At 71.8% G+C, this 56,411-nt stretch carries 57 protein-coding genes and 1 pseudogene (1 of these 58 running past the window's edge); 23 read left to right on the top strand and 35 right to left on the bottom strand.

Annotated features, from left to right (window positions below; genetic code table 11):
- Positions 1-402, bottom strand: the 5' end (the start) of a protein-coding gene (locus tag DJ010_RS05105; protein ID WP_245927222.1) for an MMPL family transporter. Its footprint begins 1,797 nt before the window's first position; the window shows 402 of its 2,199 coding nt (coding positions 1-402); its start codon is at positions 400-402; its stop codon lies off the left edge, out of view.
- On the opposite strand from DJ010_RS05105, the pseudogene DJ010_RS22635 reads away from it, so the two are divergent.
- The 3 genes and pseudogenes from DJ010_RS22635 to DJ010_RS05090 form a co-directional block, all read left to right on the top strand.
- Positions 329-1,291 (top strand): annotated as a pseudogene (locus DJ010_RS22635) (sensor domain-containing protein); the annotation flags it as partial. The gene DJ010_RS05105 and the pseudogene DJ010_RS22635 sit on opposite strands and share 74 nt — an antisense overlap.
- Before the next feature lie 371 nt (positions 1,292-1,662).
- Positions 1,663-2,298 carry a LuxR C-terminal-related transcriptional regulator gene (locus tag DJ010_RS22630; protein WP_245927220.1) on the top strand — a complete coding sequence of 212 codons (636 nt, stop codon included), beginning with the start codon at positions 1,663-1,665 and terminating at the stop codon, positions 2,296-2,298.
- Positions 2,299-2,308: 10 nt separating this feature from the next.
- Entirely contained in the window at positions 2,309-4,408 is a 2,100-nt protein-coding gene (locus DJ010_RS05090; protein WP_109692583.1) for a molybdopterin-dependent oxidoreductase, read from the top strand.
- Position 4,409: 1 nt separating this feature from the next.
- Here DJ010_RS05090 and DJ010_RS05085 read toward each other — a convergent pair whose 3' ends face one another.
- The 9 genes from DJ010_RS05085 to DJ010_RS05045 form a co-directional block, all read right to left on the bottom strand.
- The gene (locus DJ010_RS05085; RefSeq protein ID WP_109692582.1) at positions 4,410-5,408 is read right to left on the bottom strand and encodes a hypothetical protein; all 999 of its coding nucleotides are present in this window, start codon (positions 5,406-5,408) and stop codon (positions 4,410-4,412) included.
- On the bottom strand, positions 5,405-6,349 hold the full coding sequence (locus tag DJ010_RS05080; RefSeq protein WP_109692581.1) for a bifunctional riboflavin kinase/FAD synthetase: 945 nt from the start codon (positions 6,347-6,349) through the stop codon (positions 5,405-5,407). Before DJ010_RS05080 ends, DJ010_RS05085 begins: the two co-directional genes overlap by 4 nt.
- 38 nt (positions 6,350-6,387) lie before the next feature.
- Entirely contained in the window at positions 6,388-7,509 is a 1,122-nt protein-coding gene (locus DJ010_RS05075; RefSeq protein ID WP_109692580.1) for a serine hydrolase domain-containing protein, read from the bottom strand.
- The gene (locus DJ010_RS05070) at positions 7,494-7,898 is read right to left on the bottom strand and encodes a hypothetical protein (protein ID WP_109692579.1); all 405 of its coding nucleotides are present in this window, start codon (positions 7,896-7,898) and stop codon (positions 7,494-7,496) included. The genes DJ010_RS05075 and DJ010_RS05070 overlap by 16 nt, the downstream gene beginning before the upstream one ends.
- Positions 7,895-8,206: a PadR family transcriptional regulator gene (locus DJ010_RS05065; protein WP_109693094.1), complete on the bottom strand. Its 312-nt coding sequence runs from the start codon at positions 8,204-8,206 to the stop codon at positions 7,895-7,897. Before DJ010_RS05065 ends, DJ010_RS05070 begins: the two co-directional genes overlap by 4 nt.
- 45 nt (positions 8,207-8,251) lie before the next feature.
- Positions 8,252-9,109, bottom strand: a complete 858-nt coding sequence (truB, locus tag DJ010_RS05060) for a tRNA pseudouridine(55) synthase TruB (protein WP_109692578.1) — start codon at positions 9,107-9,109, stop codon at positions 8,252-8,254.
- Complete coding sequence (gene rbfA, locus DJ010_RS05055) at positions 9,109-9,570, bottom strand: 30S ribosome-binding factor RbfA (RefSeq protein ID WP_109692577.1); 462 nt, start codon at positions 9,568-9,570, stop codon at positions 9,109-9,111. Before rbfA ends, truB begins: the two co-directional genes overlap by 1 nt.
- 71 nt (positions 9,571-9,641) lie before the next feature.
- Positions 9,642-12,437, bottom strand: a complete 2,796-nt coding sequence (gene infB / locus DJ010_RS05050; protein WP_109692576.1) for a translation initiation factor IF-2 — start codon at positions 12,435-12,437, stop codon at positions 9,642-9,644.
- A gap of 132 nt (positions 12,438-12,569) precedes the next feature.
- The gene (locus DJ010_RS05045) at positions 12,570-12,893 is read right to left on the bottom strand and encodes a YlxR family protein (protein WP_281271118.1); all 324 of its coding nucleotides are present in this window, start codon (positions 12,891-12,893) and stop codon (positions 12,570-12,572) included.
- 67 nt (positions 12,894-12,960) lie between these two features.
- Between DJ010_RS05045 and DJ010_RS05040 the strand changes: the two genes are divergently transcribed.
- Positions 12,961-13,731, top strand: coding sequence for a glycoside hydrolase family 16 protein (locus tag DJ010_RS05040; protein WP_109693092.1), 771 nt, complete (start codon positions 12,961-12,963; stop codon positions 13,729-13,731).
- Positions 13,732-13,844: 113 nt separating this feature from the next.
- Here DJ010_RS05040 and nusA read toward each other — a convergent pair whose 3' ends face one another.
- Together nusA and rimP are read right to left on the bottom strand one after the other, a co-directional pair.
- On the bottom strand, positions 13,845-14,825 hold the full coding sequence (gene nusA / locus DJ010_RS05035; protein WP_109692575.1) for a transcription termination factor NusA: 981 nt from the start codon (positions 14,823-14,825) through the stop codon (positions 13,845-13,847).
- Positions 14,825-15,313 carry a ribosome maturation factor RimP gene (gene rimP / locus DJ010_RS05030; protein WP_109692574.1) on the bottom strand — a complete coding sequence of 163 codons (489 nt, stop codon included), beginning with the start codon at positions 15,311-15,313 and terminating at the stop codon, positions 14,825-14,827. The genes nusA and rimP overlap by 1 nt, the downstream gene beginning before the upstream one ends.
- A gap of 120 nt (positions 15,314-15,433) precedes the next feature.
- Between rimP and DJ010_RS05025 the strand changes: the two genes are divergently transcribed.
- Together DJ010_RS05025 and DJ010_RS05020 are read left to right on the top strand one after the other, a co-directional pair.
- Positions 15,434-15,937, top strand: a complete 504-nt coding sequence (locus DJ010_RS05025) for a hypothetical protein (RefSeq protein ID WP_109692573.1) — start codon at positions 15,434-15,436, stop codon at positions 15,935-15,937.
- Positions 15,934-16,359, top strand: coding sequence for a ferritin-like domain-containing protein (locus DJ010_RS05020; protein WP_109692572.1), 426 nt, complete (start codon positions 15,934-15,936; stop codon positions 16,357-16,359). The genes DJ010_RS05025 and DJ010_RS05020 overlap by 4 nt, the downstream gene beginning before the upstream one ends.
- Before the next feature lie 306 nt (positions 16,360-16,665).
- On the opposite strand, the gene DJ010_RS05015 is transcribed toward DJ010_RS05020, so the two are convergent.
- The 5 genes from DJ010_RS05015 to DJ010_RS04995 all read right to left on the bottom strand — a co-directional run bounded on the left by DJ010_RS05015 (position 16,666) and on the right by DJ010_RS04995 (position 21,475).
- Positions 16,666-17,595 carry a zinc metalloprotease gene (locus DJ010_RS05015; RefSeq protein WP_109692571.1) on the bottom strand — a complete coding sequence of 310 codons (930 nt, stop codon included), beginning with the start codon at positions 17,593-17,595 and terminating at the stop codon, positions 16,666-16,668.
- A 115-nt stretch (positions 17,596-17,710) separates the two neighbouring features.
- Positions 17,711-18,421, bottom strand: a complete 711-nt coding sequence (locus DJ010_RS05010) for an HAD family hydrolase (protein WP_109692570.1) — start codon at positions 18,419-18,421, stop codon at positions 17,711-17,713.
- Positions 18,421-20,202: a proline--tRNA ligase gene (locus tag DJ010_RS05005; protein WP_109692569.1), complete on the bottom strand. Its 1,782-nt coding sequence runs from the start codon at positions 20,200-20,202 to the stop codon at positions 18,421-18,423. The genes DJ010_RS05010 and DJ010_RS05005 overlap by 1 nt, the downstream gene beginning before the upstream one ends.
- A gap of 47 nt (positions 20,203-20,249) precedes the next feature.
- Positions 20,250-20,618, bottom strand: coding sequence for a DoxX family protein (locus tag DJ010_RS05000; protein ID WP_109692568.1), 369 nt, complete (start codon positions 20,616-20,618; stop codon positions 20,250-20,252).
- 11 nt (positions 20,619-20,629) lie between these two features.
- A complete protein-coding gene (locus DJ010_RS04995; protein ID WP_109692567.1) occupies positions 20,630-21,475 on the bottom strand; it encodes a GNAT family N-acetyltransferase in 846 nt (281 codons plus the stop codon).
- 92 nt (positions 21,476-21,567) lie between these two features.
- Between DJ010_RS04995 and DJ010_RS04990 the strand changes: the two genes are divergently transcribed.
- Positions 21,568-22,479: a glycoside hydrolase family 16 protein gene (locus DJ010_RS04990; protein ID WP_158282938.1), complete on the top strand. Its 912-nt coding sequence runs from the start codon at positions 21,568-21,570 to the stop codon at positions 22,477-22,479.
- A 1-nt stretch (position 22,480) separates the two neighbouring features.
- Here the strand turns inward: DJ010_RS04990 and DJ010_RS04985 are convergent, their stop codons facing one another.
- The gene (locus tag DJ010_RS04985) at positions 22,481-23,080 is read right to left on the bottom strand and encodes a TetR/AcrR family transcriptional regulator (protein ID WP_158282937.1); all 600 of its coding nucleotides are present in this window, start codon (positions 23,078-23,080) and stop codon (positions 22,481-22,483) included.
- Positions 23,081-23,160: 80 nt separating this feature from the next.
- Between DJ010_RS04985 and DJ010_RS04980 the strand changes: the two genes are divergently transcribed.
- From DJ010_RS04980 to DJ010_RS04955, 6 genes are all read left to right on the top strand, one after another.
- Positions 23,161-24,063, top strand: coding sequence for a homocysteine S-methyltransferase family protein (locus DJ010_RS04980; protein WP_109692564.1), 903 nt, complete (start codon positions 23,161-23,163; stop codon positions 24,061-24,063).
- Positions 24,064-24,237: 174 nt separating this feature from the next.
- Complete coding sequence (locus DJ010_RS04975) at positions 24,238-25,203, top strand: glycoside hydrolase family 16 protein (protein WP_158282936.1); 966 nt, start codon at positions 24,238-24,240, stop codon at positions 25,201-25,203.
- A gap of 125 nt (positions 25,204-25,328) precedes the next feature.
- Complete coding sequence (locus tag DJ010_RS04970) at positions 25,329-26,231, top strand: glycoside hydrolase family 16 protein (protein ID WP_109692562.1); 903 nt, start codon at positions 25,329-25,331, stop codon at positions 26,229-26,231.
- A complete protein-coding gene (locus DJ010_RS04965) occupies positions 26,228-27,193 on the top strand; it encodes a glycoside hydrolase family 16 protein (protein ID WP_158282935.1) in 966 nt (321 codons plus the stop codon). The genes DJ010_RS04970 and DJ010_RS04965 overlap by 4 nt, the downstream gene beginning before the upstream one ends.
- A gap of 88 nt (positions 27,194-27,281) precedes the next feature.
- A complete protein-coding gene (locus DJ010_RS04960) occupies positions 27,282-28,178 on the top strand; it encodes a glycoside hydrolase family 16 protein (RefSeq protein WP_158282934.1) in 897 nt (298 codons plus the stop codon).
- Between the two features lie 77 nt (positions 28,179-28,255).
- Positions 28,256-29,200, top strand: a complete 945-nt coding sequence (locus DJ010_RS04955; protein WP_109692559.1) for a glycoside hydrolase family 16 protein — start codon at positions 28,256-28,258, stop codon at positions 29,198-29,200.
- 19 nt (positions 29,201-29,219) lie between these two features.
- Here the strand turns inward: DJ010_RS04955 and ispG are convergent, their stop codons facing one another.
- The 5 genes from ispG to DJ010_RS04930 are packed head-to-tail and all read right to left on the bottom strand — an operon-like array spanning position 29,220 to position 35,050.
- Positions 29,220-30,371 carry a flavodoxin-dependent (E)-4-hydroxy-3-methylbut-2-enyl-diphosphate synthase gene (gene ispG / locus DJ010_RS04950; protein ID WP_109692558.1) on the bottom strand — a complete coding sequence of 384 codons (1,152 nt, stop codon included), beginning with the start codon at positions 30,369-30,371 and terminating at the stop codon, positions 29,220-29,222.
- Positions 30,372-30,401: 30 nt separating this feature from the next.
- A complete protein-coding gene (locus DJ010_RS04945) occupies positions 30,402-31,757 on the bottom strand; it encodes a M50 family metallopeptidase (protein ID WP_109692557.1) in 1,356 nt (451 codons plus the stop codon).
- 6 nt (positions 31,758-31,763) lie between these two features.
- The gene (gene dxr / locus DJ010_RS04940; protein ID WP_109692556.1) at positions 31,764-32,873 is read right to left on the bottom strand and encodes a 1-deoxy-D-xylulose-5-phosphate reductoisomerase; all 1,110 of its coding nucleotides are present in this window, start codon (positions 32,871-32,873) and stop codon (positions 31,764-31,766) included.
- A 22-nt stretch (positions 32,874-32,895) separates the two neighbouring features.
- Entirely contained in the window at positions 32,896-33,870 is a 975-nt protein-coding gene (gene meaB, locus DJ010_RS04935; RefSeq protein WP_211318664.1) for a methylmalonyl Co-A mutase-associated GTPase MeaB, read from the bottom strand.
- Positions 33,854-35,050, bottom strand: coding sequence for an acetyl-CoA C-acetyltransferase (locus tag DJ010_RS04930; protein WP_109692555.1), 1,197 nt, complete (start codon positions 35,048-35,050; stop codon positions 33,854-33,856). The genes meaB and DJ010_RS04930 overlap by 17 nt, the downstream gene beginning before the upstream one ends.
- Before the next feature lie 125 nt (positions 35,051-35,175).
- On the opposite strand from DJ010_RS04930, the gene mce reads away from it, so the two are divergent.
- On the top strand, positions 35,176-35,622 hold the full coding sequence (gene mce, locus DJ010_RS04925) for a methylmalonyl-CoA epimerase (RefSeq protein WP_211318663.1): 447 nt from the start codon (positions 35,176-35,178) through the stop codon (positions 35,620-35,622).
- Between the two features lie 5 nt (positions 35,623-35,627).
- Here the strand turns inward: mce and DJ010_RS04920 are convergent, their stop codons facing one another.
- Genes DJ010_RS04920 through DJ010_RS04910 form a run of 3 tightly spaced genes read right to left on the bottom strand, consistent with a single transcriptional unit; the run spans position 35,628 to position 37,859 of the window.
- Positions 35,628-36,488 carry a 5-oxoprolinase subunit C family protein gene (locus DJ010_RS04920; protein WP_109692553.1) on the bottom strand — a complete coding sequence of 287 codons (861 nt, stop codon included), beginning with the start codon at positions 36,486-36,488 and terminating at the stop codon, positions 35,628-35,630.
- A 7-nt stretch (positions 36,489-36,495) separates the two neighbouring features.
- The gene (locus DJ010_RS04915) at positions 36,496-37,143 is read right to left on the bottom strand and encodes a 5-oxoprolinase subunit B family protein (RefSeq protein WP_109692552.1); all 648 of its coding nucleotides are present in this window, start codon (positions 37,141-37,143) and stop codon (positions 36,496-36,498) included.
- A complete protein-coding gene (locus DJ010_RS04910) occupies positions 37,140-37,859 on the bottom strand; it encodes a LamB/YcsF family protein (RefSeq protein ID WP_211318695.1) in 720 nt (239 codons plus the stop codon). The genes DJ010_RS04915 and DJ010_RS04910 overlap by 4 nt, the downstream gene beginning before the upstream one ends.
- Positions 37,860-37,973: 114 nt before the next feature.
- Here DJ010_RS04910 and ccrA point away from each other — a divergent pair, with 114 nt between their 5' ends.
- The 5 genes from ccrA (at position 37,974) to DJ010_RS04885 (ending at position 46,170) form a co-directional block, all read left to right on the top strand.
- On the top strand, positions 37,974-39,314 hold the full coding sequence (gene ccrA / locus DJ010_RS04905) for a crotonyl-CoA carboxylase/reductase (RefSeq protein ID WP_109692551.1): 1,341 nt from the start codon (positions 37,974-37,976) through the stop codon (positions 39,312-39,314).
- Between the two features lie 74 nt (positions 39,315-39,388).
- Positions 39,389-42,196, top strand: a complete 2,808-nt coding sequence (locus DJ010_RS04900; protein WP_109692550.1) for an efflux RND transporter permease subunit — start codon at positions 39,389-39,391, stop codon at positions 42,194-42,196.
- A gap of 100 nt (positions 42,197-42,296) precedes the next feature.
- On the top strand, positions 42,297-43,496 hold the full coding sequence (locus DJ010_RS04895) for a coiled-coil domain-containing protein (protein ID WP_109692549.1): 1,200 nt from the start codon (positions 42,297-42,299) through the stop codon (positions 43,494-43,496).
- Positions 43,493-44,680, top strand: coding sequence for an AI-2E family transporter (locus tag DJ010_RS04890; protein WP_109692548.1), 1,188 nt, complete (start codon positions 43,493-43,495; stop codon positions 44,678-44,680). Before DJ010_RS04895 ends, DJ010_RS04890 begins: the two co-directional genes overlap by 4 nt.
- Before the next feature lie 212 nt (positions 44,681-44,892).
- Positions 44,893-46,170 carry a glycosyltransferase family 39 protein gene (locus DJ010_RS04885; RefSeq protein WP_158282933.1) on the top strand — a complete coding sequence of 426 codons (1,278 nt, stop codon included), beginning with the start codon at positions 44,893-44,895 and terminating at the stop codon, positions 46,168-46,170.
- Here the strand turns inward: DJ010_RS04885 and DJ010_RS04880 are convergent.
- The 3 genes from DJ010_RS04880 to DJ010_RS04870 are packed head-to-tail and all read right to left on the bottom strand — an operon-like array spanning position 46,151 to position 48,789.
- The gene (locus DJ010_RS04880) at positions 46,151-47,266 is read right to left on the bottom strand and encodes a hypothetical protein (protein ID WP_109692546.1); all 1,116 of its coding nucleotides are present in this window, start codon (positions 47,264-47,266) and stop codon (positions 46,151-46,153) included. The genes DJ010_RS04885 and DJ010_RS04880 overlap by 20 nt on opposite strands.
- On the bottom strand, positions 47,266-47,799 hold the full coding sequence (locus DJ010_RS04875) for a SigE family RNA polymerase sigma factor (protein WP_211318662.1): 534 nt from the start codon (positions 47,797-47,799) through the stop codon (positions 47,266-47,268). Before DJ010_RS04875 ends, DJ010_RS04880 begins: the two co-directional genes overlap by 1 nt.
- Before the next feature lie 27 nt (positions 47,800-47,826).
- Entirely contained in the window at positions 47,827-48,789 is a 963-nt protein-coding gene (locus DJ010_RS04870; protein ID WP_109692544.1) for an EamA family transporter, read from the bottom strand.
- A gap of 39 nt (positions 48,790-48,828) precedes the next feature.
- Here DJ010_RS04870 and DJ010_RS04865 point away from each other — a divergent pair, with 39 nt between their 5' ends.
- Positions 48,829-49,365, top strand: a complete 537-nt coding sequence (locus tag DJ010_RS04865; RefSeq protein ID WP_109692543.1) for a CGNR zinc finger domain-containing protein — start codon at positions 48,829-48,831, stop codon at positions 49,363-49,365.
- 21 nt (positions 49,366-49,386) lie between these two features.
- On the opposite strand, the gene DJ010_RS04860 is transcribed toward DJ010_RS04865, so the two are convergent.
- Positions 49,387-49,830, bottom strand: a complete 444-nt coding sequence (locus DJ010_RS04860) for a DUF4189 domain-containing protein (protein ID WP_109692542.1) — start codon at positions 49,828-49,830, stop codon at positions 49,387-49,389.
- Positions 49,831-49,893: 63 nt separating this feature from the next.
- Complete coding sequence (locus DJ010_RS04855; RefSeq protein WP_245927218.1) at positions 49,894-50,667, bottom strand: alpha/beta fold hydrolase; 774 nt, start codon at positions 50,665-50,667, stop codon at positions 49,894-49,896.
- 140 nt (positions 50,668-50,807) lie between these two features.
- Here DJ010_RS04855 and DJ010_RS04850 point away from each other — a divergent pair, with 140 nt between their 5' ends.
- Entirely contained in the window at positions 50,808-51,311 is a 504-nt protein-coding gene (locus tag DJ010_RS04850) for a hypothetical protein (RefSeq protein ID WP_146207263.1), read from the top strand.
- A 72-nt stretch (positions 51,312-51,383) separates the two neighbouring features.
- Here the strand turns inward: DJ010_RS04850 and DJ010_RS04845 are convergent, their stop codons facing one another.
- The gene (locus DJ010_RS04845) at positions 51,384-52,559 is read right to left on the bottom strand and encodes a 3-hydroxyacyl-CoA dehydrogenase NAD-binding domain-containing protein (RefSeq protein WP_109692539.1); all 1,176 of its coding nucleotides are present in this window, start codon (positions 52,557-52,559) and stop codon (positions 51,384-51,386) included.
- An 88-nt stretch (positions 52,560-52,647) separates the two neighbouring features.
- Here DJ010_RS04845 and nucS point away from each other — a divergent pair, with 88 nt between their 5' ends.
- Positions 52,648-53,337 (top strand): endonuclease NucS, encoded by a 690-nt coding sequence (nucS, locus tag DJ010_RS04840; protein WP_109692538.1) that lies wholly within the window; start codon positions 52,648-52,650, stop codon positions 53,335-53,337.
- Positions 53,338-53,342: 5 nt separating this feature from the next.
- On the opposite strand, the gene DJ010_RS04835 is transcribed toward nucS, so the two are convergent.
- The 3 genes from DJ010_RS04835 to DJ010_RS04825 are packed head-to-tail and all read right to left on the bottom strand — an operon-like array spanning position 53,343 to position 55,678.
- Positions 53,343-54,116 (bottom strand): thioesterase family protein, encoded by a 774-nt coding sequence (locus tag DJ010_RS04835; RefSeq protein ID WP_109692537.1) that lies wholly within the window; start codon positions 54,114-54,116, stop codon positions 53,343-53,345.
- Positions 54,117-54,119: 3 nt separating this feature from the next.
- Positions 54,120-55,205, bottom strand: a complete 1,086-nt coding sequence (locus tag DJ010_RS04830; RefSeq protein ID WP_245927216.1) for an SPFH domain-containing protein — start codon at positions 55,203-55,205, stop codon at positions 54,120-54,122.
- An 11-nt stretch (positions 55,206-55,216) separates the two neighbouring features.
- The gene (locus DJ010_RS04825; RefSeq protein ID WP_109692536.1) at positions 55,217-55,678 is read right to left on the bottom strand and encodes an NfeD family protein; all 462 of its coding nucleotides are present in this window, start codon (positions 55,676-55,678) and stop codon (positions 55,217-55,219) included.
- A gap of 93 nt (positions 55,679-55,771) precedes the next feature.
- Here DJ010_RS04825 and DJ010_RS04820 point away from each other — a divergent pair, with 93 nt between their 5' ends.
- Entirely contained in the window at positions 55,772-56,236 is a 465-nt protein-coding gene (locus DJ010_RS04820) for a GNAT family N-acetyltransferase (protein ID WP_342769468.1), read from the top strand.
- The last annotated feature ends 175 nt before the right edge of the window (positions 56,237-56,411 follow it).

The following is a 56,411-nucleotide window of genomic DNA, read 5'->3' as shown; positions in this document are numbered from 1 at the left end:
GTCGTGGTCCTTCGCGAGCTGGATCGAGATGAGCAGCGCCGTACGGTCGGGGTTCCACTGCGGCGCGGACACGCCGGTGACGCCGTCCAGGGAACCGGCCGACCGGGCCAGCTCGGCGGCAGCGGTCTCGGCCTCCTGCTGGTCGAGCGCCCCGCTGTCGGCGGTCACCAGCACCTGCTCGGAGTCAGGCGAGGCGAGCCCCGCCTCGTGGATCCAGCGGTCGGCGAGGCCGGACTCGCCGAGCCGGTAGTCGGCGTCGTCGGCCTCGTGGGAGGGGATGGTCGCGGCGAGGCCGACGGCCACGACGACGAGAGCGAGCCAGCCGAGGATGGCGCGCCAGGGGTGGGTGGCGCTCCATCGCGCGGCGCGCATGGACACCGAGGTCAACGGATTGGGGGACATGCGGATCCTCCTGGTCGAGATCTGTGGGGACGGGTCCAGCCTCGTGATCACGGCCGCCGCGGGCAGGAGCGCAGGCACCCGGGCAGGAAGTGGTGCCAGCACCACCGCGGCCGGGTCGGCGGTCGGGGAGGATGGCGGTGTGCCCGACCTGACCGACGACCGCGACGACCGCGTGAGCCGCCTCCGCATGACGGGGTACGCCGCACTCCAGGTGCTGGCGTTCGTCCCGCTGGTGCTGCTCTTCGTGCTCTGGGTGGTCGGCGGGGTGCTGATGGTGATCTGGGTCGGTGCGCCCCTCCTCGCGGTCGCGATCCCGGCGACCCGGCGGCTGGCCGGCTCCCACCGGCGAATGGCGTCGGCCGTCCTCGGGACGTCGGTGCCGGAGCCGTACGCGCCGATCGAGGGGCTGCCGTTCGTGCAGAAGCTCCGCGTGGTCGCCACCGACCCGATGACCTGGCGCGACCTCGCCTGGATCCTCCTGTCGATCACGTTCGGCTTCGTCGTCGCGCTCGTCGTCCTCGTCCTGTTCGTCGGTGTCGCGACCTGGTGGGTCTGGTACTACGCCGTCGGCCCGCTGATGCGTGCCCGGTCGGCTGCCGACCAGTGGCTGCTCTCCCCCGGCGTGACCGAGAGGCTCGAGCGGCGCGTCGAGCGGCTGACCGAGACCCGCGCTGACGCTGTCGACCACTCCGCTGCCGAGCTGCGCCGGCTCGAGCGCGACCTGCACGACGGCGCGCAGGCGCGGCTGGTGGCGCTGTCGCTCAGCCTCGGCATGGCCGACGAGATGTTCGAGCGTGACCCCGACGGCGCTCGCAGGCTCGTCAGTGACGCCCGCGAGACCACCGACAGTGCGCTCGCCGAGCTGCGGTCCGTCGTCCGGGGCATCCACCCGCCGGTGCTGGCCGACCGCGGCCTGGTCGGCGCGGCCCAGGCGCTCGCGCTCGACATGGCGGTCCCGGTGCGGGTCGAGTCGTCCCTCGACGGCCGCCCGCCCGCGCCGCTCGAGTCGGCCGTCTACTTCGCGATCGCGGAGTGCCTGGCCAACGTGGGCAAGCACTCAGGCGCCGACAACGGATGGATCCGCATCGACCACACCGACGGCGTGCTCCGGGTGGAGGTCGGCGACGACGGGCGCGGCGGCGCCGACCCGACACGCGGCACCGGGATGACCGGGGTGATGAGACGGCTCGGCACCTTCGACGGCACGATGATGGTCTCGAGCCCGGTCGGCGGGCCCACGATCGTCACCCTGGAGGTCCCGTGCGTCTTGTCCTCGCCGAGGACCATGCCCTCCTCCGCGCCGGCCTCACCCAGCTCCTCGAGAGCCACGGGTTCACCGTCGCCGCTGCCGTCGACAACGCCGCCGACCTGGACACCGCGCTGACCGACCCCACGGTCGACGCGGCCGTGCTCGACGTACGGCTCCCGCCGACGCAGACCGACGAGGGCCTGCGCGCCGCGATCGCCGTTCGCCGGGAGCGGCCCGGGTTCCCGGTGATGGTGCTGTCGCAGTACGTCGAGCACCTCTATGCCCGCGAGCTGCTCGCCAGCGGCGAGGGGTCGGTCGGCTACCTGCTGAAGAACCGGGTCTCCGACGTGGCCGAGTTCGTGGAGGGCCTGCGCCGGGTCGTCGCCGGGGGCACCGTGCTCGACCCCGAGGTGGTGGCGACGGTGATGGCACGTCAGCAGCCCGTCGACCGGCTGAGCGCCCGCGAGCGTGAGGTGCTCGCACTGATGGCGGAGGGCCGGTCCAACGCGGCGATCGCCGAGCGGCTGGTGGTCACCGAGAAGGCGGTGGCCAAGCACATCAACAGCATCTTCACCAAGCTCGACCTGCCGCTCGGCAGCGACGACCACCGCCGTGTACGGGCTGTCCTCACCTGGCTGCGGCTGTAAGGATGCGCGCATGGAGAAGCGCCTCGCGGTCTGCAACCTGTGCGAAGCCATCTGCGGCCTCGAGCTGACGATCGACGACGGCCGGGTCGCCGGCGTGCGGGGCAACCCCGAGGACCCGCTCTCCCGCGGCCACATCTGCCCGAAGGGCGTGGCGATCGGCGACGTGCACGCCGACCCGGACCGGCTGCGCCGCCCGGTGCGCCGCGACCGCGCCACCGGTGCGTGGACCGAGATCGGCTGGGACGAGGCGTTCGACCTGGTCGCCGACGGGTTCGCGCGGGTGGTGAACGAGCACGGCCGTGACGCCCTCGGGATCTACCTGGGCAACCCGAACGTGCACAGCCTCGGCTCGATGACCCACGGCACCGCGCTGGTCAAGGCGCTGCGCACCCCCAACACGTTCAGCGCCACCTCGGTCGACCAGCTCCCCCACCAGCTGGTGGCCTACCTGATGTTCGGTCACCAGCTGATGCTGCCGATCCCCGACATCGACCGCACGTCGTACTTCCTCGTCCTCGGCGGCAACCCGATGGCCTCGAACGGGTCGCTGATGACCGTGCCCGACTTCCCGGCCCGGCTCCGGGAGCTGAAGGCACGCGGTGGGCGGATGGTGGTGTTCGACCCACGACGCACCGAGACCGCCAAGGTCGCTTCCGAGCACCACTTCCTGCGGCCGGGGTCCGACCCCTGGGTGCTGCTGGCGATGGTGCGACAGCTGTTCGTCGACGGGGTCGCCACGGCGCCGTCGTACGGCGTCGGGCTGGCCGCGGTCGAGGAGGCCGTCGCGCCGTTCACCCCGGAGCTCGCCGAGCAGCACAGCGGGGTGCCGGCGGCCGCCATCGTCCGCGTGGTGCGTGAGCTGGCCGCTGCCGACTGCGGCGTGGCCTACGGCCGGATCGGCGTCTCGACCGCCGCCTTCGGGTCGGTGTGTCAGTGGGCGATCAACCTGCTCAACCTGCTGACGGGCAACCTCGACCGCGAGGGCGGGGCGATGCTCACCTCCCCCGCCATCGACGTGGTCGGCACCGGGCTGGTCGGCCGGGGTGGTCACGGGCGCCGGCACTCGCGGGTGCGCGGCCTCCCGGAGACCTCGAGCGAGCTGCCGGTGGCGGCGCTGCGCGAGGAGATCGAGACGCCGGGCGAGGGCCAGATCCGCGCGCTGCTCACCCTGTCCGGCAACCCCGTGCTGTCGACGCCCGACGGCGGCGGCCTCGACCGAGCGCTCGAGGGGCTGGAGTTCATGGCCGCCGTCGACATCTACCTCAACGAGACGACCCGGCACGCCGACGTGGTCCTGCCGCCGACCACGGCGCTCGAGCGCGACCACTACGACCTGATCTTCCACGCCCTCGCAGTGCGCAACACCGCACGGTTCACGCCGGCGGTGTTCCCCAAGGAACGGGACACCCGCCACGACTGGCAGATCTACCGCGAGCTCGCGCTCCGGGTGACCGACCGGATCCGGCCGCGTCGCCCCCTCGCCGACCGGCTGAAGCTCCGGCTCCGGATGTCGGTCAGCCCGACCCGGATGGTCCAGCTGCTCCTGGCCCGCGGCGACGGGCCCACGCTCACCCAGCTGCGCCGCAAGCCCGAGGGGGTCGACCTCGGGCCGCTCCGTCCCGGTCAGCTGCCCGGGCGCCTGCGCTCGAAGGAGCGCAGGATCGACCTCGCGCCGGAGCTGGTGCTGAAGGACCTGGCCCGCCTCGGCGACGTCGCACCACCGCAGGACGACGAGCTGCTGCTGATCGGCCGGCGGCACAAGCAGGACTGCAACTCCTGGATGCACAACACCGAGCGCCTCACGAAGGGCCGGCCACGTCACCAGCTGCTCATGCATCCCGACGACCTCGCGGCCCGCGGGTTGGCCGACGGCGCCACGGTGACCGTGGCCTCACGGGTGGGGTCGGTCGAGGTCGACGTGCTCGCCACCGACGACATGATGCGCGGTGTCGTGTCCCTGCCCCATGGCTACGGGCACGCCAAGGACGGCACCCGGCTCGGGGTCGCCCGGGGCGTGCCGGGCGTGTCGATCAACGACCTCACCGACCCCGAGCGGCTCGACGTGTCGGGCAACGCCGCGCTGTCCGGGGTGCCGGTGACGGTTCGCTAGGTCAGGGTGATCGACGGTCCGCGAGCATCCGGTAGATCACCCGCATGCTCACCGCCCGTGCCAGCTCGTCCACGATCACCGTGAAGAACTCCTTGCGGTAGAGCTCGTCGGTGATGGCGACGACGGTGAAGTAGAGACCGGAGAACCCGGCGAGGAACAGCGAGACGTGCAACAGCTCGTAGCTGACCAGCTCGGGGCCGGGCGGGTAGGTCGGGTAGCCGTCGCCCACCCACGAGGTGATCACCGACTCGTCGATGGCCAGTGCGCCGAAGCCGAGGAAGAACGCGAAGACGGCCAGCACGAGGAGGAAGACCTGCACAGCCTGGGCGATGACGAGCACCAGGACCAGGTTGACCATCTGCAGGCCGGTGACCTGGGCTTGGTCCGGCAGGTCGACCTCGTCCTCGCAGATCCGACGCGCGGCGTCGGCGAGCGGGCTGTTCGCGGTGCCGGCGAGGACCTCGTCGATCTGCACCCGGTCGTCGAACTGATCGAGTTCCTGGGCCAGCCGTGGCACCAGGAAGAACGCCGCGACCCCCGCGAAGCAGAGCACGGCGCCCCAGAGCACGCCGCCGTGGAGCGCCGAGGCGACCTGCCAGACCTCGGTGTTGATGAAGAGGAAGGTGATGAAGAGCATCAGGATCGGCAGCGCCCGCGTCGCGAGCGGCAGCAGCAGGCCGAGGCTGCCCAGGGCCCGCCGGAGCGCCCACCGGGCGATGGGTGTCGCGTGCAGCGCGGCCATCGAGTAGCCGACGAGGGTCAGGCCGGCGGCGGTGATGCCCGCGACCGCCGCGAACGACGGCTCGGGGGTCGCGCTGACCGCCGTACCGACCCCGACGCCGACCACCACCGCGACCGTCGCGACGACGGCCACCCGGGTCCGGGTCAGCCGGGCCGCCACGTCCTCACGCATCTCGTCGACGAACCAGGGCAGGCCGTGGTGGGCGAACCACGCCTCCGCCGCCGCGCGCTCGTCCGCGGCGACCGGATCACTCGTCATGGCCCGAGGATGCCGCGAGTCCGCTCCACGTCGTCGGCAATTGCGACAAGCAGTGCGTCGATGCCGTCGAACCGCACCATCCCGCGGATGCGCTCGACGAACTCGACCTCGACCTCGACGCCGTACAGGTCGAGGTCGGTGCGGTCCAGGACGTAGGCCTCGACGCGGCGGTCCCGCTGACCGTCGAAGGTGGGGTTGGTGCCCACGCTGATCGCCGTCGGGTGCTGGGTCCCCCCGGCGTCGTCGAGCCTTCGCAACCAGCCTGCATAGACGCCGTCGGCCGGAGCGGCAGCGCCCGGGACGACGGGCACGTTCGCGGTCGGGAAGCCGAGCTCGCGGCCACGCTTGTCCCCTTCGACCACCACGCCGCGGGTGACGAACGGGCGTCCGAGAGCCTCGGCTGCGCCGGCGACGTCGCCGGCGGCGAGGCAGGTGCGGACGTACGTCGACGACCACACCTGGGGTCCGCCGTCGAGCTCGACCGCCTCGACCAGGAAGTCCTGCTCGGCGCCCGCCTCGCGCAGCGTCTGGCGGTCGCCGGCCGCGCGGTTGCCGAACCGGAAGTTGGCACCGACGACGACGGCCCGGGCGTGCAGGCTCCCGACGAGGATGCGGTCGATGAACTCCTGCGGCGACCAGGCCGCGATCTCCCGCGAGAACGGGATGACGAGCACTGCGTCGACGCCGGCCTCGCCGAGGAGTCGGAGCCGCTCGTCGATGGTCGTCAACGTCGGCGGGGCGTGCTCGGGCCGCAGCACCGCGATGGGGTGCGGGTCGAACGTCACCGCCACGACGGTGTCGACACCCACCTCGCGCGCGACCTCGCGCGCCCGCCGGACGACGTGCTGGTGGCCGAGGTGCATCCCGTCGAAGTTCCCGATCGTGACGACCGAGCGCCCGAGGTCGGCAGGTACGTCCTCGAACGTTCTCCACACGCGCACGAGCGCCAGACTACTGATCGGACGGCGGGAACCGGAGGTCAGGCCGGGTCGACCAGCCGCTCCGCGAGCTGCTCGGTGAGCGAGGGGCGGAGCCGGTCGAGGTCCCAGTCGCCTGCGCGGCTGCGGACGTGGTTGGTCACCCAGAAGAAGGAGACGTCGCTCCCGGGTAGCCGGGTGATCTCGGCGTACGACCAGTCGTTGCCCCCGTTGTGCCACTCGACGGTGCCGAACGGGGCCTCGGCGACCACCCAGCCGTAGGCGTACCTGGTCGACCCGCCGGGCTCCTCCTGCGCCCGCGGCCGGAACAGCTCCGCTTTCGCTGCCTCGTCGAGGACCGCCTCGCCGTCGAGCGCCGCGAGCCAGCGACTCATGTCGCCGGCGGTCGAGAGGATCCCGCCGTTGCCGCGCAGGTTCCAGTACGGCCCGTCCTCGGCCCACGGGTGGTCGAAGGGCCGCCCCTGTGACCGGTCGCGGGCGTCGTACTCGAGTGCGACCTCCTCGTCGTCCCAGTCCGGGAGCACGTAGCCGGTGCGGGTCATGCCGGCGGGCTCGAAGAGCTCGGCACGGAGGTAGGCCTCGTAGTCCTGGCCGGACGCCTCCTCGACGATCGCGGCCAGCAGGCTGTAGCCCAGGTTGGAGTAGTGGTAGCGGCGCCCGGGCTCGGACCGCAGTCGGGAGCCGAGCGCGCCGGCGACCATCGCGTCGCGGTCGAGCGGGTCGTAGTCGTCGCCGAGCGCGTCGACCAGGCCGGCGGTGTGGGTGAGCAGGTGCCGCACCGTGATGTCGCGCTTGTCCGGCGGCACGTCGGCGAACCAGCGGCCGAGTCCGTCGGTGACCGCGAGCCGCCCCTGCGACGCGAGCTTCACCACGGCCGCGGCGGTGAACTGCTTGGTCACCGAGCCGATGTCGTGGACGGTGTCGCAGCCGGACTCGCCCCAGCCGTCGCAGGACACGACCTCGCCGTCGACCACAGCGGACACGCTGCCGCTCGAGCCCGCCGGCAGGTCCAGCCCCAGGTCGCCGACGGGGAGCTCGTCCGCCGTGCTGGTGGTCGGCTCGGAGGAGGCAGGAGCGGGCGCCGGGTCCGCCGCGTCGTCGCACGCGGCGACCGCGAGTGCGGCCGCGAGCAGGGCGGTCGCACCGGTCAGTCGAGCGTGCATCGCCAGGTCGTCCCCGGGCCGTCCCGGTTCTCCGCGGCACAGTCCCAACCGGCGTCCACCCGGGCATCGACCTCGCGCTCCACGTCCCCGCAGCCGTCCGCGCAGGTGAAGGTCTCCTGCTCCACGCGGCCGGGGTGGGTGGCGGCGGACCAGGCCGTGACGGCGAGCAGCGACCCGGTCGCGGCGGCGAGACCGACGGCGATCCGTCGTCCACGGCCGGCGCGGCGACGGCGCTCGGCCCAACCGCCGCGCAGCAGGCCGAGGGCCTCGCGGGCGGTGCCGTGCCGGCCGGCGAGCTCGGTCGCCAGCAGCACCAGCTCGTCACCGTCCCGCCCCCGTACTTCGCGCGGGTAGGCCCGCACGCAGGCTTGCAGCACCCGGCGGCTCATGCCGGTGCCGTCCGGACCCGGGCGCCGAGCACCGCGGCGGTGGAGCGGAGCCGCTCGACCTCCTCGGCCAGCGCGGCGCTGCCGGCCGCGGTGATCCGGTAGTAGCGGCGACGGCGGCCCTGGACCTCGCGCTCACCCGCGGGCTCGACCAGCCCGTCGGCCGTGAGCCGGTTGAGAGCGCCGTACAACGTGCCGGCGGTCAGCCGTACCCGGCCGCCCGACAGCTCCTCGGCGTCACGGGAGATGCCGTAGCCATGGCACTCCGCGCGGGCCAGGCTGGCGAGGATGTACAAGGCCTGCTCGGTCACCTGCGCCACCATACATCGTCAGGCGATGCATCGGAAGAGGACCGGTCAGCCGACGAACACTGCTGCCGGACGCGCCCGGTCACCGTCGGGCTTGTAGAGCGCGAGGAACTCCCCGCCCGGGGCGAAGACCGCCGTCAGCGCGTCGAACCGGAGCGGAAGCGCCCGCCCGTACCGGACGTCCTGCGCCTGCTCCGCGTCCAGGTCGTACGACGGGAAGGACGCCCGCGCCGCCTCGTCCAGCGACACCAGGCTCAGGCGGTCCAGGTCGGCGTCGGCGCCCTCCAGCGTGAACGGCCCGACCGAGTGCCGGCGCAGCGCGGTGAGGTGGCCGCCGACGCCGAGTGCCGCTCCGAGGTCGCGGGCGATCGCCCGGATGTAGGTGCCGCTCGAGCAGGTGACCCGCACCTCGAGGTCGAGGAAGTCCCCCTCGCGACGGAGGTCGCCCGCCTCGATCGCGTGGATCGTGACGGCGCGGGCCGCGAGCTCGACCTCCTCCCCGGCGCGTGCCCGGGCGTAGGCGCGCTTCCCGTCGATCTTGATCGCCGAGACCGTCGACGGCACCTGCTCGATCTCGCCCTCGAAGGCGGTCAAGGCCGCGCGGACGTCCTCGTCGGACAGGTGGGCGGCCGGGGTGGTCGCGACCACCTCGCCCTCGGCGTCGTCGGTCGTCGTGCCGGCGCCGAGCCGGACGATGGCCGCGTAGGTCTTCTCGGTGAGCATGAGGTGGCCGAGCAGCCGGGTGGCGCGCTCCACGCCCAGCACCAGCACGCCCGTCGCCATCGGGTCGAGGGTGCCGGCATGGCCGACCTTCCGGGTCCCCATGGTGCGGCGGACCCGAGCGACGACGTCGTGCGACGTCATCCCGGCCGGCTTGTCGACGACGACCAGGCCCGAGGCGGCCACTACTCGTCGTCGTCCTCGTCGTCGAGGTCGTCGTCGGCCGAGACCTCACGCGGCTTCCGGTACGGGTCCGCCTCGCCGGCCGGCTTCGCGCCCTCGCGGGCGGCGGCGACCGCGGCGTCGGCCTCGCGGGCCTTGGCCAGCACCTCGTCGAGGTGACGGGCGCTCTCCGGGATGACGTCGAGCTGGAACGCCAGCGTCGGCACCAGCCGCATGCCGAGCTGCTTGCCGACCTCGGACCGCAGCAGCCCCTTCGCGGACTCCAGAGCAGCCGCCGTCGCGGTCTGCTCCTCCTCCTCGCCGAGGACGGTGTAGTAGACCGTCGCGTGCTGGCTGTCGCCCGAGAGCCGCACGTCGGTGACGGTGATGAACCCCAGCCGGGGGTCCTTGATCCGCCGCTCCAGCATCTCGGCCACGATCACCTGGATGCGGTCGGCGATCTTGCGGACGCGCGGGTTGGCCATGACTTGTTCCTATCAGTGGGACGTCTGTGCCGCCCGCCCCGGCAGGGGCGGGCGGCACAGCACGGAGCTGGTCAGCTCCGCGGGATCTCCTTCATCTCGAAGGCCTCGACGATGTCGCCCTCCTTGATGTCCTGGAAGTTCCGGAGCACGAGACCGCACTCGAACCCTTCCCGGACCTCGGACGCGTCGTCCTTCTCCCGCTTGAGGGACGCGAGGTCGAGGTTGTCGGCCACCACGGCACCGTCGCGGAGCACCCGCACCTTGGCGTTGCGTCGGATGACACCGCTGGTGACCATGCAGCCCGCGATGTTGCCGATCTTCGACGAGCGGAAGATCGCACGGATCTCCGCCTGGCCGAGGGTCGACTCCTCGAACTCGGGCTTGAGCATGCCCTTGAGGGCCGCCTCGATCTCCTCGATCGCCTGGTAGATGACCGAGTAGTACTTGATCTCCACGCCCTCGCGGTCCGCGAGCTCGGCAGCCTTGCCCTGGGCCCGGACGTTGAAGCCGATGATGATCGCGTCGGAGGCGGCCGCCAGGTTGACGTTGGCCTCCGTGATCGCACCGACACCGCGGTCGATGACCCGCAGCGAGACCTCGTCGCCGACCTCGAGCTGCGCGAGCGCGTCCTCGAGAGCCTCGACCGAACCGGACACGTCGCCCTTGAGGATGAGGTTGAGCTCCTGGCTCTCGCCCTTCTCCATGGAGGCCATGAAGTCCTCGAGCGTACGACGAACGCGGCGCTTCGCCTGCAGGGCGGCCCGCTCGCGGGCCTCCCGCTTCTCGGCGATCTGACGCGCCATCCGGTCGTCCTCGACCACGATGAAGTTCTGGCCCGCGCCGGGAACGGCGGACAGACCGAGCACCATCGCCGGGCGACCCGGGTCGGCCTCGGACATCTCCTCGCCGTGCTCGTCGAGCATCGCGCGGACCCGGCCGTAGGCCGGACCGGCGACGATCGAGTCGCCGACGCGGAGCGTGCCGCGCTGGACCAGGATCGTCGCGACCGGACCGCGACCGCGGTCCAGGTGCGCCTCGACCACGAGACCCTGCGCGTCCTGGTCCGGGTTGGCCCGGAGGTCCAGCGACGCGTCAGCGGTCAGCACGACCGCCTCGAGCAGCTTGTCGAGGTTGAGGCCCGCCTTGGCCGAGACGTCGACGAACATCGAGTCGCCGCCGTACTCCTCGGGCACCAGGCCGTACTCGGTCAGCTGGCCACGGACCTTGGTCGGGTCCGCCTCCGGCTTGTCGATCTTGTTGACCGCGACCACGATCGGCACACCGGCCGCCTTGGCGTGGTTGAGCGCCTCGACGGTCTGCGGCATCACGCCGTCGTCCGCCGCGACCACGAGGATCGCGATGTCCGAGGACTGCGAGCCGCGGGCACGCATGGCGGTGAACGCCTCGTGACCCGGGGTGTCGATGAAGCTGATGCGCCGGTCGGCGCCGTCGACCTCGGTGTGCACCTGGTAGGCACCGATGTGCTGGGTGATGCCACCGGCCTCGCCCTCGACCACGTTGGCGCCGCGGAGGGCGTCGAGCAGCTTCGTCTTTCCATGGTCGACGTGCCCCATGACGGTGACGACCGGCGGCCGGACGACCAGGTCGCCCTCGTCGCCCTCGTCGGCCCCGAACTCCAGGTCGAACGACTCCAGCAGCTCGCGGTCCTCGTCCTCCGGGGAGACGACCTCGACCTTGTAGTTGAGCTCGTCGCCGAGCAGCTCCAGGGTCTCGTCACCCACGGACTGGGTCGCGGTGACCATCTCGCCGAGGTGGAAGAGCATCTGCACGAGCGACGCAGCGTCGACACCGATCTTCTCGGCGAAGTCGGTCAGCGACGAGCCGCGCGAGAGACGGACGGTCTCGCCGTTGCCCTTGCGGACCCGCATGCCGCCGATCGTCGGGGCCTCCATGGCCTCGAACTCCTGGCGACGCGCCCGCTTGGACTTGCGGCCACGCCGGGCGGGACCGCCCGGGCGCCCGAACGCACCCTGGGTCTGGCCGCGCTGGCCGGGACGACCGCCACCGGGACGGCCACCGCCGCCGGGGAAGCCGCCGGGACCACCACCGGGACCACCGCGACCGGGCGCACCGCCCGGACCACCGCGACCGGGAGCACCGACGCCACCGCGACCGGGGGCGCCGCCACGGGCACCACCGGGACCACCACCGGGGCCACCGCGACCGGGGCCGCGGCCACCGGGCCCGGCGCCGAAGGCGGCGGGGTTCTTCGGCATCATCGCCGGGTTGGGCCGCGGCATGCCGGGACGGCCGGGGCCGGCCGGCGGCCGCGGACCACCGGGTCCGGCCTCGCCCTCGCGCGGCGGCGGGGCGGGGCGACGACCCATGCCCTGGCTGGACGCGAACGGGTTGTTGCCCGGACGCGGGGTGCCGCTCGGCTTGCCGACGGGCCGCGGCGCGGGGGCCTTGGGCGTCGGGGCACCGGGCTTCGGAGCCGCGGGGGCGTCCGGAGCCGACGGCGCCGACGGGGCGGCCGCGGCGGGCGCCTCGGCAGCCGGCTCGGCCGGTGCCTCGGGCTCGGCGGCGGGCGCCTCCGGGGCGGGAGCGGCAGCGGCGGGCTCCTCGACCGGCGCAGGAGCCGGTTCGGGCTCGGGGGCCTTGGGCTTCTTCGGACCGGGCTTGGGAGCCGCGGCCTTCTTCGCAGGAGCCTCAGCCGGCTCAGCGGCCGGCTTCATCCGCGCCAGGAGCTCGGCGCCGTAGGCGTCCTCGAACTTCTTGACAGCGGGCGGCTCGATGCTGGAGGAGGCGGTCTTGGCGAACTCGCCGATGGCGCCGAGCTTCTCCAGCGCCTCCTTGCTGGGGATCCCGTACTTTTTCGCGAGTTCGGAAACTCGGGTCTTGGCCACGTTTCTCCTTCTGGCCCAAGACCCTTGTTGGGGGAGGTCTCAGACCGTTGGTGGATAGTGCAGAACGAACTGGCTCATCGCGAGGTACTCATCGAGTGCTCATGAGCTGCTGCTCCAGTCTCTGTCGGTCGATCACTGCTGGTTCTGGCGCGCGTCGAGGTACTCACCCACCGGTGCGCTGGACAGCCCACCCTCGACCCTGAGAGCACGGGAGAAGGCTTTCCGGCGTACCGCGAGGTCGTAACACCCCGGGGTGGGATGCAGGTGTGCGCCCCGTCCGGGTGCGGTGGCGTCGGGATCGGGTACGACGACCGGCCGGCCGTGCGCATCCGAGCCGGCGATCACTCGCAACAACTCGCGTTTGGCGGCCCGCTCCCGGCATCCGATGCACGTCCGGACCGGTCCCTCCGAGGAAAGAACGCCCGGCGACAACGAGATGTTCCGTCGGCCTGCCACCAACGGTGAACTCTACCGTCTCGCGGTGTCGATACCGAAACGGCACCGCCGCGCCTACGGTCGGAGCATGCACCGTCGCATCTCGGACCGCTTCACCGGCGCCGATCTCGACACCACCACCTGGCTCCCCCACTACCTGCCGGCGTGGTCGTCGCGCGCCGCCACCGCGGCGAGCTACCGGGTCGCGGGCCCGGGCCTGGTGCTCAGCGTGCCGACCGACCACCCGGTGTGGTGCGCCGGCGACCACGAGCCGCCGCTGCGGGTCTCGGGGATCCAGTCCGGCAGCTGGTCGAGACCGGCCGGGTCGTCGTACGGCCAGCAGCGCTACCGCCCCGGCCTGACCGTCCGCGAGGAGCAGCCGCGCTTCGAGGGCTGGCTCCCGGCCACCGGCCGGGTGGAGATCACCGCCCGGATGACGCTCTCCCCGCGGTCGATGGCCGCGCTGTGGCTGAGCGGCTTCGAGGACGACCCCGACCAGCTGCAGTGCGGCGAGCTCTGCGTCTTCGAGGTGTTCGGCCGTGCGCTCGGACCGGCGTCGGACCCCTCGGCCGAGGTGGGCGTGGGCATCAAGCCGTTCCGCGACCCCGCGCTCGTGGACGACTTCGCCGCTCCCCGGCTGCCGATCGACGTCACGCAGGACCACACCTACGCGGTGGACTGGGACGCCGACGAGGCGGTCTTCACCGTCGACGGAAAGGTCGTACGACGCTGCGCGCGGCCGCCGACCTACCCGATGCAGCTGATGCTCGCCGTCTTCGACTTCCCGGAGTGGTCGGTCGGCGACGACGACCACCTGGTGCCTTCGATGACTGTGAGCGAGATCAGTGGTGGGGGCTGATTCTCGGCCCAAGATCCGCGCTGGGCGCCGACACGGCGCGACACCCGAAGGGGCTCACTCCGCTCGCGAGGGCAGAGGTTCCGCCGGGTCGGCTGTCATCCACTCGGACTTCGTCAGCCGGCTCCGCCGGCCTCCTCGTCCGAGTGGATGTCGATGCGCCACCCGGTCAGTCGCGCGGCGAGGCGGGCGTTCTGCCCCTCCTTGCCGATCGCCAGCGACAGCTGGAAGTCCGGGACGACGACCCGGGCCGACTTCGCGTCGGCGTCGACGACCGTGACCGAGCTGACCTGGGCCGGCGAGAGCGCGTGCGCCACCAGCTCCGCCGGGTCGTCGGACCAGTCGACGATGTCGATCTTCTCGCCGTGCAGCTCGGACATCACCGAGCGCACCCGCTGGCCCATCGGCCCGATGCAGGCGCCCTTGGCGTTGACGCCGCCGACCGTCGAGCGGACCGCCATCTTCGTGCGGTGGCCGGCTTCGCGGGCGATCGCGGCGATCTCGACGGTGCCGTCGGCGATTTCGGGCACCTCGAGCGCGAACAGCTTCTTGACCAGGTTGGGGTGCGACCGCGACAGCGTGATCTGCGGCCCGCGCATGCCCTTGCGGACGGACACGACGAGGCACTTGATGCGCGTCCCGTGCCGGTAGTCCTCGCCGGGCACCCGCTCGCTCACCGGCAGCATCGCCTCGATCTTGCCGAGGTCGACCAGCACGTCGTCGGGGTTGCGCCCCTGCTGGATGACTCCGGAGATGATGTCGCCCTCCTTGCCGGAGAACTCGCCGTACTTGATCTCGTCCTCGGCGTCACGCAGCCGCTGGAGCATGATCTGCTTGGCGGTGGTGGCGGCGATCCGGCCGAACCCGTCGGGGGTGTCGTCGTACTCCCCGATCGTGTTGCCCTCCTCGTCGGTCTCCGCCGCCAGGACGGTGACGTGCCCTGTCTTGCGGTCGAGCTCGACGCGCGCGTGCTCCTGCGCGCCCGGGGTCTTGTGGTAGGCCGTGAGGAGCGCCTGCTCGATCGCCTCGACGAGGACGTCGAACTTGATCTCCTTCTCGCGCTCCAGCATCCGCAGGATGCTCAGGTCGATGTCCATCAGTCGCGGTCCTTCCGGTTGAACTCGATCTGCACGAGCGCCTTCCCCACCTCGGCGTAGGTCACCTCGCGGGGCCTGCCGTCCACGTCGAGGCGGACCCGCTCGTCGTCGGACTCCAGCACCCGACCGGTGACCGCCGAGCCGTCGGCGAAGGTCACCTTGACCAGCCGGTCCTGGTTGCGCCGCCAGTGGCGGGGCTCGGTGAGCGGCCGGTCCACGCCGCGGGAGGTCACCTCGAGGGTGTAGGGCTGCTCCCCCATCACGTCGGAGGAGTCGATGACGTCGTTGACGGCGCGGGTCGCGGCGGCGACGTCGTCGAGCGAGACGCCGCCGTCCTTGTCGACCGCGATGCGCAGCACCCGCCGCCGCCCGGCCGGCGTCAGCTCCACGGCTTCCAGGTCGAGCCCGAGCTCCTCCAGGGGGCCGGTCACGGCCGTCGACACGGCCGAGACGGTCGCGTCTGCACCGGGGCGATTGCTCGTGCTCATGCGGGTGAGACCCCCGTGTCCTGTTGTGGCGGTGCTAGTTGTGGCTGGGCTGCCCGTGCCGGTCGGCGCTGCGGCCGATCTGGGTAACTGCCGCCACGATACCGGCTGTAACCTCACCCGGTGCCCAGCAGAGCTCCCCGCGCGTCCCGGCGCGCCGTCCTCGTCAGCGGCGGGCTGGCGGGTGCGGCCGCGATCGCCACGACTCTCTCCGGCTGCGGCAGCGCCGACCCCGGCGCCGCGGACTCCGCGGGTGCCGCCGACCCCACGGCACCAGCGGTCGGCGCCGACAGCGACCTCGCCGACCGCGTCGCCGAGCACCTCGGTGAGACCCTCACGCTGGCCCTCTCCACCGGCGCGTCGTTCCCGGCGCTGCGTCCGCTGACCAGGAGGCTCGTCGCGCTGCACCGGGCCCATCTCGACGAGATCGGCCGGCCCGGGGACGACATCTCGGGCGGCCGGGTCGACGGCGGGGCGGAGACGGCGCGCGCCCGGTTGCTGCGCGCGGAGGACAAGCTCCAGGGCCGGCTGGTCCGTGCCGCGCTCGAGGCCGAGAGCGGCGCCCTGGCCCAGGTCCTCGCCTCGATGGCCGCAGCCGTCGCCCAGCAGAGGTTGGTCGCGTCGTGAGCGCCGCGGCGAACCCCGAGGCACTGCAGACGGCGCTCGCGGCCGAGCACGCGGCCGTCTTCGTGTACGGCGCCCTCGGCGGTCAGACCTCGCAGTCGAGCAACCCGACGCTCTACGCCGCGGTCACCGACGCCTACGTCACCCACCGCACCCGCCGCGACGACCTGATCGCGGCGCTCGAGGCCGACGGCCAGGAGCCGATTGCCGCCGAACCCGGCTACGACCTGCCCGCCGACCTCGCCACGGCCAGTGCGATCTCCCGCCGGGCGCTCGCGCTCGAGCGGGCATGCGCGGCGACGTACGCCTACGTCGTGGGCTCCACCACCGACGACCAGCGCTCCTGGGCCGTCGAGGCCCTCCTCGACGCCGCCACCCGCGCCCTCGCCTTCGGCGGCGAGCCCGAGCAGCTCCCCGGCCTGTAGCGCGAGCTCACGACGGCTCGGCACGTCCCGAGTGCGAGTTTGCGACGGCTCGGTGGGGATCGCGCCGTGGAAAACGAAATGGTCCGCGACTCCCGTTTCGGGGAACTCCCGAGACGTCCCCCGAAGCGGGGTCGCGGACCATTCACATGACCGGGGACAACGGCCATCGCAGGCGCCGACGAGGTGGGGCTCATCGACTGCTGTGCACGATTCTGCAACGAACCGGGCCGGAACTAACGATCCTTCGATCCTCAGAAACGTGCACTGCAGAAACATGCAATCGATGAGGCTGCCCTCACCCGGTGCTCAGACCCGATAAGCCGCCCACATCGAGTCCATCCGGGCACTCTGGCCGGGGGTGAACTGGTTGTAGCAGGAGTCGTAGCTGTAATCCATGTAGTTGTGGATCGGGTCGAGGCCCGGCAGCGAGCAGGAGTCCCGGCCGGCCGGGCAGCCGGTGGTCGACGAGCTCTGGGCCGGGGTGTCGCTCACGGAGTCGTTCGTGGTCGTGCAGCCGCCCTGGAACGTGTGGTAGAGCCCGAACCAGTGTCCCGCCTCGTGCGTCGTCGTCTTGCCGAGGTCGTAGTTCGTCGCCGAGCCGCCCGGCAGCGATGAGTACTGCACACGGATCCCGTCGATGCTCGGGTTGCGGGCGTAGTCCCACGGGAAGGTCGCGACACCGAGGTAGGCGAAGTCGACCAGCCAGATGTTGAGGGCGTTCTTGCCGCCCTGCCGGGTCCGCGCGCGGTAGGTGCTGGACTGCTTGTCCCGGTGCCACTGGTTGTTGTAATACGTGTCGACCCCGGCCAGCTGGAAGGTGAAGCCGGTGTCGGCGGCGGCCGCGGACTCCTGGCCCGCGAAGTCCTGGTTGAGCTCGGCGATCTGCGCGTTGATCTGCGCGGAGGTGACATCACCGGCACCGGTCGCCGACAGCATCTTGTGGAAGTAGACGGGCACCACTGCACTGGTGCGTCGCGTCTCGCGCCGGGTGATGCCCTTGTCCCGCAGGATCGCTCGGGTCCGCTTCTCGATCGCCCGCTGCTGGCGCGGCGTGACCGTCCGCGTGTCGCCGTGACCGCGACCGCGGGCGTCGGCGGCCGCGTCGTGCCCGGTCGGGGTGACGCACGCCGGGGATCCGGTGTCCATCGGACGGGCCTGCGCCGGGGCAGCGAGACCGAAGTTGAGGGTGGCGGCCCCGGCCACCAGGGCCAGGACGAGACATTTCGTGACACGCATAGGTCGACAGACCTCCCGAGATCAAGATCGTCCGGAGTGGACGACCATTGCCGTGCATCCTCCGGCCAGGCGCGCGGAACGCGCAAGATCCCTCGGGGTAGGAGTTTCCCGAGCCTCAGCGCCAGGGGGCGATGAGGTCCGGGATGTCGCTGAGCCGCTGCGCGACGGCGTCGGGCTCCCCCTCGGTGTGGCCCAGTTGCTCGGCGGGGATCGCCGAGTGCGGGACGTGGATCGCGCGCATGCCCGCGCTCTGCGCGCCCCACACGTCGTCGTAGAGCCGGTCGCCGACGTAGACGCAACGGGCCGGGTCGGACACGCCCACCGCGTCCATCGCCGCCGCGAAGGCCTCGGGCGCGGGCTTCGTCCAGGGGACCTCGCTGGTGTAGACGTCGCCATCGATCAGGTGCGCCACGCCGTCGCGCTCGAAGAAGCCGACGTGCCACTCCCGGGGCCACACGGTGTTGGACAGGACGCCGACCTTGATCCCCTCGGCACGCAGCCACTCCCAGAGCGGCCGCACCTCCGGGTCGGTCTCGGTGTGCGGCACCCAGAACTCGTAGTACGCCGTGAGCAGCTCGGGGTCGTGCTCGAGGCCCGCCTCGGTGAAGAGGTCCGCGATCGTCGCGCTCTGCTGGTGGTCGCGGCTCCTCCCCCACACCTTCGCGCCGGCCTCGTGCAGGGCACGCGCGTGGAGGTGCCGGTCGTCGTCCTTGTCCGGCGTCGCGACGACAGCGGCCGCCAGCGCGAGCGACTCGGCGTGGAAGTCGATGTCGTGCCAGCGCGTGAGCGTGCCGCCCCAGTCGAAGATGACGGCGTCGATGCCCATCACCCGCGGACGACCTCCGCAAGGTGGGCCGCCGCGTCGGCAAGGGGTACGTCGGTGCGCTCGCCGCTGCGGCGGTCCTTGACCTCGACCACACCGTCGGTCAGACCGCGGCCGACGGTGACGATCGTCGGCACGCCGATCAGCTCGGCGTCCTTGAACTTCACGCCGGGGCTGACCTTGGGGCGGTCGTCGTAGAGGACGGCGAGCCCACGGGCATCGAGGTCCGCGGTCAGCTGCGCGGCGGCGTCGAAGACCGCGTCGTCCTTGCCGGTGGCGATCACGTGCACGTCGTAGGGCGCGACGTTGCGCGGCCAGCACAGGCCGATGTCGTCGAGGGTGTTCTCGGCGATCGCGGCCACCGCGCGGGACGGCCCGATGCCGTAGGAGCCCATGGTGACGGTCACGAGCTTGCCGTTCTCGTCGAGCACCCGCAGGTCGAGCGCGTCGGCGTACTTGCGGCCGAGCTGGAAGATGTGGCCCATCTCGATGCCGCGTGCCGACTCCAGGGTGCCGTCGCACTTGGGGCAGGGGTCACCGTCCTTGACCTCGGCGACCTCGATGAGCCCGTCGGGGGTGAAGTCGCGGCCGGCGACGAGGTCGAGGACGTGGCTGCCGGCCACGTCCGCGCCGGTCACCCAGCGGGTGCCGTCGACGATGCGTGGGTCGACGAGGTAGCGGACGCCGGCCTCGGCCTTCTCCCCCAGCGCGCCGGGGCCGATGTAGCCCTTGGCCAGCGTCGGGCGGGCCGCGAAGTCGGCCTCGCCGAACGGCTCGAAGACGACGCCCTCGCCGAGCACGGCCTCGAGCCGCTTGGTGTCGACCTCGCGGTCACCGGGCAGGCCGACGGCGAGGGCCTCGGTCGTGCCGTCGGGGTAGCGCACGCTGAACACCACGTTCTTGAGGGTGTCCGCAGCGGTCCACGGCCGGTCGTCGCGGGGGAACTTCTCGTTGAGGTGGTCGACCAGGGTGTCGATGGTGGGCGTGTCGGGGGTCTGCTCGGCGTGCGCGGCCGGGGCGCCGCCCCACCCGTCGGCCTCGGAGGCGGCGGGCGGGACCGGCCGGGTCTCGACGGCCTCGACGTTGGCGGCGTAGTCGCAGTTGGTGCAGCGGACGTAGGTGTCCTCGCCCACCTCGGCCTTCGCGAGGAACTCCTCGGAGCCCGAGCCGCCCATCGCACCCGACATCGCCTTGACGATGACGTAGTCGAAGCCGAGCCGGTCGAAGATCTTGATGTAGGCCTCGCGGTGCCGCTGGTACGACGCCTCGAGACCCGCGTCGTCGACGTCGAAGGAGTAGGAGTCCTTCATCGTGAACTCGCGGCCGCGCAGGATGCCGGCGCGGGGCCGTGCCTCGTCGCGGTACTTGGTCTGGATCTGGTAGATCGAGAGCGGCAGGTCCTTATAGGAGCCGTAGAGGTCCTTCACCAGGAGCGTGAACATCTCCTCGTGGGTCGGGCCGAGCAGGTAGTCGGCGCCCTTGCGGTCCTGGAGGCGGAACAGGCCGTCGCCGTACTCTGTCCAGCGCCCGGTGGCCTCGTAGGGCTCGCGAGGCAGCAGCGCGGGGAAGGAGACCTCCTGGGCCCCGATCGCGTCCATCTCCTCGCGGATGATCGCCTCGATCCGGCGCAGCACCCGCAGCCCCAGCGGCAGCCAGGTGTAGATGCCGGGGGCGGCCCGGCGGACGTAGCCGGCCCGGACGAGCAACCGGTGGCTCGGGACCTCGGCGTCCGCGGGATCCTCGCGCAGGGTGCGGACGAACAAGGTCGACATCCGGGAGATCATGCGCACAGGGTAGGCGGGGGCTTCCCCGCGCCGGAAACCAGTTCCGGTCAGGCCCGACCGGCGCGCCATGCGCCGCGGATGAGGGGCAGCTGGAGCGGGAGCCGGGCGAGCGAGACCGCCTGGAGCGGGCGGTTGGAGCCCTGCACCGCGTCGACGGCCATCTTCACGTTGCCGGGGAACACCCCGACGAGCAGGGCGGCGCCGGCGACGCCGGCCGCGCGCCGGGTGGCCGGCAGCATCATGCCGACCGCGCACAGCAGCTCGGCGACCCCCGAGCCGACGATGACCTCCTTGTGGGCCGGGACCCAGGACGGCATCAGCGGCTCGAACACCGCGGGCTTGACAAGGTGCACCGTGCCCGAGGCGAGGAAGGCGCCGACGACGACCTTGGCGTCGCGACGGAGAGGTACGGTCACGGTCGGTCTCCTCAGAACATCACGGTCGCGAACCGGGCTGTCTCCCGGAAGCCGACCCGCTCGTAGGCCCGTCGGGCGGGCTCGTTCCACTCGTTGACGTAGAGCGAGACGCTCGGCGCGATCCGGGTCTGAACCAGGTCCACCACCGCGGCCATCCCGGCCGACGCCAGGCCCTCGCCGCGACGGTGTGGCGGCACCCAGACGCCCTGGATCTGAGCGGCGTCGCGGGTCGCGCACGCCACCTCGGCCTTGAACACCAGCTCCCCGCGGTCGAACTTGGCGAAGGACCACCCGCGGCTGATCAGCTGCACGACCCGGGTGCGGTAGAGCTCGGTGCCGCCGCCGGCCTCGGGCGAGACCCCGACCTCCTCGGTGTACATCGCGACGCACGCCGGGTAGAGCAGGTCGAGGTCGGTGCGGGCGGTCAGCCGCACGCCGGGGTCGGAGTCGACCTGGGGCGGGCCCTCGATGACGAGGTGCCGCTGGTCCCACCGAGCGTCCCGTGGCTGACCCCAGGTCCCGGACACGGCGTCCCAGAACGGCTGCACGGCGTCCTGGGGACCCACGATCGTCGAAGCCGTACGACGGCGCGCGAGCGCGCGTTCCGCGAACGCGACCGCGTCCTCGGGGCCGGCCTGGATCGGCACCAAGTTGGCGGCCACGTGACAGGCCGCGACCAGCACGCCCCCGTCGAACCGCCCCCACATCTCGCCACCGAGCCAGCGCGGCTCCAGGCTCGTCGTCTGGGCGCGGTGGATCGCGAACACGTTGACGACCGGGTCCTGGTCGGCGAGCGCCAGGAAGTCGTCCAGGTCGGCCGCCGCGAGGACACGCACACCGTGGCGGGTCGTCAGCACGGGGCCGAGCCTACGACGTGGGACGTCCGGCGCGGACCCTCCGTCCGGGCTAGAGTTCGGAACCTCCCTCCTTGCTCGATCGGATCCTTCCTGTGAGCCCACGCGTACGACGTGCGTGCGCGGCTGCGCTGGCCGTCGCCGCGCTCTGGTTGGCGCCCGGCGACGCGCTGAGCTCGGCCGCAGATCCGCCTGCGTCGTCGCCGTCCGCCGAGCGCGCCCGGACCGACGCGTGCGGCCCGCTGGTCGGGAAGCCGGGTGGCGGCCACTGGCAGTGCACGTTCGTCGACAACTTCAACGGCACGGCGCTCGACACCTCGAAGTGGGCGTTGCAGGACACCGTGAAGTCCGGCTTCCGGTCGGGTCTCACCTGCTACCGCGGAGGCGAGAACGTCGCCGTCCGCGACGGGACCCTCCGCCTGACCGCCCGCGACCTGGGCCACCCGGTCGACTGCAGCAACCCCTACGGCCAGTTCCTGACCCGCTACACCGGCGGCCTGGTGACCACCCGCAACAGCTTCACGCAGACCTACGGCCGGTTCGAGGTGCGCGCCAGGTTCCCGACCGCGCGGACCGCGGGGGTGCACGGTGCGTTCTGGATGTACCCGCCGCAGCTGAAGTACGGACAGTGGCCGGCCTCGGGCGAGATCGACGTCGCCGAGTGGTGGTCGAGCGACCCGCAGACGGTCCTCCCCACGCTCCACTACAACGGGCGGAACTTCCACGCCGACTCCGGCTGGGGCTGCCAGGTCGCCGACGTGAGCAGCTTTCACACCTACCGGGTCGAGTGGTACCGGACCGGGATGCGCTTCTTCGTCGACAACGCCTTGTGCTTCTCGAGGAAGTGGCGCCCCGATCCGCCGCAGGAGTTTCCCCAGCCGTTCGACCACCCGTTCGGGATGATCCTCAACATGGGCGTCGGCACCGCGGCCGGCACCAACCGGGTGACCGAGGAGACCCAGCTGCCGGCGACGTTCGTCGTGGACTACGCCCGCGCGTGGAAGTAGCTCAGCGCAGGACGGCCTCGACGAGGCGGCGCAGCACCGCGAGCTGACGGCGCATCTCGCCGGGGTCGCCGGTCGACCGGGCGAGCAGGTAGGCGCCCTCGAAGGTGACGAAGACGTGGTCGGACAGCGCGTCGACGTCGACGTCGGTCCGGTCGCCCAGCGCGGCGGCGAGCAGCTCGGCGTACCGCTCCCGCCAGACGACCACCGCCTTGGTGATCGGGTCGGAGGTGGCGGCGTCGACCAGCTCCATCTCGGCGAGCACGGAGGTGTAGAGGCAGCCGGTGGTGCCAGCCATGATCTCGTCGGCCAGGTCCTCGTAGTAGCGCAGGAAGGCGATCGCGCGGCTGGTCGGGTCCGCCCCGGCCTCGAACGCCGCGGTCATGCCCGCCTCGAGCATGGCCAGGTCGTCGGCGACGTACTGCGTGACCAGCGCGTCGGCGAGGTCGCGCTTCGAGGCGAAGTGGTGGAAGAACGCGCCCTTCGACGTCCCGGAGGCCGCGAGGACGGCCTCGACCGTCGTGGCGCGGAACCCGTTATCGATCACCAGTCGGCGCGCTGCCGTCAGGATCCGGTCGCGGGTCGCTGTTCCGTCTCGAGGCACAACTCGATTGTTACAGACCGTTTGGTCTGCTACAAACCTCGTACCAGACCAAACGGTCTGTAACGAGAGAGGACACAAGCATGACCCAGCGACTGCTGACCGACGGCGGTCTCGAGACCGACCTGATCTTCAACCGCGGCATCGACCTGCCCGAGTTCGCGGCGTTCCCCCTGGTGGACACCGCAGAGGGCCGGGCTGCGCTCCGCGACTACTACTCGGCCTACGTCGACCTCGCCGTCCGGGCCGGCGCGACCGTGCTGCTCGAGACGCCGACCTGGCGGGCCAACCCCGACCACGGCGCGACCCTCGGCTACGACGCCGCGGCGCTCGACCGCGTCAACCGGACCTCGGTCGACCTGCTGCGGGAGCTCGCGGCCGGCCGGGACGAGGAGCTCCTCGGTTGGCAGGTCGGCGGGATCCTCGGTCCGCGCGGCGACGGCTACCAGGCCGCCGGCGGGGTGGACCCGGCCGAGGCCGCCGACTACCACCGCCCCCAGCTCGCGGCCTTCGCCGCGGCGGGAGCCGACCGTGCCACGGTGCTGACCCTCACCGATGTCGGCGAGGGGATCGGCATCGCCCAGGCCGCTGCGGACCTCGGCCTCCCGGTCATGATCGGCTTCACGGTCGAGACCGACGGGCGGTTGCCGGACGGACGCACGCTCGGCGAGGCGTTCGCCGCCGTGGACGAGGCGGCGGCGCCGCCGTACTTCTTCGTCAACTGCGCGCACCCGACCCACGTCGCCCGCGCGCTCGACGGCGGCGCGTGGCAGGCCCGGGTGGGCGGGCTGCGGGTCAACGCCTCGACGATGAGCCACGCCGAGCTCGACGTGGCGACCGACCTCGACGACGGCGACCCGAACCTGCTCGCCGTGGACCAGAAGGCGCTCTTGGACGCCTTCCCGCAGGTCGAGGTCCTCGGCGGCTGTTGCGGCACCGACCTGCGGCACGTCGCCGCGATGTGGGGTGTCGACGCCGGCCGCTGACGAAGGTGGGTGAGCCTTGCAAGATCTCCTGCGCGCCCTGGCGAGTCCGGCTACCGTGTCCCCGACTACTGCGAGCGACTCGGCGCCGCAGGCATGGGTGGTCGACGTGGCACTGCCACGTCACGGCGCTGGGGGTAGCACCAGATGGGTCGGTCGGTTCGTGGCCGTGGCTCGATGCTCGCGGTCGTCCTGCTCGTCGCGTTGGCGCTGGTCGGCGGCTTCGCCCCGGTCGGCGCGACCGGCGAGGGCCGGGTCCAGGACCCGTTGCCGCCAGGCGATCGGGCCGCGCTCGACCGTTGGGGCGGCACGGCGACGCCCGCCGACAGCGCACCGACCACGAGCAGGGCAGCCCGCAACCGCTGCGGGAAGGTGCTCGTCAAGCCCAACGGTCGACGTTGGCGGTGCAGCTTCGTCGACAACTTCGCCGGCACCCAGCTGAACCGGGACAAGTGGATCGTCCAGCAGACCCACGAGACCGGCTTCTACACCGGGCTCACCTGCTACCAGGACGACCCGAGCACGGTCGCGGTGGGCAACGGGAAGCTCCGCGTGTCGGTCCGCAAGGCCCGGCGGGAGTTCTCGTGCCGCCTCCCTGGTGGTCGGTTCTCCACCCCGTACTCCGGCGGCATGGTCGGCACGCGCACCAAGTTCTCCCAGACCTACGGCCGGTGGGAGGTGCGGGCGAAGTTCCCCACCGCGAAGCGGGTCTCCGGGCTGCACGGCGGCTACTGGATGTACCCGTTCGAGCAGACCTACGGGCCGTGGCCGGAGTCGGGTGAGATCGACGTCGCCGAGTGGTGGTCGAAGTTCCCGCGGCGGATCATCCCGTCGCTGCACTTCGACGGCCGCGACCGTCGCGTCGACTCCGGACGCAACTGCCTGGTGCCGAAGCCGACGAGGTTCCACACCTACCGGCTGCTCTGGACGCCCAAGGTCATGCGCTTCTTCGTCGACGGCCGGCAGTGCTTCAAGCGCAGCTGGCAGCCACGCCTGCCGCAACGGGCGCCGCAACCCTTCGACCATCCCTTCAGCTTCATCCTCCACCTCGGTGTCGGGAAGGCCGGAGGACCGCACAAGGTCACCGACCGCACCAAGGTCCCCGCGACCTTCGTCGTCGACTACGCCAAGGCATGGCGCTGACGATCCGGCGCCCGGTCGCTCCGGTCCGCCGGGGAGCACGTGCTGTACGCTCGCGCAGATCCGTGACCTCTCGGGTTCCCGTCGCGTGTATGCCTGGGGGAACGAACTTGCAGCCAGTCCGTGCCGTGCGGCGTCTCTGCGTCGCGGCGACCCTGGTCGCTGTCGCCGCGCTCGCGCCGCTGCCGACGACAACGCCCCCGACCGGCGCCGCCGCGGCAGCGCCGGCACCCCTTGCCGAGCGGGCGAGCGACGCCTGCGGTGACCTCGTCCCCAAGGCCGGCGGTGGGACCTGGGAGTGCACGTTCGTCGACGACTTCGAGGGCGCCCGGCTCAACCGTCGCAAGTGGATCGTCCAGGACACCGCGCGCACCGGCTTCAAGACGGGCTCCACCTGCTACACGCCCGACCAGGAGAACGTCGCCGTCCGGGGTGGCGCCCTCCGCCTGACCGCGCGCAAGGGCGAGATGTTCCGGTGCGGCAACCTGCTGCGCACGTTCACCACCCGCTACACCGGCGGGATGGTGGGCACCAAGGGCAAGTTCTCACAGACCTACGGACGGTTCGAGGTCCGTGCCAAGTGGCCGACCGCCCGGACCTCGGGGATCCACGGCGGGTTCTGGATGAACCCGGTCGAGAAGACCTACGGCCGCTGGCCGGAGTCCGGTGAGATCGACATCGCCGAGTGGTGGTCGTCGCGGCCGAGGCTGGCGCTGCCGTCGTTGCACTACGACGGTCGCCACAAGGATGTCGACTCCGGCTGGCGCTGCAGGATCCAGAAGCCCAGCCGGTTCCACACCTACACGCTGGTCTGGCAGAAGCGCGTGATGCGGTTCTCGATCGACGGCAAGCAGTGCTTCGCCCGCCGGTGGGTGCCGGAGCCGCCGCAGCAGGCGCCGCAGCCGTTCGACCACCCGTTCAGCATGATCCTGAACATGGGCGTCGGTCGGAAGGTGGGGCGCCAGAAGGTCACCCCGGAGACCGAGTTCCCGGCCAGGTACGTCGTCGACTACGCGAAGGCGTGGAAGTGAGGGGTCGCCTCCGCCGGCTGCTCGTCGGCGCGGTCGTGGTCGGAGCGACGGGCATCGCGGCGCCGACGATCGGGGCGACCACGGCACCGGCCGCACCGGCCGCTTCTCCCGCGGCGCCGGCACCGGCGAGGGCGACCACCGCCGCGACGTCGTACGACGCCGCCGGGACCCCCGAGCACCGGGTACAGCGGAGGGACAAGTGTGGTCCCGTGCTCAGGAAGCCCAGCGGCCGTCGGTGGCGGTGCTCGTTCGTCGACAACTTCGGCAAGAAGGAGCTCGACCGGTCGCGCTGGATCATCCAGCACACCGCGAAGACGGGCTTCAAGACCGGTCGCACCTGCTACCGGGACTCGCCGGACAACATCGCCCAGCGCGACGGCGCCCTGGTGCTGACCGCGCGGAAGGGCCGGTGGATCAACTGCCGGTTCGGGCCGCGGTGGCTGCGCACGAAGTTCACCGGCGGGATGATCGGCACCAAGGGCAAGTTCTCCCAGAAGTACGGCCGGTTCGAGGTCCGCATGAAGTTCCCCGAGCACCAGACCGGCGGCGTGCACGGCGGCTTCTGGATGTTCCCGGTGGAAGCCACCTACGGGCCGTGGCCGCACTCCGGCGAGATCGACGTCGCGGAGTGGTGGTCCTACGACCACACGCTGGTGCTCCCCTCGCTGCACTTCGAGGGCCGTGACCCTGACGTCGACTCGGGTTGGGACTGCCGGGTCGAGGACCCCGACGTCTTCCACACCTACACCTTGGTCTGGCAGCGCGCGCGGATGCAGTTCCTCATCGACGGCACGGCGTGCTTCACCACGACGTGGGAGCCGGACCACCCGCTGCGGGCTCCCCAGCCGTTCGACCACCGGTTCAGCATGATCCTCAACGTGGGCGTGCAGGACCAGGGCCTCTCGGCGCGCACCACCTTCCCGGCGGAGCTGCTGGTCGACTACGCGAAAGCCTGGCGCTGATCTCACCAGGCGGGTCGGACGCCGAGCAGGTCGGATGACCGGTACGGTCCGTACCCGGTTATCTGTCGGACCATCTCGGGAGCCCGCCGTGCTGCGCACCACCAGACTCGCTCGCCTCCTGGTACCTGCCGCGGCGCTCGTCGCCGCGGCCGGGCTCGCCCCCGGTGCCGCGGCGTCCCGGCGGTCGGAGACCGCACCTGCCCCCCGCGCCGCGACCGACCCGTGCGCGGCAGCGCCGCTCGAGGGCGACACCACGTCGTGGACGTGCACGTTCTCCGACGACTTCGACGGCACGTCGCTGGACGGCTCGAAGTGGATCGTCCAGGAGACCTCGGAGACCGGCTTCCGCACGGGCCGCACCTGCTACCGGAACTCCCCCGAGAACGTCGCCGTGCGCGACGGCAGCCTGGTCCTGACCGCCCGCAAGGGGCGGTGGGTGAAGTGCACGGTGCGGATGAGCTGGCTCCGCACCCGCTTCACCGGCGGCATGGTCGGCACCCGCGGCCACTTCGCCCAGACCTACGGGCGGTTCGAGGTCCGGGCCAAGTTCCCGCCGGCCCGCACCGGTGGCCTCCACGGCGGCTTCTGGATGTACCCGCTCGAGGAGACGTACGGCGACTGGCCCGACTCCGGCGAGATCGACGTCGCCGAGTGGTGGTCCTACGAGCCCGACCTGGTGCTCCCGTCGCTCCACTTCGACGGTCGCGACCCCGACGTCGACTCCGGCTGGGACTGCCGGGTCGCCGACGTGACCGCGTTCCACACCTACACGGTCGTGTGGCAGCCCGCCGTGTTCCGCTTCTTCATCGACGGCGAGCTGTGCTTCACGCGGTCGCCCACCCCGGAGCACCCGTTGCGCGCGCCGCAGCCGTTCGACCGCGACTTCCACATGATCCTCAACCTGGGCGTGCTCACCCAGGGGCTGACCTGGCGGACGAGGTTCCCGGCGGAGCTCCACGTCGACCACGCCCGGGCGTGGCGCTGATTTGTTCTCGTATCTGATAACACTTCCCGGGTAAAGAACGAGCCGCAAGGAATGGCGGGGGCCGGAAAGGTCCACGCATGCCTGAAGCACGTCCCGCACCCCGTTCCCGCACTGTCCGTCGCCTCCGCCCAGGCCGCTGGGTCCTCGGCGGCGCCGTGGTCGCTGTCGGCGCACTCGCGTCGCTCCAGACCGTCGGGCCGCCCGAGAGCACCGACACCGCCGAGGCCGAGCCGGCTCCCGACGCGTGCGGGACGCCCCTCACCAAGAGCGACGGCTCGCCCTGGACCTGCACCTTCGCCGAGGACTTCGACGGCACGTCGCTGGACGAGGGGAGGTGGACGATCCAGGAGACGGTGAAGACCGGCTTCCGCAGCGAGGCCACCTGCTTCACCGCGAGCGAGGGCAACGTGAGCGTCGCCGATGGTGTGCTGCGGTTGACCGCGCGCGACGAGGGCGTCCCGAAGAGCTGCAGGAACGCCTTCGACGACTTCACCACGCCCTACACCGGCGGGATGGTCGGCACCAAGGGCAAGTTCTCCCAGACCTACGGCCGGTTCGAGGTGCGCGCGAAGTACCCGCCCAGCAACGCCTCCGGTCTGCACGGCGGGTTCTGGATGCTCCCGGTCGACAACAAGTACGGGCCGTGGCCGAGCTCGGGCGAGATCGACGTGGCCGAGTGGTGGTCGACCGACCCGACGCTGGTGCCACCGTCGCTGCACTACAAGGGCCGCCACTATGCCGCCGACACCGGCTGGAACTGCCGGATCTCCGACGTCACCGGCTGGCACACCTACACGGTGGAGTGGGCCCCGTCCGGGCTCGACTTCTTCATCGACGGCGAGCAGTGCTTCAGCCGCTCCCCCGTGCCGGCGGACCCGCTGGTGCCGCCCCAGCCGTTCGACCAGCCGTTCAGCATGATCCTGAACTTCCAGGTCAGCATGCCGAGCGGCACCAACAAGGTGAGCGCCGCGACGCCGTTCCCGGCGACCTACGAGGTCGACTACGCCCGAGCCTGGAAGTGACGGCGGACGACCGCTGAGGTCAGGAGACCGACACCGAGGGCTCCGCCCCCTCGACCGGCTCCATGCCCTCGGCGATCCGCAGCGCCTCCTCGATGAGCGTCTCCACGATCTGCGACTCGGGCACGGTCTTGATGACCTCGCCCTTGACGAAGATCTGGCCCTTGCCGTTGCCGGACGCCACACCGAGGTCGGCCTCGCGGGCCTCCCCAGGGCCGTTGACGACGCAGCCCATGACGGCGACCCGCAGCGGGACCTCCATGCCCTCCAACCCGGCGGTCACCTGCTCCGCGAGCGTGTAGACGTCCACCTGGGCACGGCCACAGCTCGGGCAGGAGACGATCTCGAGCTTGCGCTCGCGGAGGTTGAGCGACTGGAGGATCTGGAGGCCGACCTTGACCTCCTCCACCGGAGGGGCGGAGAGCGAGACCCGGATCGTGTCGCCGATGCCCTGGGACAGCAGGGCCCCGAACGCGGTGGCCGACTTGATCGTGCCCTGGAAGGCAGGACCGGCCTCGGTCACGCCGAGGTGCAGCGGCCAGTCGCCCTGCTCGGCGAGCAGCTCGTAGGCCCGCACCATGACGACCGGGTCGTTGTGCTTCACCGAGATCTTGAAGTCGTGGAAGCCGTGCTCCTCGAAGAGGCTCGCCTCCCAGACGGCCGACTCGACGAGCGCCTCGGGCGTGGCCTTGCCGTACTTCTCCAGCAGCCGCTTGTCGAGGGAGCCCGCGTTGACGCCGATCCGGATGCTCGTGCCGCGGTCCTTCGCCGCGCGCGCGATCTCCTTGACCTGGTCGTCGAACTTCTTGATGTTGCCGGGGTTCACGCGCACGGCGGCACAGCCGGCGTCGATCGCGGCGAAGACGTACTTGGGCTGGAAGTGGATGTCGGCGATGACCGGGATCTGGCTGTGCTGCGCGATCTCGGGGAGGGCCTCGGCGTCGTCCGCGGACGGGCAGGCCACCCGCACGATGTCGCAGCCGGCGGCGGTGAGCTCGGCGATCTGCTGGAGCGTGCTGTTGACGTCGGCGGTGAGGGTCGTGGTCATCGACTGCACCGAGATCGGGTGGTCGCTGCCGACCCCGACCTTGCCGACGTTGATCTGCCGCGTCTTGCGGCGGGGAGCCAGCACCGGCGGAGGTGCTGCGGGCATGCCGAGGCTGATCGCGGTCATGGTTCCAGGGTACTTCCGGGAGGTGGCCGATCAGGATTCGAGGCGGACCGGGACGACCAGGTCGCCCACGATCAGCACGACGCCCATCACCAGCATGGCCGAAGCCACGACGTACGCCACCGGGAGCAGCTTCGCGGCGTCGACGTAGCCCGGGTCGGGACGGCCGCGCAGCCGTGCGAACCGGCGCCGCAGACCCTCCCACAGCGCGCTGGCGATGTGACCGCCGTCGAGCGGGAGCAGCGGGAGGAAGTTGAACATCCCGATGAAGAAGTTGAAGCCGGCGAGGAGGCCGGTGAAGAAGACCACCTTCTCGGTGAGGTCGGTCTCGTCGTGCGAGGCGACCTCACCCGCGAGCCGGCCGCCGCCGACGATGCTGACCGGGCCCTCGGGGTCGCGGTCCTCGAGACCGACGACGGCCTGGGCGACGTCGAACACCTTCACGGGCAGGGTGCCGAGCGCCTTGACGACGTCGACGGTCATGCCGCCCATCTGCTCGATCGTGTAGAGCGGGCCGCCCGTGATGGTCTCCTGGCTCGGCCGGACGCCGAGGAAGCCGACCGGCTCGGGGTCGGCGTCCTCGTCGATGATCCGCGGCGTGACCGTCGTCTTGGTGGTCTTGGTCAGCAGCTCGCCGTCGCGCTCCACCACGATGGTCGCGACGCCGTCGTCGTTGTCGCGGATCAGCTGCTGGATCTCGCTCCAGTCGTCGGTCTCGACGCCGTTGAAGGACACGATCCGGTCACCGACCTCGAGCCCGACCTGGTAGGCCGGCGTCGGCTGGTCGCGCACCTCCTCCGGCGTGCAGACGCGACCGGACTCCTCGGGCGGGACGATGCAGGCCTGCACCTCGTCGAGGGTGGTGGTGGTCCGAAGGTCGGAGGGGTTGCCGTAGGTCCAGAACAGGGTCGCGAAGAGGAAGAACGCGATGAGGATGTTGACCGACGGGCCGCCGGCCATGACGACGACCTTCTTCCAGGACGGCATCTTGTAGAAGAGGCGGTCGGCGTCCTCCGGGCCGACCTGCTCCCACTCCGCCGCGCGCGCGTCGGAGATCAGCTGGGTGAACATGCCCGTGTTGGACTTGCGCACCCGGGTGACCTGCCGGCCCTGCTCGTCGTAGGTCACCTCGTCGGCGAGCTCGTCGGCCCCCGGCGGCAGCATCCCGACGATCTTGACGTAGCCGCCCAGCGGGATCGCCTTGAGGCCGTACTCGGTCTCGCCGACCTGCTTGCTCCACACCGTGGGCCCGAAGCCGATGAAGTACTGCGTCACCTTCCCACCGAACTTCTTGGCGGGCAGCATGTGGCCGACCTCGTGGAGGCCGATCGAGACGAGGATCCCGATGAAGAACAGCGTGAAGCCGATGGCGTACTGGAGGGCGTCCACGGTCGGTCAGGTTCCTCGCAAGGTGTCGATGGTGCGGGCTGCGGCATCGCGTGCCCAGGCGTCGGCGGCGAGGACGTCGTCGAGCGTGAGCTGCTCCCCCGAGAATACGTCGTGGTCCGCGAGCACCGTGCCGATCACGTCGACGATTCCCGGAAACGGCAGCTGGCCCTCGTGGAAGGCGTCGACGCACACCTCGTTGGCCGCGTTGTAGACCGCGGGCGCGGTGCCACCGCGACTCCCCGCCTCGCGCGCCAGCACCACCGCAGGGAACGCGCCGTCGTCGAGCGGCTCGAACCGCCAGTCGGCTGCTTCGGTCCAGTCGACCGGGGTCTCCGCGTCGGGGACCCGGTCGGGCCAGGACATCCCCAGCGCGATCGGCACCAGCATCGTCGGGAGGCCGATCTGCGCGACGACGGCTCCGTCGGTGAACTCGACCATCGAGTGGATGAGCTGCTGCGGGTGGACGACCACGTCGATCCGGTCGAACGGCACGTCGAAGAGCAGGTGCGCCTCGATCACCTCGAGGCCCTTGTTGACCAGGGTCGCCGAGTTCGTGGTGATCACCCGGCCCATCGCGAAGTTCGGGTGCGCGAGGGCCTGCTCGGGCGTGACCTCGGCCAGCTCGGCGCGGGTACGACCCCGGAACGGGCCGCCGCTCGCGGTCAGCACGAGGCGTCGTACCTCCTCGCGGCTGCCGCCGCGCAGGCTCTGCGCGATCGCGCTGTGCTCGCTGTCGACCGGCACGATCTGACCGGGTCGCGCGCGGTCCTTGACCAGCGGGCCGCCGATGATGAGCGACTCCTTGTTGGCCAGCGCCAGCGTCCGCCCGGCCTCCAGCGCAGCCAGGGTCGGCCGGAGCCCGACGGCCCCGGTGATGCCGTTCAGCACGACGTCGCAGGGCAGCCCGGCGGCCTCGACGGACGCCTCCTCGCCGAGTCCCGAGAACGCTGCCGGGTGCCGCGCGGTCACCTCGGCGACCTGCCGCTGGAAGAGCTCGGGGTTGCTGCCGCCCGCGGTGAGGCCGACGACGCGGAACCGGTCGGGGTTGGCCCGGACCAGGTCGAGCGCCTGGGTGCCGATCGACCCGGTCGAGCCGAGGATGACGACGTCTCTCACGCGGAGATCATCGCCGATCGGTTCACTCACCGAGCAATCGGTCGGCGGCCGCGTAGGGGTCGGCGTCACCCGCGATCACCGAGGAGGCCAGCTCGTCGATGCGGCCCCCCTCGTCGACCGCACCCCAACGCTCGCGCAGCGCGGCCATCGCGATCGCCTCGATCTCGTCGCGGGCGCGACGGACCCTGCGGCGGCCCAGCTCGCCGCTCTCCTCCGCCCAGGCCCGGTGGGCGTCGACGGCGTCGACGACCTCGGCCGCGCCGGTGCCCTCGGAGGCCACGGTCTTGAGGATCGGTGGCTTCCACGCGCCCTCGCGGCGCTCGGCCAGGGCGAGCATCGAGCGCAGGTCGCGCCTGACCTGGTCGGCCCCGTCGCGGTCGGCCTTGTTCACGACGTAGACGTCGCCGATCTCGAGGATCCCGGCCTTGGCTGCCTGGATGCCGTCGCCCATGCCGGGGGCGAGCAGCACGATCGTGGTGTCGGCGAGCCGGGCGATCTCGACCTCGCTCTGCCCGACGCCGACGGTCTCGACGAGGACGACGTCGAAACCGGCCGCGTCGAGGACCCGCAGCGCCTGCGGCGTCGCGCGGGAGACCCCGCCGAGGTGGCCGCGAGCGGCCATGGACCGGATGAAGACGCCGGGGTCGGTCGCGTGCTCGGACATCCGGATCCGGTCGCCGAGCAGGGCGCCGCCGGAGTACGGCGACGACGGGTCGATGGCGAGCACCCCGACCCGCAGGTCGCGGCGCCGCAGCTCGGCGACGAGCGCGTTGGTCGAGGTGGACTTGCCGACCCCCGGGGACCCGGTCAGCCCGACGACGTGGGCACCGCGGTCGGCGCGGTCGGCGCCGCCGGCGTGCGGCGCCAGCGCCGCCATCACCTCGCGCAGCTGCGGAGCGTCGTCCTCGACCTGGGAGATCAGCCGGCCGATCGCCCGGGCCTCGCCTTCGCGGGCCCGGGCGACCAGCTCGTCAGGCGTCTCAGCCCTGCGGGACACGCACGATCAGGGCGTCGCCCTGGCCGCCGCCACCGCACAGCGCGGCCGCGCCGACACCGCCGCCGCGGCGCTGCAGCTCGAGCGCGAGGTGCAGCACGACGCGGGCGCCGGACATGCCGACCGGGTGGCCGAGGGCGATCGCGCCGCCGTTGACGTTGACCTTGGCGTTGTCGAGACCCAGCTCGCGGGCCGAGGAGATGCCGACCGCGGCGAAGGCCTCGTTGAACTCGACGAGGTCGAGGTCGCTGGGGGCGATGCCCTCCTTCTCGCAGGCCTTCGCGGTGGCCGCGGCAGGCTGCAGCTGGAGGGTCGAGTCGGGGCCGGCGACCTGGCCGTGCGCGCCGATCTCCGCCAGCCACTGCAGGCCGAGCTCCTCGGCCTTGGCCTTGCTCATCACCACGACGGCGCAAGCACCGTCGGAGATCTGCGAGGCGGAACCGGCGGTGATGGTGCCCTCCTTGGAGAACGCCGGGCGCAGCTTGCCGAGGGACTCGGCGGTGGTGTCGCCGCGCACGCCCTCGTCCTCGCGGACGACGACCGGGTCGCCCTTGCGCTGCGGGATCTCGACCGGGACGACCTCGTCGTCGAAGGTGCCGTTCTTCCAGGCGACGGCCGCCTTCTGGTGCGACTGGGCGGCGAACTCGTCCTGCTCGTCACGGGTGAGGTTCTGGGCCGCGGCGTTGCACTCCTCGGTGAGCAGGCCCATCGCCTGCTGGGTGAACTGATCGAAGAGCGCGTCGTAGGCCATCGAGTCGACCAGGCTCACGTCGCCGAACTTGATGCCCTCGCGGGACTTCGGCAGGAAATGCGGGGCGTTGGTCATCGACTCCATGCCACCGGCGACGACCACGTCGACCTCACCGGCGCGGACCAGCTGGTCGGCGAGCGCGATCGAGTTGAGGCCGGAGAGGCAGACCTTGTTGATCGTGATCGACGGGACGTTCATCGGGATCCCGCCCTTGTGCGCGGCCATGCGGGCCGGGTTCTGGCCGGCGCCGGCCTGGATGACCTGGCCCATGATCACGTAGTCGACCTGGTCGGGGCCGACGCCCGCCTTCTCCAGCGCGCCCTTGATGGCGACGCCACCCAGGTCCGCGGCGGACAGGCTCTTGAGGCCGCCACTCAGGCGGCCGATCGGCGTACGAGCGCCGGCGACGATGACGCTGGGGTTGTCGGACATGTGGCCTCCGTGAAGAAAGGGATGAACCCTGGCGACGATACTCGCGGGTAGCGCCGACCGGCAGAGGGGTCCACGGCGGGTAGGTGAGGCCCGCGTCACACCGCCCGATGGGCACAATGACCGACATGAGCCTGAGCGACGTGCAGCACCTCTTCACCGCCATCGACCACGTGGGCATCGCGGTCCCCGACCTCGACGAGGCGATCGCGTTCTACTCCGGGACCTACGGCATGACCGTCGCCCACGAGGAGACCAACGAGGAGCAGGGCGTCCGCGAGGCAATGGTCCGCGTCGGTGACACCGACTCCTGCATCCAGCTGCTCGCGCCGCTCTCCCCGGACTCGACCATCGGCAAATTCCTCGACCGCAGCGGGCCCGGTCTCCAGCAGCTGGCCTACCGCGTCGCCGACATCGACGCCGTGAGCGCGACGCTGCGCGAGCGCGGGCTGCGACTGCTGTACGACGAGCCGAAGCGCGGCACCTCGAACAGCCGGGTCAACTTCATCCACCCCAAGGACGCCGGCGGGGTGCTGGTCGAGCTCGTCGAGCCGGCCGTCGACGCCCACCACTGACCCGCTCAGTCCCAGGTGAACCCGACCTGCTCCCCCGGCCGCAGCTGGGCGAGCCGGTCGGTGTCGGCGTCGACGACGACGGCGACGACGGGATAGCCGCCGGTCACCGGGTGGTCCGGGCCGAGCACGACGGGCTCCCCGCCGGGCGGGACCTGGATCGCGCCGCGCACGGCGCCCTCGCTGGGCAGCTGGCCGCCCGACGGCAGGTCGGCGGCCGGTTCGAGCCGGGCCCCGGTGAGGCGAAGGCCGACCCGGTCGGAGTCCGGGGCGACGGTCCAGGCGGTCGTCGTGAGCACGCCGACGTCGCGGACCCAGCCGTCCCGCGGCCCGCGGACGAGCCGGAGCACCGGGCGGGCGTCGTACTCCTGCGGCGGGACGGCGTCCACCCGGATGTCCTCGGCGGCGGCGTGCCCGACCGCGAGCCGGACGCCTCCGGCGAGCGGCTCCGGGCCGAGGCCGGCGAGGGTGTCCCGCGACCGAGAGCCGAGGACGGCCGGCACGTCGACGCCGCCGCGGACGGCGAGGTAGGAGCGCAGGCCCGACAGCGGTGGACCGAGCGCGAGGCGGGCACCGGGGCGCAGCGCGAGGACGGCGCCGGCCGGTTCGGGGCGGCCGTCGAGCAGCAGCGGCGCCGGCGCCCCGGTGACGACGACCCACGCGGTGCCGGCGACCGCCTCGACCTCGAGGCCGCCCAGCGTCACCTCGACCGCGGCGGCTCCGGCGGCGTTGCCGACCAGCCGGTTCGCCAGTGCGTACGACGAGCGGTCGGCCGCGCCCGACCGGCCGACGCCGATCGCGGCCTGCCCCGGCCGGCCGGCGTCCTGCACCAGCGCCAACCCCGCGCGACGCACCAGCAGCGCGGTCATGCCGCGGTCATGCCTCGACGAACCGGACGGTCGCGCCGGCGGCGAGCAGCGCCGGCGGGTCGCGGTCGAGGTCCCACATCGCGACCTCCGTGCGACCGATCAGCTGCCAGCCGCCCGGCGACGCGCGCGGGTAGACCCCGCTGAACTCCCCCGCCAGCCCGACCGCCCCCGCCGGCACCCGCGTGCGCGGGCTCTCCCGCCGCGGCACCGCCAGCCGCGGGTCGCCCCCCACCAGGTACGCGAACCCCGGCGCGAACCCCCCGAACGCCACCCGCCACGCCGTCCCCGTGTGCGCCGCCACCACCCCGTCCTCCCCCAGCCCCGTCAGCCGCCCCACCTCCCCCAGGTCGGGCCCGTCGTACGCCACCGGGATCTCGATCGGCGCGGTGGATAGTCCCTGACGAAAAGCACCCTGATCGGGCCGATCCAGGTGCTTTTCGTCAGGGACTATCGCCCCTGTGGCGACCTCCCGCAGTCGGTCGAGGGCGACACCGGGGCGGGCGACCAGCAGCACGGTTCGGGCGCCGGGGACGAGATCGTCGACCAGGTCGGTGAGGGCGGGGTCGGCGCGGAGGGTGTCGAGGCAGGTGACGACAGCGGCGGTGTCGGGGAGCTCGAGGAGCAGGGCGCGGTCGCCGTACGGCAGGACGTTCATGCGAACGGGAGCAGGGTGGCCCCGGCGTCCTGGAGGGCCGCGGTGACGGCGGCGGCGATCGCGGGCGCGCCCGGGGAGTCGCCGTGGATGCAGAGCGAGCGGACCTCACCGGCGCGGGCCAGGCGGACCGCCTGCTCAGCAGCGGACGCGGGGGCGTCGAGCACCGCACCCGGCTCGCCGCGCGGGACCAGCGTGCCGTCGGGCCGGTAGCCGCGGTCGGCGAAGCCCTCGGTCACCGTGGGCAGCCCGGCCTCGGCCGCGATCCTCAGGAGGAGCGAGCCGGGCTGGGCGAGCACGGGCATGCCGCCGTACTCGACGACCGCCTGGACCACCGCCCGCGCCTGGCCCTCGTGCGCGGCGACCGCGTGGTAGAGCGCGCCGTGCGGCTTCAGGTAGGCGACCCCGCCGCCGACCGCGCGGGCGATGCCGTCGAGGGCGGCGACCTGGTAGAGCACGTCGGCGGCCAGCTCGTCGGGCGGCACGTCGACGAACCTCCGGCCGAAACCGGCCAGGTCGCGATAGGCGACCTGGGCGCCGATCGTCACGCCGTTCTCCACCGCGCTCGCGCACGTACGACGCAGCGTCAGCGGGTCGCCCGCGTGGAACCCGCAGGCCACGTTGGCGCTGGTCAGGAACGGCATCAGCGCCGGGTCGTCGCCCAGCGTCCACCGCCCGAAGGACTCGCCCACGTCGGCATTGAGATCGATCTCCAGCACCTCGGCCACGCCCTTATCCTCGCTGAGACGCCTGCCACACTGTCGTCATCGGAGGGTTACCGACGGGTATCTTCCGTCCCGGCCGCTTCAGACCACGACCACAGGAGCCAATCCGTGCAGCACATCCTCGACGCCATCCTCGCCGAAGGAACCACCTCGGAGGACTTCGCGAACCTCGACCTGCCCGAGTCGTACCGGGCCGCGACGGTCCACAAGGACGAGGTCGACATGTTCGAGGGCGTGCCTTCGAAGGAGAAGGACCCGCGCAAGTCGATCCACGTCGAGGACGTGCCGCTTCCCGAGCTCGGTCCGGGCGAGGCGTTCGTGGCCGTGATGGCGTCGGCGATCAACTACAACACCGTCTGGACCTCGATCTTCGAGCCGGTCTCCACCTTCGGCTTCCTGGAGCGCTACGGCCGCGAGTCGGAGCTCGCCAAGCGCCACGACCTGCCCTACCACATCGTCGGCTCCGACCTGTCCGGCGTCGTGCTCAAGGTCGGGGCGGGCGTGACCAAGTGGAAGCCGGGCGACCGGGTCGTCGCGCACTGCCTGTCGGTCGAGCTCGAGTCTCCCGACGGCCACAACGACACGATGCTCGACTCCTCGCAGCGGATCTGGGGCTTCGAGACGAACTTCGGCGGGCTCGCCGACGTGGCGATGGTCAAGGCCAACCAGCTGATGCCGAAGCCCGAGCACCTCACCTGGGAGGAGGCCGCCTCCCCCGGCCTGGTGAACTGCACCGCCTACCGCCAGCTGGTCTCCGCCAACGGCGGCAACATGAAGCAGGGCGACAACGTGCTGATCTGGGGCGCGTCCGGCGGCCTCGGCGGCTTCGCGACGCAGTACGCCCTCAACGGCGGCGCCAACCCGATCTGCGTGGTCTCCAACGAGGAGAAGGCGGAGATCGTGCGCAACATGGGCGCGGACAAGATCATCAACCGCTCGGAGATGGACTTCAAGTTCTGGAACGAGGACGGCACCCAGCAGAACCCGAAGGAGTGGCTGCGCCTCGGCAAGGCCATCCGCGAGCTCACCGGCGGCGAGGACATCGACATCGTCTTCGAGCACCCCGGCCGCGAGACCTTCGGCGCCTCGGTCTTCGTCACCCGCAAGGGCGGCGTCATCACCACCTGCGCGTCGACCACCGGCTACCTGCACGAGTACGACAACCGCTACCTGTGGATGAACCTCAAGCGGATCATCTCCAGCCACTTCGCCAACTACCGCGAGTCGTGGGAGGCCAACCGTCTCATCGCGCAGGGCAAGATCCACCCCACCCTCTCGCGCACCTACCGGCTCGAGGACGTCGGCCAGGCCGCGCTCGACGTCCACCACAACCTGCACCAGGGCAAGGTCGGCGTGCTCACCCTCGCCCCGCAGGAGGGTCTCGGCGTGCTCAACGAGGAGCTGCGCGAGCAGCACCTCGACAAGATCAACCTCTTCCGCGGCGTCTGACGCACCCCGTCACGCCCCCTGCGATCCGTCGGAAGGCGGACGCGCAGGGGGCGTTTCGCCACTAGATTGCGGTCGTGGTCGACCGCTGGGCCGGTGTCGTCGGGCATCACGCCCGGCTGGTGCTCGCTGTCGCCGCGCTGGTGGTCATCGGCGCGGCGGTCTACGGCGCGGGCGTCTTCGACTCGCTCGGCCGCGGCGGCTTCGAGGATGCCGCGTCCGAGAGCCAGCGCGCCGCCGAGGTCGAGCGGTCGGTCTTCGGCAACCACGCGCCCGACGTCATCGCGATCTACTCCAGCGACGACCTGGGCATCGACGACGCCGACTTCCAGATCGCCGTCGAGGAGGTCGTCCTCCGCCTCGACGACCGGTCGGAGGTGGTGCGCACGTCGCCGGCGGTGGACGCGCCGCCGGAAACGTGGATCAGCTCCCCCGACGGTCACGCCGTGCAGGTGCACGTCTCGCTCGCGGGCGACAGCCTCAACGAGCAGCTCGACAACTACGACGAGATCGAGCCGCTGCTCCACGCCACCGGGCTCGAGACCGACCTCGCCGGCCTCTACCCCGCGCACGCCGACGTCAACGTCATCACCGAGGAGGACCTCAAGCAGGCCGAGCTGCTCTCCCTGCCGCTCGTCGTGCTCCTGGCGCTGCTCATCTTCGGCAGCCTGACCGCCTCGGCGATGCCGGCCCTGCTCGGCATCATCGCGCTGCTCACCTCGATTGCCGTGATGCGGCTGCTCACGCTCTTCACCGACGTCTCGATGTTCTCCATCAACGTCATCTCGCTGCTGGGCATCGGGCTCGCGGTCGACTACTCGCTGTTCATCGTCAGTCGGTTCCGCGAGGAGCTCGCACTGCTGCCACCCGACGACCCCGCCACGCCCCGACAGGCCGTGGCCCGCACCCTGGCCACCGCCGGCCGGACGGTGATGTTCTCCGGCCTGGTCGTCGCCGCGTCGATGTCGAGCCTGCTGGTCTTCCCGCAGGTCTTCCTCCGGAGTATGGGGTACGGCGGCATCGCGGCGGTCCTCATCGCGATGCTGGCCGCGATCACGGTGCTTCCCGCGATCCTCGTGCTGCTCGGCCGCCGGATCGACTCCGGGCGGCTCCCGTGGCGCCGCACGTGGGAGATGCCCGAGCCGGGCGGCGACCACGGCCGCTGGGCGAGCCTCGCCCGCGGCGTCATGCGGCACCCGGTCGCGGTGCTCGCGGTCACGGCGGTCGTGCTGCTCGCGATCGCCTCCCCGTTCCTCGGCGCGAGGTGGGGCGGCATCGACCACCGGATCCTGCCGGAGGACGCGCCGTCGCGGATCGCGGCGGACAAGCTGCTGGCGTTCGGGCCCGAGACCTCGATCGCGTCGGCCGTGCTGCAGGACACCGACGCCGCCGCGGTGTCGTCGTACGTCGCCGCCGCCGAGGACGTCGAGGGCGTCCGCCAGGCGGTGGTCCTCTCCCAGGACGGCGAGGACGCGCTGGTGCGGGTGGTCTGGGACGGCAACAGCCAGTCCGAGGCGTCACAGGAGATCGTCGAGGACCTGCGCGCCATCGAGCCGGAGACCGGCACGGCGTTGGTCGGGGGCCTCACCGCCGACACCGTCGACCTGATCGCCTCCGTGCACGGTCACCTACCGCTCATGGGCGGCATCGTGCTCGTGGTGATGATGGTGCTCCTGTTCGTCGCCTTCGGATCGCTGGTGCTGCCGGTCAAGGCGATCGTGATGAACGCCTTCTCGATCACCGCCTCCTTCGGCGTCGTGACCTGGATCTTCAACGACGGCCACCTCTCCGGCCTGCTCGGCTTCACCTCGCCCGGCTTCCTCGAGGCGACGAACCCGATCCTCATGCTGGCGATCCTGTTCGGGCTGTCGATGGACTACGAGGTGTTCCTGCTGTCGCGGGTGCGCGAGCGGTGGGACGCGACCGGCGACCACGAGCTCGCCGTCGCCAGCGGCGTCCAGTCGACCGGACGGATCATCACCTCGGCGGCGCTGCTGCTCGGTGTCGTCATCGGCGCATTCGCCACCGGCGACATCGTGCTGATGAAGATGCTCGGGGTCGGGATGGTGGTCGCGCTGGTCGTCGACGCCACCATCGTCCGCGCGCTGATGGTGCCGGCGACCATGGCCCTGCTCGGCCGCCTCAACTGGTGGGCGCCGGAGCCGCTGCGCCGCTGGTGGGAACGCCACGGCTTCCGCGAGGGTACGGCACACCTCGCACCCGCCGGGCTCGCCACGGGTGCCCTGCCGCCGCCCCCGGCGCTCCCTCCGTCATCGCCGCTCCCACCGCCCCCGCCACCCCCGGCACCGTCGCCACCGCCGCCCGCAGCCGCGCCCGTCCTCGGCAGCGACCTCGGTCAGCAGCTGCGCGCCACCGGTCCGCTCCCGCTCCGGGCCGCGGTGCAGGCCGTCGCCGACATCACCCGGGCGCTCGCCGACCACCCGCCGCCCGGCGGTGCCCACGGCGAGATCCGTCCGGGAGCGGTGATCCTCCAGCCCGAAAGCAGCCGACCGCAGGCGATCCTCACGCCGCCGACCCGTGCCATCGGACCCGACCCGGCCTACGCACCGCCGGAGCCGTTCCTGGGACCCACACCCGCCGCCGACGTCTACGCCCTCGGCTGCCTGCTGTGGACGGCGGCCACGGGCGAGCCTCCGTTCAGCGGGTCCACCTTGGAGGCGGTGCGCGAGGCGCACCGGACCGAGCGGGTGCCGCAGCTGCCCGGCCGCGAACCGCTGACGCTCGCCACCAACCGGGTGCTGCGGCTCGCGCTCAGCAAGGACCCGATGCGCCGCTACTCGGGGGCCGAGGCGCTCCACCACGACCTGGCCGTCGCGCTCGAGCTGCCCGACCTCTCCCCGGCCGCCCCGATCTCGGCGAGGTGACGAGCCCGAAAACAGTGGGTGGGGGGTGGGGATTCGCGAACCGATCAGCGATCATGGACCGGACTCCGCACTACCCGACCGCAAAGTGAGCCTCCCCCGCATGAGCGACCAAGGTCTGTCCATCTTCGACGACGAGCCCGGCCGGAACCCGGCCGACGCCGACCCGAAGAGCTCCCCACCCGACAACGAAGCGACCCAGGTGATGCCCGTGACCCCGTCCGCCCCCTCGACCCCCGCGTCGCCCCCGCCCGCCGCGCCACCGCGGCCGGCCCCGGCGGGCCCGCCGGGAGCCTCGACGGCAGCCCTGCCGGTGGTGCGCCGCGGTGGCTACGACCAGGCGGCGGTGGACGCCCAGATCCGTCAGCTGGCCAGCGAGAAGGCGGCGCTCGGAGCGAGCCTGACCGAGTCGGAGCAGCGGGTCATCGAGCTCGAGGAGGCACTCGCCAAGGCGAAGGCAGAGCTCGCGGAGACGGACAACCCGTCGTACGCCGGTCTGGGGGGCCGGGCGAGCGCCATGCTGCGCCTGGCCGAGGAGGAGGCCGACGAGATCCGTGCGGGCGCCGAGCGCGACGCCGCCGAGATCCTCGACCAGGCCACCCGCGACGCCAAGGCGATCCGGGCCGAGGCTTCCCGCGAGGCCGAGGACATGCGCGCGGTGCAGCTGCGCGAGCTGGAGGAGAACCGCACCCGGCTGCTGGCCGACGCCGAGCAGGAGCTCGCGCTGGCGCGCAGCACGGCGGCCGACGAGCGCGCGGCCGCGAAGCGTGAGGCCGACCAGCTCCGCCTCGCCGCCGAGCAGGAGGCCAGCGAGCTGCGCAGTGCCATCCAGCGCGAGGTCGAGCAGGCCCGCGCCGCAGCCGACCGCGAGGTCCAGGAGGCCCGCCGGATGCTCGCCGTGGAGAAGGAGCGGCTCGCCCGCGAGGCCACCGACCACCACAACACCGCGGTCGCCGAGACCCGGCGCCTGGTCGAGGAGGCCGAGCAGCGGGCGACGAGCGCCGAGCAGCGCGCGGCCGAGGCGTCCCGGCAGGCGACCGAGAACCGTGCCGCCGCCCAGGCGGAGTCCGAGGCACTGGTCAGCCGGGCCCGCCGCGAGGCCGAGCAGATCGTTGCCTCCGCGCGCACCCAGGCCGACGCGATCACCAGCAGCGGCGAGGCCGAGGCGCAGCGTCAGCTGGCCGCCACCCGCGCCGAGCTCGAGCGCGTCACCAAGCGCCGCGACGCCATCACCGCCCAGCTCGCCTCGCTCGCCGAGCTCGTGGCCGGCTTCGACGCGAACGACTCCGAGGACAAGAGTTGAGCTTCGGCCGGCGGCGGACGGCCGCCCAGGGGGAGGGTGAGTCCACCGCCGGCCAGCAGGCTGGTGAGAGCGCTGTCGTCGACGAGGGCGCCCTCGTCGACGGCGCGGCCGCCGTACCCGCGTCCGCCTTGCCGTACGGCGAGCTCGGCGCGCCCTTCGACCGGAAGTCGCCGTTCTACCTCGGCTTCGTCGGCGGCCTCGGGCTGCTGCTCGCCTACTGGCTGTTCCAGGCGCTGATCGGCATCGGCTCGGTGCTGATGCTCGTCGTGGTCTCGTTCTTCCTCGCCGCCGGCCTGAACCCGTCGGTCGAGTTCCTCGAACGGCGCGGCATCCGGCGCTCCTACGCCTGCGCCCTCGTCATCGTGGCGGCGCTCGGGATGCTCGCGCTCTTCGTCGTCGCGATCGTTCCCGTCATCGCCGACCAGATCCGCACCCTCACCGACAACGCGCCGATCTGGCTCGACCAGCTCGAGGAGAACAAGCGGGTCCAGGAGCTCAACGAGGAGTACGAGATCGTCGACAAGGCCAAGGCCTTCGTCACCGACGGCGACTTCATCTCCACTCTCTTCGGCGGCGCACTCGGCTTCGGGCTCAAGATCGTCTCGGCGCTCTTCAACGCGTTCATCATCATCGTCCTGACGCTCTACTTCCTCGCCTCGCTCAAGACCACCACCCACGCGGTCTACCGGCTCGCCCCGGCCTCCCGGCGCGACCGGGTCGAGAAGCTCGGCGACAAGATCATCAGCAACATCGGCGGCTACGTCTCCGGTGCCTTCGTCGTCGCCCTCTGCGCCGGCATCACCTCGCTGATCTTCCTGTCGTTCACCGAGGTCCGGGAGTACGCCGTCGCGCTCGCCTTCGTGGTGGCCGTCCTCGACGTGATCCCGATGATCGGGGCCACCCTCGGTGCCGTCGTGGTGTGCGCGATCGCGTTCGCCACCGACGTCAAGAGCGGCATCGCGGCGGTCATCTTCTACGTGGTCTACCAGCAGGTCGAGAACTACGTGATCTACCCGCGGGTGATGGGTCGCACCGTCGACCTCCCGGGTGCCGTCATCGTGATCGCGGCGCTCGTGGGCACCGCGCTGCTCGGTGTGGTGGGCGCGTTGCTGGCGATCCCCGCGGCTGCCGCGGTGCTGCTGGTGATCAGGGAGGTCGTCGTCAAGCAGCAGGACCTGCGCTGAGGCCGGCCCGGCCCCGACCGCGTCAGAACTTCGGCGCGAACCAGCAGGCGGACACGGAGGGGGCCGGGCTCCGCAGGCGCCATCTCTCCGCGCTGGTCACCGGCCTGGTCGCGACCGCCCTCGGGCTGGCCTGGGCCGGGCGACCGACGATCTGGTACGACGAGGCGGTCACACTCAGCCTGCTGGAGCGGCCGTTCGGCGACACCTGGACCGTGCTGCGCGAGATCGACGCCGTGCACGGCGCCTACTACGTGGCGCTCCGCGGGTGGAGCCTGCTGGCGGGCGACTCGATCGAGGCGGTGCGGGCGTTCAGCGCGCTCGGCGTGGGGGTCACCGCCGCGGCCGTCGTGCTGCTCGTCGCGCGGCACCAGCGGCTGCGCACCGCGGTCGCGGCGGGCCTGGTCTGCGGCATCGCGCCCGGGCTCGCCTGGACCGCGCTCGACGGCCGGAGCTATGCCTGGTCGGCCGCGTTCGCCGTACTCGCCACGCTGGCGCTGGAGAACGCCTGCCGCAACCGCAAGCGCCCGCGCGACTGGGTCCTCTACGGCGCCGTCTGCGTGCTCGCGTGCTGCTGGCACCTCTACCTGGCGCTGCTGGTCGTGGGGCACGGCGCTGCGGTGATGGTCGGCTTCCCCAAGGGCCGGGTCCCGTGGACCCTCACCGCGGTCGGCACCGCGATCGCCGGCGTGCCGATCGGCCTGGTCGCCTGGAGCCAGCGCGACCAGGTCGCGTGGCTGACCGACACCAACTACTCCGGCGACCGGATGCTGCTCAACCAGCTCGCCAGCGGGCAGGCGGCCGACCCGGACTGGTTGCGGTGGGTGTTCGCGATCGGGCTGATCGCGTTCGCCCTCCTCGGCATCGCGAAGCTCTGGCGGAAGAGTCGGCGCTGGCTGCCCTCGGTGCTCGCCCTGTGGGGCGGTGTGCCGACGGTCGTGGCCGTCGTCTGTGCCGTCGTCGCCGACGGCGGCATGCACCCGCGCTACGTCACGTTCGCCGTCCCGGCCTACGCGATCGCCGCCACGGTCGGCGCGTTCGCGCTGCCGAGGTGGACGCCGGCGGTCGCCGCGGTCGCGGGACTGGCCGTCGTCGTGCCGATCCTGGTCGCGCAGCGCGGGGAGAGCGCCAAGCCCGACGACCTGCGCCGGCTCAGCGCGACTGCGGCGGAGGTCGACGCCGACGCCGTCTACTTCACCGTGCCGAAGGCGCGCAGCATCGCGGCCGCCTACCCGGAACCGTTCGAGGACGAGGTCGACATCTCCGCGGACCCCGACCCCGAGCTGGACCCGTTCTTCCCGACCATCCGTGACGCCGAGACGATCAAGGGCGTCGACGTCGACGGCCTGCGCGTCCTCGTCTACGGCACCCGCAACGACCGTGCCGCCGACCGGCTGCGCGAGCTGGGGTGCCGGTCCGAGCCGGTGACCACCGACCGCCACTTCGTCGTCACGCTCTTCACCTGCCCGAGCCTCAGCCCTGCGGCCCGATGAACGAGTCGATCATCGCGCCCCTGCCGCCCGTCGGTCCGTAGACCACGGCCGGGATGCCGTTGTGGGCCCAGGGCTTCACGCCCGCAGCAACCATCTCCTTGGCGCCGCCGACGAGGTGGACCGTGCCTCCGGCGCAACCGGTCTCGTAGACGGTGCGGGTGTAGGTGTCGCCGGGCACACCGGTGGCGAGCACGACGAACTCGTGCGGCTGGTAGTCACAGTCGACCTGTTGAACCGGCGCCGCGTCCTGCGCGGCGAGGGCGTCGGCGGCCGCTTCGGGAGCCACCTTGGCCGCGTAGGAGAGCCGGAAGGTGCCGTCCTCGACGATATTCGGGCTCTCCACCACGCGGTAGGCACACACCCAGGCGTACGGCGGACCGTCGTCGCCCGAGTCGAAGAACCCGGTCGTGGCCTCCGGCACGCCGGGATAGGTGTGCTGGCAACGGGTCGGCTCGCCACCGCGGGCGGTGGCGAGGATCCGCGAGCGGAGACCGGCATCGGTCGTCCCGACGGTGACGGTCACTCCCTCGACCTCGATCGTCTCCTGGACGTAGCCGTTGTCGTACTCGTACGTCCCTGGCTCGACGCCGGCGCCCAGCCAGGCGTACGGGGCCGACGGCTCCCACGCGTTCGGGACCAGCGCGCACACGTCGGTGGCACCGATCGGCCGTCCGACCCATCCACGGTCGCCGGACGTTCGCAACCGGCGCCCGTCAGGACCGATCATCGCCTCCGGATAGCAGGCCGTCCCGTCGTCGAAGGGCGCACCGCCGTACCCCCAGTCGGCGGGAACGTCGACGGCGACGCCGCCCCAGTACTCGGTGCGCCACTCGTCGGTGCTCGTCGGCGTCACGTCCGCCGAACCCTCGTCGACCGTCGAGGGCCCCTGCGCCGGATCATCCCCGCCAGTCGCGACGGCGGCGCCGCCCACGGCCAGCGCGACCGCCGCCGCGGCGCCCACCACGCTCCAGCGGGTGCGGCGACGCCGCCGCACCTCCCCCCGCGCCCGGTCCGCGACCGGTGCGGTCACGTCGGCCTCGGCCGCGTGCCGCTCGAGGCTCGTCCGCAACGTCGCTCGCAGCTCCTGCTCGTCCATCACGACTCCTCCGCACTATCAGCGCTGTCGACGCCGTCGACGCTGTCCAGCTCGCGACGCAGGGCCGCGAGCGCCCGGTGGACGTGGGAGCGCACGGTCGGCTCGGCGACGTCGAGGATGGTCGCGATCTCGGCGTACTCGAGGTCCTCGTAGAACCGCAGCACGACCGCCGCGCGCTGCTGCGGGGGCAGCGCGGAGCACATCCGCCAGACCGCGTCGTTCTCCACGACCCGCTGCGCCGGGTCGGTGACCGTCGCGTCCCGCACCAGGGCGACGGGCGACTCGCGCCGTCCGCTGCGCCGCCAGGCCGAGATGTGCGCGTTGACGACCATCCGGCGCACGTAGGCGTCGGGGTCGTCGCGCCGGCTGATGCGCGACCACTTCTCGCACGCGCTCACCAGCGCCGACTGCACGGCGTCCTCGGCCGCCTGCTGCGAGCCGGTCACCAGGTAGCCGAACCGCAACAGCGCGGGCACCCGCGCCTCGACCCACGCGTCGAACCCTGGCTCAGCCGCGGTCGCGCGATCGGTCACTCCCACATCCACGCACGACTCACGCCGTCAGACCGGGATCTGTTGCACCTCGACCGCGGATTTCTCGCCGAGCTTGACGCCGACCACGCCGAGGACGATGAGGACACCGCCCACCAGCTGCCAGGCGCCCGGGAGCTGGCCGAGGAGCACCCAGGCCCACAGCACGGCGGCCACGACCTCCGAGAGCGCGACGAACGACGCCAGCCGCGACCCGAGCATCCGGGCGGCGGTGATGCCGGCGACGTAGGACAGGGCGGCGGTCAACAGGCCGAGCAGCAGCAGCGGCACCCACCAGGACACGTCGATGCCGGCGTACTCCACCGTCGTGGCCTCGACGTCCATCGGGAGCAGGCCGACCAGGGCGAGCAGGCCGAGCACCGCTCCCCCGACCACGAGCCCGGCTGCGGCGAGCGTCATCGGCGGCAAGCCGTTGCCCTCGTCGGCCGAGATGACGAAGTACGCCGCACACCCGACCATCGCCCCGAAGGCCCACGCCACGCCGCCGGGGTGCAGGCCGAAGCCGGCGACCACGTCGAGCACCAGCAGCAGGCCGACCGCGGCGACGGCGGCGCCGCCGATCGTCAGCCGGCCCGGACGCTCCTGGTGACGCAGCCAGAGCCAGACGACGACGGCTGCCGGCGCTGTGAACTCGATGAGCAGCGCCGGGCCGACCTCGAGATGGTCGAGGGCGGCGAAGAAGCAGAACTGCGCCCCCGCCACGCCGAGCACGCCGTACAGCAGGACGACCGGGAGGTTGCGCCGCACGAGCTCCCAGCGGCCGCGCAACGCGACCAGCCCGAACGGGAGGACGACGAGGGCCCCGCCCGCGATCCGGAGCAGCACGACGGCTCCCGCGCTCCAACCGGCGTCGAGCAGCGGCGAGGCCAGTGCGCCGGACAGGCCGAACGAGACGGCGGACAGCATCGCGACCGCGAACCCCGTCGCGGTCCGCGGCACCGCTACGGGTGCGTCATTAGTCATCGTCGCCATGACTCATGACGCTATCGGTGCGTGCGGTAACCTGTCAACGTGGTTTTTGCTCATGACACCGCCGTCGCGCTGCAGTCGGCGGTGACCCTCGTGAACTCCGACCTCGAGCCGGTCTCGCTGACGACCGCCGAGGAGCTCGCGGCGTTCCTGTCGGACCACGGCTACACCGGCCGGCACGACGGCGACCAGGCCGAGCTCGATGCCGTACGGGCGATCCTGCCGCAGCTGCGCGAGCTGCTGACGGCCGATCGCGACCGAGCGGCGGAGCTGGTCAACGCGATGCTGTTCCAGGCCAAGGCGCTCCCCCAGCTCGAGCGCCACGACGACTACGACTGGCACCTCCACGCAGTGGCGCCCGACCGTCCGCTCGCCGACCGGATCATCGTCGAGACCGCGATGGCGATGGTCGACGTGATCCGGGCCGACGAGCTCTCCAGGCTCGGCATCTGCGCCGATGACGACTGCGAGGGCCTCGTGCTCGACCTGTCGCGCAACCGGTCCCGCAGGTTCTGCTCGACGGCGTGCGGCAACCGAAATGCAGTCGCGGCCTACCGAGCACGGCAGGCCGCGAACTGACTCACGGTCGGATCGGGTCGATCAGCTGGTGCAGGTCGACGCGATGATCTTCTTCGGGCGGGAGAGCTTCTTCAGCGCGTCGCGCTTGGCCTTGGCGCGGGTACGGGCGAAGTCGGAGGCGTAGCGGGTCACGAAGCCGTCCTGGTTGACCTTGACCGCAGTGGCGGCGCAGCCGTTGCGCACCCAGACGGTGACGGTGCAGCGACCGGGGTACTGCGAGTTCGCCTTGCACTCCCGCTTGGCCTTCGACTTGGCGGCCCGCTTCGTGCGGTAGTTGTAGGAGATGCCCCATGCCTGGTCGACACTGATGGCGATGGAGCCGTAGAGGTTGCGCACCTGACGCTGCGAGTCGGCGGCGGGCGCAGCGCTCGAGGTGGTGGGCGAGGCGACCATCACGCCCAGGGCGACGATGGCGGCAACAGCAGAGATGGAGAACAGTCGGAGAGTCCGCGTCAAGGTTGTCATGGACGCCTGTCTACCCCAGCCTCCGACGCCGTACACCTGGATTCCCGACGGTTCACCCGAGGTTCAGTCCACGAACCTGCGCAGCACCTCGAGGAAGACCTTCGGCTGCTCGGAGTGCACCCAGTGACCGGCGCCCTTCACGGTGACCCGGCGGACCTTGGGGAAGTACCGCTCCATGGCGTCGGCGTGGTCGTCCTGCACGTAGCGGGACTGGGCGCCGCCGATCCACAGCACCGGGCCGTCGTACGGCGCCATCCCGTCGAGCTCCGCCTCGGGCCAGCCGCCGATCTCACCGATGGCATCGCGCAGCAGCTCGAGGTTGGGCTGCCAGTGCCACTCGTCGCCGCTGCGGCGCAGGTTCTGCAGCAGGAACCCTCGCACCGTCGGGTCCGGCACCGCCTCCACGAGCGCGGCGTCGGCCTCGCTGCGCTCCGCGAGCGCGTCGAGGTCGATCGCCAGCATGGCGTCGATGTAGCCGACGAACTCGGAGGCGTGCCGGTAGGCCACCGGCGCCACGTCGACCACGCAGAGCCGCTCGACCAGCTCCGGGTGCCGCAGCGTGAGCGCCATCGCGGTCTTGCCGCCCATCGAGTGCCCGACGAGGGCGACCGGGTCGTCGGCGTCGAGCAGCTCGGCCACCTGGTCGGCGGCGTCGAGGAAGCTGAACCGTTCGCTCCACGGGGAGCGGCCGTGGTCGGGCATGTCGACGAGCAGCACCCGGTGGTCGGCCGACAGCGCCTTCGCGTGCTGGGTCCAGTTCCGCCCCTGGCCGAAGAGGCCGTGGCAGAAGACGATCCGGCTGCCGTGGTCGCCGTACGACGTGGTGTGGAGCGGCACGAGGACCAGTCTTCCAGGCGTGCGGGAGGGGTCAGCCAGCGGACACACCACCCCTCTTCCTGCGCAGAACGCCGTCATGGGTCAAGATGGAGCCTCAGGTCAGGCACCCGAACACTGCACCCGACATTGGGGGAGAAGTCTTGCGAACCGCTTCGTACGTCCGCGCCATGCTCGCGCTGGCCGCCGCACTCGTGCTCGGCGGCACGCTGCTGGCCGCGCCCGCCACCTCGGTCACGCCCACCCGCGTGGCCGCCGTGCAGGTGAGCGCCAAGGCCCCCGGCTGCATGCCCTACAAGTGCTGGGCGGCCATCTCGTTCAACACCGAGACGCTGCGCAGCGGCTGGACCCAGAACAAGCAGTGGGGCAGCAAGAAGAAGGCCGTGCAGTCGGCCTTCGCGCACTGCAAGAACCGGCCGGTCAACGAGGGCCACCGCGACGCCTGCAAGTCTCCCGAGGGCCGCAAGGCCTACAACCAGGGCGGCTGCGTCGCCGTGGCCTGGCGGGTCAAGGACGGCAACCTGGTCGAGTGGGCGGTCGGCAAGTCGCTCGGCCCGATCGTCGCCCAGCGCAAGGCTCGCAAGGCCGTCCGCGGCGAGGGCACGGTCGACTCGGGCTACGCCTGCCCGCCGCGCCGCGGCCGGTAGCACCTCGATCCACGAGAGCGGCCCCGCACCCGGAACGGGTGCGGGGCCGCTTCGTCGTACGACGCGCTCGGCTCAGGCGCCGTAGTCGTGGAAGCCCTTGCCGGTCTTGCGGCCCAGGGCGCCCTCGGCGACCTTCTGCTCCAGCAGCGGGGCCGGCGCGAAGCCGGGCTCCTTGAACTCGGCGTAGAGCTCCTGCTGGATGGCCAGCGACACGTCGTTGCCGACCACGTCGAGCAGCTGGAACGGTCCCATCGGGAAGCCGGCCTGCTCCTTGATCGCGTCGTTGATCTCGTCCATCGTCGCGGCGCCGGACTCCAGGAGCGTCACCGCGTCGTTGAGGTAGGGGAAGAGCAGGCAGTTGACGATGAAGCCGCTGCGGTCGCTGCAGGAGACGGCGACCTTGCCGACTCTCGCGCACAGCGCCAGCACGGTCTCGTTGACGTCGGCGTCGGTGTCGACGGTCGTGACGACCTCGACCAGCTTCATGATCGTCGCCGGGTTGAAGAAGTGCATGCCGATGACCGACTCGGGGCGGTTGGTGGCCTCGCCGAGCTTGGTGATGGGCAGCGAGGACGTGGTCGTCGCGAGGATCGCACCCGGCTTGCAGATGCGGTCGAGGTCCTTGTAGAGCTGCGTCTTGATCTCGAGGTCCTCGGCGATGGCCTCGACCACGAGGTCGACGTCGGCGAGCGCCTCGCGCTCGGTGGCGCCGCTGAGCCGGCCGAGCACGGCGGCCTTGGCGTCCTCGTCGAGCTTGCCCTTCTCGACCAGCTTGGAGAGGCCCTTGTCGATGAACTTCACCACGCCGGCGACCTTGTCGTCGCCGCGGCCGACGAACACGACGTCGTAGCCGGCCTGCGCGAAGACCTGGACGATGCCCGAGGCCATGGTGCCGGTGCCGACCACGCCGACCTTGGTGATCTCGTGCTTGAGCTCCGGCGCGGCACCGTCGCCGCCGGCGCCCTCCTCGGCGAAGGTCCGGCCCTCGTCGGCGAGCCGGTCGAGCAGCTCAGCCGGCTGGTGCAGGTGGTCGCCGGTCTCGGCGTAGCGCGCGGCGAGCTGGTCACGGACGGTGGCGGCGCCGAGCTCGTCGATCACGGTCAGCGGGCCCTGGGGGTAGCCGCAGCCGAACCGCATCGCGGCGTCGATGTCGGGAGCGGACGCGTACGAGGCCTCGTACATGCGCACCGCGTGGTTCAGGTACGGCAGCACCAGGGTGCTGAAGATCTGCTCGTTGGTCAGCGTCATGTAACGCAGTGTGACAAATTCTGAGCGGACTCGTACTCGTTGGTAACTATGCGAGACGGGTGACCGCGCCCCTGTAGGTTGGGCGACCGTGAGACTCGTCGTCGCTCGCTGCCAGGTGGACTACGCCGGCCGCCTCACCGCCCACCTCCCGATGGCCACCCGGGTGTTGATGATCAAGGCCGACGGATCGGTGCTGGTGCACTCCGACGGTGGCTCCTACAAGCCGCTCAACTGGATGTCGCCGCCGTGCACCGTGCGTGAGGGGACGACGGAGGACGGCGTCGCCGAGTGGACGGTCACGGCGAAGGCGGCGAAGGGGGCGACGCCCGACACGCTGCGGATCCTTATCGAGGAGATCCTCCACGACTCGAGCCACGAGCTGGGGATCGATCCCGGCCTGCAGAAGGACGGCGTGGAGAAGCACCTCCAGGAGCTGCTCGCCGAGCACCCGGGCACGTTGATGCCAGGGCTGTCGCTCGTGCGTCGGGAGTACCCCACCGCCATCGGCCCGGTCGACCTGATGTGCCGCGACGCGGACGGGGTGAGCGTCGCCGTCGAGATCAAGCGGCGGGGGGAGATCGACGGCGTGGAGCAGCTGACCCGCTACCTCGAGCTGCTCAACCGCGACCCCCTGCTGGCGCCCGTGCGCGGCATCTTCGCTGCACAGGAGATCAAGCCGCAGGCGCGGGTGCTGGCGGGCGACCGCGGCATCACCTGCGCGCTGGTGGACTACGACGCCCTGCGGGGGCTCGACGATCCGACCGACCGGCTGTTCTGAGCTTCCTAGGCCGTACGCCGCGCGACTAGCAGCGCCTGCGCCGTGCGCGCGACCAGGCCCTGCTCGTCGTACACCGACGACGTGGCGAGCCCGACGCTCCCCGACGCCAGCGTCGTCTCGGCGTCGAGGCAGAGCCACTCGCCCACCGGTGGCCGCAGCACGTGCACGGTGAGCTCGGTGTTGAGGAACTGCCACTCGCCGGGGTCGAGGGCCGACGAGACGCCCGAGGCGGAGTCGGCCGTGGCCAGGAGACGCGGCACCGGCGACCACGGCTCGTCGTCCACGAGGGCGACGCGCGGCCGCATCCAGGCGGTCGCCCGGCCCTCGTGCACCTCCCCCGACACCCACCGCCACTCGGTGGCGTCGAGGTAGCCGCCGCTCCAGGTGTCCGGGAACGACCGGTGGGCCCCGTCCCCCGGGCCGTGCACCGGCCCCGCCGGGTCGTCGGCGGCCTTCGCCTCGGCCGCCGGGAACAGCCAGGCGGACGCCTTCGCCACCGGTCGCTCGGCCGTGAGCACGGCCTCGACGAGACCCACCGAGCGGCCCGAACGCTGCACGCTGGTCGTGACGGTCAGCGGCGCGACCGGAACCGGACCGAGCAGGTCGACGGTGATCCGGCCGATCAGCCGCCCCTCGGCCGCGGGCGACGCTTCGATCGCGCGCGCCAGGAGCGCCGCCGGCGGCCCGCCGTGCTGGACGCCGGGGCCCCAGGCGGACGACGTCGCGTACTGGGAGTCGAAGGAGCCGTCGGTCGCGGACAGGTAGAACGCGTCAGCCACGCGTCACTCGGGACTCGGCTCGTCGCCGGTCGGGGCTGCCGGGCCGCCGGGCCGCGCCGCGCTCTGCGCCTCGGCGATGGCCTCCTGGACCGCGCGGTTCGCCTCCTCCGTCTCCGGCACCGACGTCATCGGCTCACTGGGACCCATGTCGACCCGGGTCGCGGGACCACCGGTCTCCTTGGGGATGCCGGCGATCTCGTGGATCGAGGAGCCCAGACCCTCGAGCGCCTTGGTGATCTCCGAGGGGATGACCCAGACCTTGTTGGCGTCGCCCTCCGCGATGCGCGGCATCATCTGGAGGTACTGGTAGGCCAGCAGCGCCTGGTCGGGCTGCCCGTCGTGGATCGCCTGGAACACCGTCTGGATCGCCTGGCCCTCGCCCTGCGCGCGCAGGATCTGCGCCTCGCGCTCGGCCTGGGCGCGGAGGATCTGGGCCTCGCGCTCACCCTCGGCATTGAGGATCGCCGACTGCTTGTTGCCCTCGGCGGTCAGGATCGCGGACTGCCGCTGACCCTCGGCGGTGAGGATGAGCGCCCGCTTGTCGCGGTCGGCGCGCATTTGCTTCTCCATCGCGTCCTTGATCGACGGCGGCGGGTCGATGCCCTTGATCTCGACGCGCTTGACCTTGATGCCCCAGCGACCGGTGGTCTCGTCCAGCACCGCCGACAGCCCGTTGTTGATCGACTCGCGGCTCGTCAGCGTCTGCTCGAGATCCATGCCACCGATGATGTTGCGGAGGGTCGTCATCGTGAGCTGCTCTATCGCGGCGATGTAGTTGGAGATCTCGTACGTCGCGGCGATCGGGTCGGTCACCTGGAAGTAGATGACCGTGTCGATGTCGACCGTCAGGTTGTCCTCGGTGATGGCGGCCTGCGGCGGGAAGCTCACGACCTGCTCGCGGAGGTCGATCACGTAGCGGACCTTGTCGATGAACGGCACCACGAAGTTGAGGCCGGCCGGCAGGGTCTCCTTGTACTTCCCGAAGCGCTCGACGACACCGGCATAGGCCTGCGGCACGACGCGGATCGCCTTCGCGACCAGGACGATCACGAAGAGCAGCAGGAGGGCGAGCAGGATCAAGATCACCACGGGGAGCTCCTTCAGCTAGGGGTGTCGTAGACGGGTCGGACGTGTGCGGTGGCGCCGACGATCTCGATGACCTCGACGGTGCGGCCGGCCTCGATGCCGGACTCGGCCCCGGGCGAGACGGCCAGCCAGCTCTCGCCGCCGATCTTCACCCGCCCCGGGCTGTGCAGGGCGATGGTCTCGGTGACGACGGCCTGCGCGCCGACCAGGCTGGCGGGACCGAGGGCGAGCTCCGGACCGCCGTGCAGCCGCTTCACCAGCGGCGGCCGGACCGACGCCAGCAGCAGGAGCGACACACCGGCCGCGGCCAGGACCTGCACCACGACGCTGTCGGTGACCAGGGCGGTCCCCATGCCCGCAAGTGCCCCGCCCGCGAGCATGAGCAGGAACAGGTCCATGCTCAGCATCTCCGCGACCCCGAGCACGATGGCGACACCGAGCCACGTCTCCCAGAGGTGGTCACCCAACCAGTCCATGCTCAGACCCTAGTGTCCCGGGCCCAGTCGCGCCCGCGCCTAGGCCGCGCTGAGGTACGGTCAGGCTCCAGACGTCCGGCGTACGGTGGCGCGGTGCTACCGCTCCCGACGTCGCGCCTCCGCTTCCGCGAGATGACCGACTCCGATCTGCCGGACATCGCGAGCCTGGACCTCGGCGGCTCGCGCGGACCCGCCGGTTGGATCGCGTGGAACCGCCGCAACTACGAGGAACACGGGTTCGGGCTGTGGGTCGTCGAGACGCATGACGGTGGGTTCGTCGGCGACTGCGGCCTCACCCTGCAGGAGGTCGAGGGCACCTGGCTGGTCGAGGTCGGCTGGCACGTCCGATCGGACCTCAGGAGGCAGGGGTACGCCACGGAGGCCGCGGAGTCGGTGAAGAACGCTGCGCGCGCCGCTGGTGTCGAGCACCTGATCGCGATCATCCGCCCGCACAACACTCCCTCGCAGCGCGTGGCCGCGAAGATCGGGCTCGTCCTCGAGCGTGAAGTGGAGAAGCGCGGAGGTCCGGCCCTGGTCTTCGGAGCCGACCTGGCCTAGGGCCGTCGGTGGAAGCGGATGTCGCCGTTGGGGAGGTGTTCGGTGGTCTGGGTGGGGTCGTGGGCGCGGTGGTGGTGCCAGGAGCAGAGGAGCACGCCGCGGTCGAGGTCGGTGTTGCCGCCGTTGGCCCATGGGTCGAGGTGGTGGGCTTCGCACCAGCCGGCGGGGATGGTGC

The sequence above is a fragment of the Nocardioides silvaticus genome, from assembly GCF_003160695.1.
GTDB lineage: Bacteria > Actinomycetota > Actinomycetes > Propionibacteriales > Nocardioidaceae > Nocardioides > Nocardioides silvaticus.
This window is presented reverse-complemented; position numbering and strand designations above follow the sequence as displayed.

Excerpts from the sequence above, each read along its gene's own strand:
- DJ010_RS04825 (WP_109692536.1), bottom strand. The coding sequence starts at position 55,678 with ATGGACTGGTTGGGTGACCACCTCTGGGAGACGTGGCTCGGTGTCGCC.
- DJ010_RS05005 (WP_109692569.1), bottom strand. The coding sequence starts at position 20,202 with ATGATCTCCCGGATGTCGACCTTGTTCGTCCGCACCCTGCGCGAGGAT.
- DJ010_RS05070 (WP_109692579.1), bottom strand. The coding sequence starts at position 7,898 with ATGAGCCGCCGGGTGCTGCAAGCCTGCGTGCGGGCCTACCCGCGCGAA.
- mce (WP_211318663.1), top strand. The coding sequence starts at position 35,176 with ATGAGCCTGAGCGACGTGCAGCACCTCTTCACCGCCATCGACCACGTG.
- rbfA (WP_109692577.1), bottom strand. The coding sequence starts at position 9,570 with ATGGCCAACCCGCGCGTCCGCAAGATCGCCGACCGCATCCAGGTGATC.
- DJ010_RS05010 (WP_109692570.1), bottom strand. The coding sequence starts at position 18,421 with ATGGGCATCGACGCCGTCATCTTCGACTGGGGCGGCACGCTCACGCGC.
- nusA (WP_109692575.1), bottom strand. The coding sequence starts at position 14,825 with ATGGACATCGACCTGAGCATCCTGCGGATGCTGGAGCGCGAGAAGGAG.
- DJ010_RS05015 (WP_109692571.1), bottom strand. The coding sequence starts at position 17,595 with ATGCGTGTCACGAAATGTCTCGTCCTGGCCCTGGTGGCCGGGGCCGCC.
- rimP (WP_109692574.1), bottom strand. The coding sequence starts at position 15,313 with ATGAGCACGAGCAATCGCCCCGGTGCAGACGCGACCGTCTCGGCCGTG.
- DJ010_RS05075 (WP_109692580.1), bottom strand. The coding sequence starts at position 7,509 with ATGCACGCTCGACTGACCGGTGCGACCGCCCTGCTCGCGGCCGCACTC.
- DJ010_RS05085 (WP_109692582.1), bottom strand. The coding sequence starts at position 5,408 with ATGACGAGTGATCCGGTCGCCGCGGACGAGCGCGCGGCGGCGGAGGCG.
- DJ010_RS05040 (WP_109693092.1), top strand. The coding sequence starts at position 12,961 with ATGCACCGTCGCATCTCGGACCGCTTCACCGGCGCCGATCTCGACACC.
- DJ010_RS04895 (WP_109692549.1), top strand. The coding sequence starts at position 42,297 with ATGAGCGACCAAGGTCTGTCCATCTTCGACGACGAGCCCGGCCGGAAC.
- DJ010_RS04955 (WP_109692559.1), top strand. The coding sequence starts at position 28,256 with ATGCCTGAAGCACGTCCCGCACCCCGTTCCCGCACTGTCCGTCGCCTC.
- DJ010_RS04980 (WP_109692564.1), top strand. The coding sequence starts at position 23,161 with ATGACCCAGCGACTGCTGACCGACGGCGGTCTCGAGACCGACCTGATC.
- DJ010_RS05090 (WP_109692583.1), top strand. The coding sequence starts at position 2,309 with ATGGAGAAGCGCCTCGCGGTCTGCAACCTGTGCGAAGCCATCTGCGGC.
- DJ010_RS04860 (WP_109692542.1), bottom strand. The coding sequence starts at position 49,830 with ATGACAACCTTGACGCGGACTCTCCGACTGTTCTCCATCTCTGCTGTT.
- DJ010_RS04915 (WP_109692552.1), bottom strand. The coding sequence starts at position 37,143 with ATGAACGTCCTGCCGTACGGCGACCGCGCCCTGCTCCTCGAGCTCCCC.
- DJ010_RS04920 (WP_109692553.1), bottom strand. The coding sequence starts at position 36,488 with ATGACCGCGCTGCTGGTGCGTCGCGCGGGGTTGGCGCTGGTGCAGGAC.
- DJ010_RS04845 (WP_109692539.1), bottom strand. The coding sequence starts at position 52,559 with ATGACGCTGACCAACGAGCAGATCTTCAGCACCCTGGTGCTGCCGTAC.
- DJ010_RS04930 (WP_109692555.1), bottom strand. The coding sequence starts at position 35,050 with ATGTCCGACAACCCCAGCGTCATCGTCGCCGGCGCTCGTACGCCGATC.
- ispG (WP_109692558.1), bottom strand. The coding sequence starts at position 30,371 with ATGACCGCGATCAGCCTCGGCATGCCCGCAGCACCTCCGCCGGTGCTG.
- DJ010_RS04870 (WP_109692544.1), bottom strand. The coding sequence starts at position 48,789 with ATGGCGACGATGACTAATGACGCACCCGTAGCGGTGCCGCGGACCGCG.
- DJ010_RS04975 (WP_158282936.1), top strand. The coding sequence starts at position 24,238 with ATGCTCGCGGTCGTCCTGCTCGTCGCGTTGGCGCTGGTCGGCGGCTTC.
- DJ010_RS04880 (WP_109692546.1), bottom strand. The coding sequence starts at position 47,266 with ATGGACGAGCAGGAGCTGCGAGCGACGTTGCGGACGAGCCTCGAGCGG.